The sequence below is a fragment of the Rhodopirellula baltica SH 1 genome, from assembly GCF_000196115.1.
GTDB classification, from domain to species: domain Bacteria; phylum Planctomycetota; class Planctomycetia; order Pirellulales; family Pirellulaceae; genus Rhodopirellula; species Rhodopirellula baltica.
The window spans coordinates 749,729-807,399 of the sequence record NC_005027.1 but is presented as its reverse complement, the minus strand read 5'-3'; the positions used below and the strand labels follow the sequence as shown (position 1 = coordinate 807,399).

General features: G+C 55.6%; 42 protein-coding genes and 1 tRNA gene (2 of these 43 running past the window's edge). 19 read left to right on the top strand and 24 right to left on the bottom strand.

The genetic code is table 11. The features are described 5' to 3' along the window. Positions 1-1,024 carry the start of a ligase-associated DNA damage response DEXH box helicase gene (locus tag RB_RS03155; RefSeq protein WP_164921429.1) on the bottom strand. 1,472 nt of this gene lie to the left of the window's left edge, so only the first 1,024 of its 2,496 coding nucleotides appear in the window; its start codon is at positions 1,022-1,024; the stop codon falls past the left edge of the window. A 211-nt stretch (positions 1,025-1,235) separates the two neighbouring features. Between RB_RS03155 and RB_RS03150 the strand changes: the two genes are divergently transcribed. After that, complete coding sequence (locus tag RB_RS03150) at positions 1,236-2,288, top strand: sugar phosphate isomerase/epimerase family protein (protein WP_007332337.1); 1,053 nt, start codon at positions 1,236-1,238, stop codon at positions 2,286-2,288. A gap of 258 nt (positions 2,289-2,546) precedes the next feature. Here RB_RS03150 and RB_RS03145 read toward each other — a convergent pair whose 3' ends face one another. Next, complete coding sequence (locus RB_RS03145) at positions 2,547-4,241, bottom strand: ATP-dependent DNA ligase (protein ID WP_011118433.1); 1,695 nt, start codon at positions 4,239-4,241, stop codon at positions 2,547-2,549. Between the two features lie 362 nt (positions 4,242-4,603). Between RB_RS03145 and RB_RS03140 the strand changes: the two genes are divergently transcribed. The 4 genes from RB_RS03140 (at position 4,604) to RB_RS03125 (ending at position 11,552) form a co-directional block, all read left to right on the top strand. Then, positions 4,604-7,792: a type II secretion system protein GspD gene (locus RB_RS03140; protein ID WP_164921428.1), complete on the top strand. Its 3,189-nt coding sequence runs from the start codon at positions 4,604-4,606 to the stop codon at positions 7,790-7,792. Between the two features lie 648 nt (positions 7,793-8,440). Next, entirely contained in the window at positions 8,441-9,148 is a 708-nt protein-coding gene (rpe, locus tag RB_RS03135; protein WP_011118429.1) for a ribulose-phosphate 3-epimerase, read from the top strand. Further along, positions 9,145-9,726: a histidine phosphatase family protein gene (locus RB_RS03130; RefSeq protein ID WP_007332332.1), complete on the top strand. Its 582-nt coding sequence runs from the start codon at positions 9,145-9,147 to the stop codon at positions 9,724-9,726. The genes rpe and RB_RS03130 overlap by 4 nt, the downstream gene beginning before the upstream one ends. Positions 9,727-10,127: 401 nt before the next feature. Further along, positions 10,128-11,552, top strand: coding sequence for a Gfo/Idh/MocA family protein (locus RB_RS03125; RefSeq protein WP_007328455.1), 1,425 nt, complete (start codon positions 10,128-10,130; stop codon positions 11,550-11,552). Between the two features lie 295 nt (positions 11,553-11,847). On the opposite strand, the gene RB_RS03120 is transcribed toward RB_RS03125, so the two are convergent. From RB_RS03120 to RB_RS03105, 3 genes are all read right to left on the bottom strand, one after another. Continuing rightward, on the bottom strand, positions 11,848-12,735 hold the full coding sequence (locus tag RB_RS03120) for a hypothetical protein (RefSeq protein ID WP_011118424.1): 888 nt from the start codon (positions 12,733-12,735) through the stop codon (positions 11,848-11,850). A 269-nt stretch (positions 12,736-13,004) separates the two neighbouring features. Further along, positions 13,005-16,802 (bottom strand): secretin N-terminal domain-containing protein, encoded by a 3,798-nt coding sequence (locus tag RB_RS03110; protein ID WP_011118422.1) that lies wholly within the window; start codon positions 16,800-16,802, stop codon positions 13,005-13,007. A gap of 243 nt (positions 16,803-17,045) precedes the next feature. Continuing rightward, a tRNA-Leu gene (locus RB_RS03105) sits at positions 17,046-17,130 on the bottom strand. A 312-nt stretch (positions 17,131-17,442) separates the two neighbouring features. Here RB_RS03105 and RB_RS03100 point away from each other — a divergent pair. Continuing rightward, complete coding sequence (locus tag RB_RS03100; protein ID WP_164921426.1) at positions 17,443-18,786, top strand: Y4yA family PLP-dependent enzyme; 1,344 nt, start codon at positions 17,443-17,445, stop codon at positions 18,784-18,786. 95 nt (positions 18,787-18,881) lie between these two features. Here the strand turns inward: RB_RS03100 and RB_RS03095 are convergent, their stop codons facing one another. Beyond that, entirely contained in the window at positions 18,882-20,132 is a 1,251-nt protein-coding gene (locus RB_RS03095) for a cupin domain-containing protein (protein WP_007328450.1), read from the bottom strand. Positions 20,133-20,326: 194 nt separating this feature from the next. On the opposite strand from RB_RS03095, the gene RB_RS03090 reads away from it, so the two are divergent. Both RB_RS03090 and RB_RS03085 read left to right on the top strand, forming a co-directional pair. Further along, complete coding sequence (locus RB_RS03090) at positions 20,327-21,511, top strand: aldose 1-epimerase family protein (protein ID WP_164921425.1); 1,185 nt, start codon at positions 20,327-20,329, stop codon at positions 21,509-21,511. Further along, the gene (locus tag RB_RS03085; protein WP_164921424.1) at positions 21,504-23,420 is read left to right on the top strand and encodes a serine/threonine-protein kinase; all 1,917 of its coding nucleotides are present in this window, start codon (positions 21,504-21,506) and stop codon (positions 23,418-23,420) included. The genes RB_RS03090 and RB_RS03085 overlap by 8 nt, the downstream gene beginning before the upstream one ends. A 90-nt stretch (positions 23,421-23,510) precedes the next feature. Here the strand turns inward: RB_RS03085 and RB_RS03080 are convergent, their stop codons facing one another. Together RB_RS03080 and RB_RS03075 are read right to left on the bottom strand one after the other, a co-directional pair. Further along, positions 23,511-24,866: a hypothetical protein gene (locus RB_RS03080; RefSeq protein ID WP_011118416.1), complete on the bottom strand. Its 1,356-nt coding sequence runs from the start codon at positions 24,864-24,866 to the stop codon at positions 23,511-23,513. Further along, positions 24,863-26,203, bottom strand: a complete 1,341-nt coding sequence (locus RB_RS03075) for a B12-binding domain-containing radical SAM protein (RefSeq protein WP_231846162.1) — start codon at positions 26,201-26,203, stop codon at positions 24,863-24,865. Before RB_RS03075 ends, RB_RS03080 begins: the two co-directional genes overlap by 4 nt. Positions 26,204-26,303: 100 nt before the next feature. Between RB_RS03075 and RB_RS03070 the strand changes: the two genes are divergently transcribed. Then, the gene (locus RB_RS03070) at positions 26,304-27,083 is read left to right on the top strand and encodes an SGNH/GDSL hydrolase family protein (RefSeq protein ID WP_011118414.1); all 780 of its coding nucleotides are present in this window, start codon (positions 26,304-26,306) and stop codon (positions 27,081-27,083) included. Positions 27,084-27,112: 29 nt separating this feature from the next. Here the strand turns inward: RB_RS03070 and RB_RS03065 are convergent, their stop codons facing one another. The 3 genes from RB_RS03065 to RB_RS03055 all read right to left on the bottom strand — a co-directional run bounded on the left by RB_RS03065 (position 27,113) and on the right by RB_RS03055 (position 29,846). Beyond that, a complete protein-coding gene (locus RB_RS03065; protein ID WP_011118413.1) occupies positions 27,113-28,099 on the bottom strand; it encodes a YdcF family protein in 987 nt (328 codons plus the stop codon). A gap of 170 nt (positions 28,100-28,269) precedes the next feature. After that, positions 28,270-28,746 carry a carboxypeptidase-like regulatory domain-containing protein gene (locus RB_RS03060; RefSeq protein WP_011118412.1) on the bottom strand — a complete coding sequence of 159 codons (477 nt, stop codon included), beginning with the start codon at positions 28,744-28,746 and terminating at the stop codon, positions 28,270-28,272. Next, the gene (locus tag RB_RS03055) at positions 28,743-29,846 is read right to left on the bottom strand and encodes a DUF1559 domain-containing protein (RefSeq protein WP_231846160.1); all 1,104 of its coding nucleotides are present in this window, start codon (positions 29,844-29,846) and stop codon (positions 28,743-28,745) included. Before RB_RS03055 ends, RB_RS03060 begins: the two co-directional genes overlap by 4 nt. Before the next feature lie 475 nt (positions 29,847-30,321). Here RB_RS03055 and RB_RS03050 point away from each other — a divergent pair, with 475 nt between their 5' ends. From RB_RS03050 to RB_RS03030, 5 genes are all read left to right on the top strand, one after another. Continuing rightward, positions 30,322-30,504 carry a hypothetical protein gene (locus RB_RS03050; RefSeq protein ID WP_011118408.1) on the top strand — a complete coding sequence of 61 codons (183 nt, stop codon included), beginning with the start codon at positions 30,322-30,324 and terminating at the stop codon, positions 30,502-30,504. A 16-nt stretch (positions 30,505-30,520) separates the two neighbouring features. After that, positions 30,521-31,210 (top strand): ABC transporter ATP-binding protein, encoded by a 690-nt coding sequence (locus RB_RS03045; RefSeq protein WP_011118407.1) that lies wholly within the window; start codon positions 30,521-30,523, stop codon positions 31,208-31,210. Further along, the gene (locus tag RB_RS03040) at positions 31,207-32,094 is read left to right on the top strand and encodes a DUF58 domain-containing protein (RefSeq protein WP_007324200.1); all 888 of its coding nucleotides are present in this window, start codon (positions 31,207-31,209) and stop codon (positions 32,092-32,094) included. Before RB_RS03045 ends, RB_RS03040 begins: the two co-directional genes overlap by 4 nt. Positions 32,095-32,404: 310 nt before the next feature. Then, positions 32,405-34,024: a hypothetical protein gene (locus RB_RS03035; protein WP_011118404.1), complete on the top strand. Its 1,620-nt coding sequence runs from the start codon at positions 32,405-32,407 to the stop codon at positions 34,022-34,024. Beyond that, positions 34,021-34,491: a hypothetical protein gene (locus RB_RS03030; RefSeq protein WP_011118403.1), complete on the top strand. Its 471-nt coding sequence runs from the start codon at positions 34,021-34,023 to the stop codon at positions 34,489-34,491. The genes RB_RS03035 and RB_RS03030 overlap by 4 nt, the downstream gene beginning before the upstream one ends. A gap of 67 nt (positions 34,492-34,558) precedes the next feature. Here the strand turns inward: RB_RS03030 and RB_RS03025 are convergent, their stop codons facing one another. Continuing rightward, positions 34,559-35,125, bottom strand: coding sequence for a GNAT family N-acetyltransferase (locus RB_RS03025; RefSeq protein WP_007325283.1), 567 nt, complete (start codon positions 35,123-35,125; stop codon positions 34,559-34,561). Between the two features lie 72 nt (positions 35,126-35,197). Here RB_RS03025 and miaA point away from each other — a divergent pair, with 72 nt between their 5' ends. Then, positions 35,198-36,202, top strand: coding sequence for a tRNA (adenosine(37)-N6)-dimethylallyltransferase MiaA (gene miaA / locus RB_RS03020; protein WP_011118401.1), 1,005 nt, complete (start codon positions 35,198-35,200; stop codon positions 36,200-36,202). Here the strand turns inward: miaA and RB_RS03015 are convergent. Both RB_RS03015 and RB_RS03010 read right to left on the bottom strand, forming a co-directional pair. Then, complete coding sequence (locus tag RB_RS03015) at positions 36,188-37,408, bottom strand: hypothetical protein (protein ID WP_231846158.1); 1,221 nt, start codon at positions 37,406-37,408, stop codon at positions 36,188-36,190. The genes miaA and RB_RS03015 overlap by 15 nt on opposite strands. Beyond that, the gene (locus RB_RS03010; protein ID WP_007332309.1) at positions 37,390-37,791 is read right to left on the bottom strand and encodes a response regulator; all 402 of its coding nucleotides are present in this window, start codon (positions 37,789-37,791) and stop codon (positions 37,390-37,392) included. The genes RB_RS03015 and RB_RS03010 overlap by 19 nt, the downstream gene beginning before the upstream one ends. Positions 37,792-38,082: 291 nt before the next feature. On the opposite strand from RB_RS03010, the gene RB_RS03005 reads away from it, so the two are divergent. The 3 genes from RB_RS03005 (at position 38,083) to RB_RS02995 (ending at position 41,199) form a co-directional block, all read left to right on the top strand. Further along, a complete protein-coding gene (locus tag RB_RS03005) occupies positions 38,083-39,123 on the top strand; it encodes an AAA family ATPase (protein WP_231846157.1) in 1,041 nt (346 codons plus the stop codon). Further along, on the top strand, positions 39,120-40,535 hold the full coding sequence (locus RB_RS03000; protein ID WP_011118398.1) for a DUF58 domain-containing protein: 1,416 nt from the start codon (positions 39,120-39,122) through the stop codon (positions 40,533-40,535). The genes RB_RS03005 and RB_RS03000 overlap by 4 nt, the downstream gene beginning before the upstream one ends. Before the next feature lie 424 nt (positions 40,536-40,959). Continuing rightward, positions 40,960-41,199, top strand: coding sequence for a c-type cytochrome domain-containing protein (locus tag RB_RS02995; protein WP_164921423.1), 240 nt, complete (start codon positions 40,960-40,962; stop codon positions 41,197-41,199). 16 nt (positions 41,200-41,215) lie between these two features. Here RB_RS02995 and RB_RS02990 read toward each other — a convergent pair whose 3' ends face one another. From RB_RS02990 to RB_RS02970, 5 genes are all read right to left on the bottom strand, one after another. Further along, positions 41,216-42,847, bottom strand: a complete 1,632-nt coding sequence (locus RB_RS02990; protein WP_164921422.1) for an FAD-dependent oxidoreductase — start codon at positions 42,845-42,847, stop codon at positions 41,216-41,218. Between the two features lie 128 nt (positions 42,848-42,975). Then, positions 42,976-43,266, bottom strand: coding sequence for a putative quinol monooxygenase (locus tag RB_RS02985; protein WP_164921421.1), 291 nt, complete (start codon positions 43,264-43,266; stop codon positions 42,976-42,978). Between the two features lie 61 nt (positions 43,267-43,327). Then, the gene (gene polX, locus RB_RS02980) at positions 43,328-45,061 is read right to left on the bottom strand and encodes a DNA polymerase/3'-5' exonuclease PolX (protein WP_231846156.1); all 1,734 of its coding nucleotides are present in this window, start codon (positions 45,059-45,061) and stop codon (positions 43,328-43,330) included. A gap of 45 nt (positions 45,062-45,106) precedes the next feature. Further along, complete coding sequence (locus RB_RS02975) at positions 45,107-45,901, bottom strand: ATP-binding protein (protein WP_164921420.1); 795 nt, start codon at positions 45,899-45,901, stop codon at positions 45,107-45,109. Continuing rightward, positions 45,891-46,574, bottom strand: coding sequence for an MOSC domain-containing protein (locus RB_RS02970; protein ID WP_007325294.1), 684 nt, complete (start codon positions 46,572-46,574; stop codon positions 45,891-45,893). The genes RB_RS02975 and RB_RS02970 overlap by 11 nt, the downstream gene beginning before the upstream one ends. A gap of 138 nt (positions 46,575-46,712) precedes the next feature. Between RB_RS02970 and RB_RS02965 the strand changes: the two genes are divergently transcribed. Next, positions 46,713-48,446 (top strand): IlvD/Edd family dehydratase, encoded by a 1,734-nt coding sequence (locus RB_RS02965; RefSeq protein WP_011118389.1) that lies wholly within the window; start codon positions 46,713-46,715, stop codon positions 48,444-48,446. Positions 48,447-48,456: 10 nt separating this feature from the next. On the opposite strand, the gene RB_RS02960 is transcribed toward RB_RS02965, so the two are convergent. From RB_RS02960 to RB_RS02935, 5 genes are all read right to left on the bottom strand, one after another. Further along, complete coding sequence (locus RB_RS02960; protein WP_011118388.1) at positions 48,457-50,457, bottom strand: vWA domain-containing protein; 2,001 nt, start codon at positions 50,455-50,457, stop codon at positions 48,457-48,459. After that, a complete protein-coding gene (locus tag RB_RS02955; protein ID WP_164921419.1) occupies positions 50,457-52,031 on the bottom strand; it encodes an arylsulfatase in 1,575 nt (524 codons plus the stop codon). The genes RB_RS02960 and RB_RS02955 overlap by 1 nt, the downstream gene beginning before the upstream one ends. A gap of 164 nt (positions 52,032-52,195) precedes the next feature. Then, positions 52,196-53,614: an arylsulfatase B gene (locus RB_RS02950; RefSeq protein ID WP_164921418.1), complete on the bottom strand. Its 1,419-nt coding sequence runs from the start codon at positions 53,612-53,614 to the stop codon at positions 52,196-52,198. 540 nt (positions 53,615-54,154) lie between these two features. After that, entirely contained in the window at positions 54,155-55,681 is a 1,527-nt protein-coding gene (locus RB_RS02940; protein WP_011118384.1) for a glycoside hydrolase family protein, read from the bottom strand. Continuing rightward, positions 55,678-57,671, bottom strand: the 3' portion of a protein-coding gene (locus tag RB_RS02935; RefSeq protein ID WP_011118383.1) for a DUF6250 domain-containing protein. Its footprint extends 364 nt past the window's final position; the window shows 1,994 of its 2,358 coding nt (coding positions 365-2,358); its start codon lies off the right edge, out of view; it ends in the stop codon at positions 55,678-55,680. Before RB_RS02935 ends, RB_RS02940 begins: the two co-directional genes overlap by 4 nt.

Below are 57,671 nucleotides of genomic sequence, written 5' to 3'. Positions count from 1 at the left end.
CGGTGAAGTCGACCCCCAAATCCAAACTGCTGGTGCAGACCACCGTTTTCAAACTGCCCTCTCGCAACCCGTTCTCCACCCATTGCCGCACGCTGGTGTCGAGCGATCCATGATGAAGCGCAATTTGGCCGGCCCAATCGGGTCGATGAGCCAGCAGTTTTTGATACCAAATTTCGGTTTGAGACCGAGTGTTGGCGAAGATGAGTGAGGAACTGGCCTGCTCGACCTCTTTGGCCACCTCTGGAATCATTCGTGTGCCGATGTGGCCGGACCAAGGAAATCGTTCGATGACCGGCGGCAGAATCGAGTAGAGCTTGGTTTTCTTCTTGCTTTTACCGTGAATGATGACCGCATCATCGGTGTTGGCTGGCCCCACCAAAGATTCCAAAGCTTCGTCCAAATTGCCGAGCGTCGCGGACACGCCCCAAGTTTGTAACGTCGGCGAAAGACGTCGAAGTCGAGCGAGAGCCAACTCGGTCTGCACGCCTCGTTTGGTCCCCAGCAACTCATGCCATTCATCGACGATGACCGCCTTCAGCTCTGACAACTGCGGTTGCAATCGCTCGTGGGTCAGCATCAACGTCAGACTTTCGGGCGTCGTCACCATCGCGGTCGGCAGCCGCTTCATTTGTCGGGCCTTCAAACTGGCCTTTGTGTCGCCGGTTCGCCCCTGCAAATCCCAAGGCAAATTCATTTCATCAATCGCCGCCTGCATCGCCGCGGTCGTGTCACCCGCGAGGGCTTTTAGCGGAGTCACCCACAAAACTTGCAAACCGGGCGGACGCTTCGGGTTCCACTTGCCAGGATCCTTGTTGGCTTTCATCCACTGCAACAAAGGCCCCATCCAAACGGCGAGCGTCTTGCCCGTTCCCGTCGCCGAATGGACCAGCCCGCTTTTGCCGTCGAGATAAGTCTTCCAAGTGGAACGTTGAAACAAGAACGGCTTGGAGTCGCGAACTTCAAAGAACCGATCCACCAAAGCCCTGGGCTGGATTCGTTCGGTCTTGGAAGCGGATGCGGGCATGGAGCGTGCGAGGTGAAAAGAAGCTGAAACGCTGTCGCGGCAAAGTTCAGTGTTGAGCGGGGTCAACCGTGAAGCCAGCTCAGTCATGACGTGTGGACAGAACGATTTCCGCCCTCATCCACAACGGTTGGACGCGGTTCGGTTAGGCTGGTTCCACCTTCCAAGTTCTCCCAATGTTGTCGTCCTCCATGTTGACCAAGGAGCCCACCTCGTGAAATCCCACCCGAAGTCTCACCCACAGACCTCCCCTCAAACATCCGCCGCCAAATCGCCCGTCGATCGCCGTCAGTGGTTGAGCTACGCCGCGTTTGGCGGAGCCGCGATTGCTGCGGGGTCCTCACAAGCCGCCAAGGTTGCCACCGCAGCTTCGGCCAATCAAACGCAACCGAAATACAAATTTAAAAAGTCGATCAATCTTTGGGCGTTCCCCTACCCCGACAAAATGTCGCTGAAAGAATGCTTGCAACTGGCCAAGGACGCAGGATTCGACGGGATCGAGTTGAACTATGACCTCGACAGTGATTTGTCCCCCAAATCGGGCACCAAAGAGTTCACCGAGATTCGCAAGATGGCCGACGAAATCGGCATCGCAATCAGTGGCGTGTGTTCGTTTCTGTTTTGGCCTTACCCGCTGACCAGCAACGATCCCGCCGAGCGTGCTCGCGGAATGGAATTGGCGGGCAAGATGACACAAGCCGCTCATGACCTGGGAACGGAGAACTTGCTGGTCGTGCCAGGTGCCGTTCACATGCCATGGCGTGAAGACCACGATCCGACTCCCAACGATGTTTGCGACCGAAGAGCCCGCGAAGCGATCGGAAAGTTGCTGCCTCAAGCCGAGAAGTTGAACGTCAAACTGAACATGGAGAACATCTTCTTCAATGGCTTCCTGATGTCGCCGATGGAGATGGCCGACTTCGTGGACAGCTTTCAGAGCGAACACGTGCGAGTGCATTTCGACACGGGCAACATCATGGAATACCAATTCCCTGAGCACTGGATTCCGATCTTGGGTGACCGCATTCAAAATGTGCATTTGAAGGAATACACCAAGAAGGGATCGGATCATTCGCTCGAGGCGTTCCGCCCACTTCTCGACGGGACCACGAATTGGCCCGCCGTCTTGGAAGCTTTCAATGCCATCGGCTACGACGGTTACCTCACGTTTGAGTATTTCCACCCGTACGCGCACTTCCCCGAAGCGTTGATCTATCAAACGTCGGATTCACTTGATCGCATGCTGGGTAAAGTCGTGCAGCCGTAACTGCGTCCCTTCGGTCCTTGGTACGGCCTACTTCGTTTCCAAAACCGCTCAACCAAAGTAGGCCGGACCGAAACAAAGTGGAGTTCCGGCAGATTGGGTGCTCAGCGACGCACTCGCTTCAGCGTTGACGACGTTGCGCAGCTGCCGTAACTGCGTCCCTTCGGTCCTTGGTACGGCCTACTTCGTTTCCAAAACCGCTCGACCAACGTAGGCCGGACCGAAACGAAGTGGAGTTCCGGCAACAATCAACAATGACGCTCAAGGCACTTCCTCTGAACCACTTGCGATCACTTTGGACTCCTCCTCCGGCAACATCGCGATCAAATCAGCCAATCGATCGGCGTCGGCGGGTTGCTTGTCCGTTCGCCAGCGAACAATGCGTGGGAATCTGGTCGCGATGCCAGACTTGTGTCGTGTGCTTCGTTGCAATCCTTCAAACGCCAGCTCCATCACCAGCTCGGGTTTGACACTTCGAACCGGTCCGAAACGTTCGGAGGTGTTGTCACGCACAAATCGGTCGACCTTGCGAATCTCGGCGTCGGTCAAACCGCTGTAGGCTTTCGCGAACGGAACCAATTTGTCTTCGTCCCAAACCGCAAACGTGTAGTCCGTGTACAGACTGGCTCGCTTGCCATGCCCTCGTTGCGCATAGATCAAAACAGCATCCACGGTGTGCGGAGCGAGCTTCCATTTCCACCAAACACCGCGAACACGTCCGACGCTGTAAGGTGCATCCAAACGTTTGATCATCACCCCTTCGGCCAAAGCATGACGACTCGTCGATCGAATCGCCGCGAGGTCATCCCAAGAATCAAAAGACAACGGCTCATTCCAAACGACACTGGGCGGTTGATGGATGCTCAGCATCTTGAGCAACGCGTCACGCCGGTCGCCCAAGGGTTTCGCTCTCAAGTCGTTGCCATCCAGTTCCAAACAATCAAAAGCGTGGAACATCACGGGCACCTCCGTCAGCAACTTTTTGCCAACCGTTTTGCGTCCGATCCGGCGTTGCAACTGGGCAAACGGAAGCACCTCGATTGCCTGTTTGGAATCGTCCAAAGCCGGCGAGACATGACGACTGGCCAAGATCTCACCATCGATCACTGTGCCGTCCGGCAAGAACTCCGCCGCACGTTCAATTTCGGGCCAGCGATTGACCATCAGATCTTCTCCGCGAGACCAGATGTAAGTTCGCCCGGCACGCCGGATCACCTGGCCTCGGATGCCGTCCCATTTCCATTCAGCTTGATACTCCGAAGGGTCGCCAAGCGTTTGCCAATCGGGCCCGTCGCCTTCCGCGTTGGCATCGTCCGCCAATGCGTGAGCCAGACAAAACGGATACGGCCGGCTGTGAGTCGCGTCGTTCAAGTCCGTCGAATGCAGCCGCTCGATGAAGTCAGGCGTTGGATCCCAATCGCCCATCAATCGGTGAGCGATCACGTCGGCGGGCAATCCGTTGGACTCGGCGATTCCGCGGGCCACCAATCGCGAACTGACACCGACGCGAAACGATCCGGTGATCAATTTCATCAAAATCAATCGCGAGGTGCCCTCCGTTTGGGCCCACATCCTCCGCACCGCATCAGATTGCTCGGATTCGTCCATGCGAGCCAGTGGCAGCACGTCATTTTGCATCCAATCTGACAAACTGCGGAAATCCGCATCCGGCGAGTTTCCTGCTGGGACCAGCAACGAGATCGTTTCGGCCAGATCCCCCACCGAATCGTAGGACTCCTCGAACAACCAGTCGGGAATCTCGGCCGACTCAGCCGCCAATCGCCGCAATAAACCTGTGGAAACCAAGCGTTTTACGCGTCGACCGCTCAGCGAAGCGATGGCCCAAGCGGCATCTTCGGGGGATGCGGCGGACATGTACTGGGCGATCGCGGCGACCTTTTCATTGGTCTTCGTCGTCTGATCCAGGCGTTGGAAGAGTTCGGCAAAGAGTTTCATGCGAGGATCGCGTTTTCAGGTTGACAAAAATTCGATTTGTTCACTCAAAGCCGTGTTGACACTGGTTGTCCGCAATTCGTATTGCCAACCTCGCTAGGAAGGTTTTCGTGCTGACTCATTGGGTTTATTCCGTCACGACGATGGGATTCTACCGAGGAGACCAGTTCGAAACGCGGAACACTCCGGTGTTCACGGCCGACAACCAGTCCACCCATGGTGAGTCTGGGCGAGAGCTTTCCTGCACTTTATGGATTTCATGTCTCACGCGAAGAAGGAGAGTCGCGTTGAACCGCTCGTATCATCCGCCAAGGCGGAACCGGTCATGTCCTGAGGGACAGACCAAGGATGAATTGGGTCATTCGATGACCGCGATGACCAATGCTCCTGGAAAAGGGGCCTCTGCTAAGGAGACGTTGATGTCGACGCTGGAAACTCAATGGCGACACAAGGTCACCCGACCACTGGTGTCGCTGTCCATTGCTTCGTTGCTATCGACCGTGGTCGCAGTCCCGAATGCATCGGCCCAATTCACATTGCCACCGACCGACTCGTCCGCGAAAGCAACAGCGACTTCGAAAGAAACGCCTGCTTCGTTGCCGTTGGCTATCCGTCGCACGGAAACGTTGCGATTGGTTGCCGCAGGACGTGCCGCGCTCGACAAAGGCGATGTCAAAAACGCTCACTTGTTCGCCAAACAGGCGCAATCCTTTGGATTGAAAGAGCATGAATTCCAACCCGGCGACGCTCGTCCTTGGCAATTGCTTCTCGATACCCAAGCCGCCGCACGTCGGACTGGCGTGGATTTGGAGGCATTGGTCAAACAAGCTGCCAACCCGATCATGCAAACCAGTGGCAACGCCGCTGCGGGTGCTCCGTTCATGGTGCAACAGGCCGGCGGCGCAAGCCCAACGCCTGGTGGCATTGCCCAGGTCCAAGCAGCGATGCCGCTTGGCAATTCCGAAGGCGACCGTTTGTTCCGTGAAGGAATGGACTTTTTGTCAGAAGGAAAGAAGACCGAGGCACGCCAAGCATTCGTGAAAGCTTGGACGTTCGAATCCGAGCTCGACACGCAAACTCGCCGTGCGTTGCAAGACAAGTTGACCTTGTTGCAACCGTCTCGTTTGCCTTCGCCAACCGCAGGCCAACCCCTGTCGGCGATGGACAAAGCAGACCTCGAAGCCCAACAGCAAACCCGTCGCTTGTATCGCGAGATCACGACGGAATTGTCGAAGGCCAACGAGAAACGCACCGAAGCTCCGATGGACGCCGTCGACGATCTCGAACGACTTCGTCGTCGTGTCGAAGGTGCCGGCATCGATGAAGCATCCAAAGCATCGCTGGCGGCCATGGTCGACCGAGCTTTGTCGGATCAAAAGACATACGTCGAACAGCATCGTGCTGAAATCCAATTAGATTTGGCCAACGAAGCCGTTCGTTCCGAAATGGCAACCGAAGCCGCCAAAGAAGCTCGCATCGACGATGAAATCTCATCGCTGGTCGAGACCTTCAACGACTTGATGGACGATCGTCGCTTCCACGAAGCCGAAGTGATCGCGAAACAAGTTGGCGAGCTGAAGCCTGGTTCGCCGATCGCCCAAAGCATGTTTAGTAGCAGCCGCATGGGCGTTCGTCTTCAAATGAATGAAGAAATCAGTGCCGACAAGGAGGACAACTTCAATCGCGAAATGCTCTCCATCGATCGTGCCTCCGTGCCACAGAACCCCGATCGTCCGTTTGAGTTCCCAGAAATTCGTTCTTGGGAAGAACTCTCGCGTCGTCGTTTGGCTCAAGGTGCTGAATCGAACTTGTCGCCTCGCGAACAAGAGATCAAACGCAAACTCGAAACGGAAGTCGAAGTCAAATACCGCGATCGTCCGTTGGGAGAAGTCCTGGATGATTTGTCGAACATGACCGGCGTGCCGATCGTGATCGACAACCGTGCCTTGGCCGCGATTCGCTTGAACCGCGAGACCCCGGTCTCGCAGAACATCTCGAGTCGAATTTCGTTGCGAAGTGCTCTGAACATCATTCTGGGCGATCTCGACTTGACTCACGTCATCGGCAACGAAGTGCTGAACATCACCAGCAAAGATGCTCGCCGGACGATGGTCGAACGTCGCACCTATCGCGTCGCTGACTTGGTCACACCGATTCCAAACTTTGTCACCGGTTACGATGATGGTTTGCGTGGTGCGTTGCGTAACGCCTACCAAATGATCAACCCACAAACCGACGTTCAAGTCGTGCCTGTCTCGGCATCGGGATTGGGCGGGTTTGCCGGCAACAACAACGCAGCATCAATGAGCCCCAACATGCTGGGTCAGTACAACACTGGCAGCAACTATGGCTCGGCCGGCGGTTTGGGTTCGCCCAGCAGCTTCGGCGGGTTGGGTGGTCAGTCGATGGCTGACTTCAGCCAGCTGATGCAGTTGATCCAAACAACGATTGAACCTGAATCGTGGGAACAACTCGGTGGCGTCGGCACGATGGCTCCGTACCCACAAAACTTGTCGCTGGTTGTCAGCACGACGAGCGACGTTCACGATCAAATCGTCGACCTACTGGAATCACTTCGTCGTTTGCAGAACTTGCAAATCACGATCGAAGTTCGCTTCATCACGTTGTCCGACACGTTCTTTGAGCAAATCGGAATCGACTTTGACTTGCAGTTCGATGACAACGCTCCTGGTTTGCCAGGCGACGACAGCGGACCGGAAATCACGATCGGTTTGGACGGCGACGGAACTCCAACAGCCGACCTCGACATTCGATTGGACCAAAACAGTGGTGCAACGGTGCCGTTTGGTGCTCCTGACGCCGGTGCGATTTCGACGCTCGGATTCGCAATCCTCAGTGACATCGAAGCGTACTTCTTCCTGCAGGCCGCTCAGGGTGACAGTCGTACGAACGTAATGCAGGCTCCGAAGGTAACGTTGTTCGATGGTCAGATCGCTTCGATCCAAGACCAGACTTCGCGTCCTTTCGTGACCAGTATCGTTCCCGTCGTCGGTGACTTCGCCGTCGCACAACAGCCTGTCATCGTTGTTCTTGACGAAGGCACACGACTGAACGTGCAAGGTGTTGTCAGCGAAGACAAACGATTCGTTCGCCTGACGTTGATTCCAACCTTCAGCCAAATCGGTGAAGTGAACGAGTTCACGTTCCAAGGCAACTCGACGACTCGCAACACTTCGAATCGCAACGTTGACACCAACGGTGACGGCGTGATCGATGAAGAAGACGAGCAAGAAGAAGAAAGCGTCACGCAAGGTACGACGGTTCAACAACCGACGTTTGCCTTCACCACCGTCAACACGACCGTGAGTGTTCCCGATGGCGGCACGATTCTTCTTGGTGGGATCAAACGAATGAGCGAAGGCCGCAACGAACGTGGCGTGCCGTTCCTCAGCAAGATCCCATATGTCAGCCGATTGTTCCGCAACACCGCGGTCGGTCGTGAGTCGCGAAGTTTGATGATGATGGTCACACCACGGATCATCATCCAAGAAGAAGAAGAGATCGCCCAAACCGGATTCGATCCGGGACGCTGATCGCGAAGAAACCCTGCACCGGTCGCTCGGAGGCGTCCTTCCGCCTTCGAGGTCGGTGAACTGGGTTCTTTTCCTTCAACACATCAACGGTCGTCGCGAGTTCTTCGGAACATGCGACGGCCGTTTTTTCGTGCGTGGCCGATCCTCCCGCGTGGGTGGGACAGGCATCCCGGATTGCTTCCCGTACCGCGAATGGCCCGAAATCGGAAATTCGCGAGTGCCGAAAGCAAATTTTTACGGAGGATTCGACGCCATTGCGGTTGCTAGCAAATGCCGGTTGTTTTGAATTTCTGCATTACGTCCGCCATTGTGGCTTGGGGGAGTCCCCCTGGATCTGGCCTGCCAATTGACAGCTGCCCAGGGACTTGATCAACCTGTTGCCCCATCGATGCAATCGTGTGTCGTCCAATCGCAATCAGCTCTCCGATCGGATCGGTTTCAGCTGGCGAAAATTGGCACGGCGATCGCATCACACCAACACAACGTGGGCATTTCGCTGCCAAGGCGGCGGGGTGCGATCGAGAAACGAAGTGAGCCCGGTTTTTGCCGTGCTCGCAGAGTGATCTCGGTCGAACGTCCTTCGACGTTTCCATGGGCCACCTCGCGTGTTCCCTGTGTGGTGAATCCATTCCCCGATGAGACAACTGTATGAGCCGAGCGAAGCTCGATTCCATCCGTGCCGCTGGGCCGGCAATTTTGCCGAGCCTTTTGCAATGCGATTTTGGTGACTTGCGCACCGAGATCGAGAAGCTGACCGTTGCTGGAACGCGCGTGTTGCACTTGGATGTCATGGACGGCCACTTTGTGCCCAACCTGACCTACGGCATGCCAATTGTCGAAGGTCTGCGTCGTCACACGGACATGCCACTGGACGTTCACCTGATGATCAGCGATCCGATTGCCTACGCGCAACCGATGGTCGATGCTGGCGCCGACCTGTTGACCTTCCACGTGGAAGCGGTCGACGACTGTGTCGAAGTCGCCGGAAAAATTCGCGACATGGGCGTCGGTGTTGGCGTCGCGATCAACCCCGACACGGACTTTGCCAAACTGGATTGCTGCCTTGATTCAGTCGACATGGTCTTGGTCATGAGCGTCAACGCAGGATTTGGCGGCCAACAATTCAATCCAGTGGCGCTGGACCGTTTGCGTAGCCTGAAAGAACGCAAACCGGACTTGCTGCTGGAAATCGACGGCGGCATCAAAGCCGAAACAATCGGTGACGCTCGCGCGGCCGGTTGCGATCTGTTTGTCGTCGGGTCCGCAATTTTCGGCCAACATGACTACGAAACCGCGATCAATGAATTGACGCAGGCCATGCATGGTTCGCCTCCTGCTACGGGAGACCAGTCATGATTTCACTTTGGCCCAAAGCCGCTTCCAAGCTGGTTTTGATTCGCCCCGGTGCGACCACCTTCGATGAACAAGGTCGCATGAAGGGCAACCTGGACATGCCGTTGTGCGAACGCGGCCGCATGCAAGCCGAATCGCTCGCCAGCGAATTAGCCGGTATTCGCCTGCATGCGATTTACTGTGCACCATGCCAATCCGCGGTTGAAACGGCGACTTGTCTGTCCGAGGGACGCGATCTGCGACCCAAGGTGATTGACGAGTTCCGCAACGTGGACCACGGATTGTGGCACGGCAAACTGATCGAAGAGATTCGTCGCAACCAACCACGACTGTACCGGGAATTATGCGACACGCCAGAATCGACCTGTCCTCCCGGTGGTGAACCGTTGCACGAAGCGGCGCATCGCGTCGGCAAAGCAGTGCGTCGGATCTTGAAACGCAATCGTAACCAGGTTGTTGCCTTCGTGATTCCCGATCCGTTGGCATCGTTGGTCGCTAGCCAACTGAAGGACGAAGCGTTGCCACAGATCTGGAAAGTTGAAACCGACGCCGGCAACTGGCAATTGATCGAAACTTCCTGATTGAGAACTTGCCGCACCGGCAACGATTCTCGAGCGAGCACCGCCAGTCTGAGCAGAAGACTCGCGGGGAGAAACCGAACGACTCGAACACCCACAAAGCCGCTTCCTAACGGAAGCGGCTTTTTTCGTTCAGCAAGCAGCATCCCCCCCAGAGGTCTTTCTAAGGTGAACAGATCGCCAATTGCATATCCCTTTTGCGAAACGACATCAGCAATCGTTCTTGCGGAAAGATTGTCCTGGCTCTATTGAGTTGTTAATCTAGGCGCTCAGGTGAAGTACAATTCGATTCACGGATCTCCGTCACCCATCGCGTCTGTCTACGATATCTTGTTGCAACGAGACGCGACGACGGTTCGCCTGTTCGCCCACCTACCTTTCCCTTCCTTTGGAACTGTTTGTCCATGACCTCGAAAACAAACCGCCGTCGTTTCATTGGCCAATCGGCCGCATTGACCGCAGGAGTCGGCTACTTCGCCGGCACCAGCTTGGCTCAAGATGAATCGCCATCCGCATTGAACTCATTGTCAGCGGCCTGCATCGGCGTCGGCGGCAAAGGTGGCAGTGACACCAGCCACATCGCCAACCAAGGCGTCAACATCGCCGCGCTGTGCGATGTCGACCGCGACACATTGGCGAAGAAGGGCCGCGAATTCAAAGATGCGCAGCAGTTCGACGACTTCCGCGAAATGTTGGACAAGATGGGCGACAAGGTCGACATCGTGACCTGCAGCACGCCGGACCACACGCACGCGGCGGCATGTGTCAAAGCCATGAACATGGGCAAACACATCTACTGCCAAAAACCCATGACCTGGTCGATTCGCGAAGCTCGCTTGATGCGAGAAACCGCTGAGAAGACCGGCGTCATCACTCAAATGGGTAACCAAGGCACCAGCGAAGATGGACTTCGCGAAGCTGTGGAAGTCATCCAAAGCGGCGCGATCGGCGACGTCAGCGAAATCCACATCTTCAGCAACCGTCCCGTTTGGCCACAAGGCGGCGGACGCCCTGAAGGCGAAGACCCCGTGCCGTCCTCGTTGAACTGGGATGCTTGGATCGGCCCGGCCCCGATGCGTCCGTTCGTCAAAGGTGCTTACCACTCGTTCAACTGGCGCGGTTGGGTCGACTTCGGAACCGGTGCTCTCGGCGACATGGCCTGCCACACCACCAACATGCCTGTCAAAGCTCTTCAGTTGTGGGACCCCATCGCGGTCACCGCTGTGAAGAACCCCGGCATCGTTGAAGGCGAACAGTATCCCGGCAGCAGCTCGCTGATGTTCGAGTTCCCAGAACGTGAAGGTGCCGACGGCAAGACGTTGCCACCTTGTAAGTTCTACTGGTACGACGGCGGCAACCTGCCACCGGAAAGCATCATCTCGCAGTTGCCCGCTGGATTCCAGAAAAAAATCCAAGCACAACGTGACGGTGGACAGAAACGATCCGGTGCGGTCATCGTCGGCAGCAAAGGCCTCGTGTTCTCACCCGATGATTACGGAGCCAAGTACTACTTGCTTCCCGAAGACAAGTTCGTCGACTTTAAAAAGCCAGAACCTTGGTTGCCTCGTATCCCATTCAAAGCCAGTGGCGACGAGCGTCACAAATGGGAATTCGTCAGCACCATCAAAGGCGAATACGAGCCCGGCACGATGTCGAACTTCGGCTACGCTGGCCGCCTGACCGAAACGATCTTGGTCGGCAACTTGGCCATGCGTGCTGGCGAAGGCCAACGCATCGAATGGAATGCCAAGGAATTGATGAGCCCCAACGTTGAAGCCGTCAACCAATTCGTCCAACGCGAATATCGCGACGGTTGGAACTTGGGTTGATCGGCGTCGCGGTCGATGGAGCCGTCACCTGAATGACAAATGACAAGAGCCCGGTTTCGACCGGGCTCTTTTTTTGTTGATCTGCAATGTCATCGCCTAATTCAACATCCGGCCGTCCGCCGTAGCCGGAGTCGCCAGAATTCGGACGCAAGTGCCGTAGGCCAGGTCTCACCTGGCAACCGACCGATGCTTTGGTACAAAGCGAGGCGTCTAACCACTCCACAACACTCAACGCAGCCCATCAACCACCCAGCCAGGTGCAACCTGGCCTACACACAACACACCCGGGTTCAACTCACTTCAAGCGAGTGGATGCCGGCAAAACTTGTGGCGTTCCAGTTTTCCCCGGAGACGCAATCGCGTTCGCCGACTCGACCTGAGCACTCTCAGGTGCATCGTTTTGGTCAACCATTGCAATGTCGATCGACTTGGACGAGCTTGACCTTGCAACGTTCCATGTCCCGACCGATGGTGGCAATTCGCTCGATCGATCTCGTACGGTCGGACGAGAGATCGTGGTCGTGGTCAGGCCACTACTTGGCGAAGTCTTTCCCGACGAGGCCTGCTGCCAAGCCCGAAAATCAGGTGAATAGCGGTTGGCGAGTGCCATTGCGCTGTCTGTTTTCGTTCCGGGCAACATGACGTTGGTCGGTTGCCCCTGCAGTGTTTTGCCTTCTTTGGTTTTGAACGATGCAACCAAAGAGATGTGACGTTGCTCGCCACCAATCGCATCCCAAGGAATCCAAACGCTGTATGAAGCCCCCACATCCGACTGGCTGAAGTGGCTGGTCAATTGCTCTGGTGTGAACTCGAACCGTTTGACCGCGGTCTTTGGGTCTTCGGCCTTGTCATCAAAGCCATGAATCACCAGTGTGCCGTCGACAGGGACCGAGCGAGTTTTCTCGTCGTAGAAGAAAATTCGTCCGCCGAATCCTCGCGTTGGAACCCGGCCGACTTGCGTCAACGATTCCGTCGACCAAACCGCCGCCAGCTTCGCTGGGTTGGGATAAGGCTCGGGGGCCTTGTCCTTCTTTGCCCAGGGCATCCGCTCCAGAAGGCTCTTCTTAGGAGCCGCACTCTCGGACTGCGTCATCGACGCACAACCGGTGCTAAGAGTCAAACTGACCAAGCAAGCCCCAAGTGTCACTCGGGATGCATTTCGGGCGCGAGATTTCAATGACATGTCTGGGTCTCTGCTTTGAGGGTTGACCGCGAACCTTTGTCCCAACACGCAAAGCGTTCGGATTCAAATTCGCGACGACACAAATATTTACAAACGTGGTTGGCTTCAACGAGAACAGTTGCGGGAAAGTTCTCGTCGACATGACAACGACGCCGTCATCTATCACCCGTGTCGGGACGGCCCCAATCGGATGCTCTTCTACTTCGCCACTGCACACCGGCGTGATTGCAGGACGCGAATCACGCGAGTGTGCGATGGCAATGGACTCTTTACTTCGAGCGGTTGAAGTTGAACCAACGTTTCTTAGCCGTGGCTTCTTCACTAGCAGGTTTTTCCGCCACTGGTTTGGAAGGCGTCCGAGCGGATACCTGTTTGGCAGGAACCTGCGAGTTCGATCCATTGGTCGTCGCTTGTTTGGTCGGTACCGATCCGGAGAAGCCCGCTCCCGTCGCTGGCACGCCGCCTGACACGGGTGCCGGTAACATTTCATTCGGAGCCGACAGCACTGGTGGCGGCAATTGATCCACGGGCAAACCTTGTTGCGTCGGCATCGATCCCTGAGGAGCCTCGATCCAATCGTTGTGGATGATCGACTCACCAGGATTCAACGTCACGTCCGATGGCAACTGGTTCGTTGTTCCGGGAACCACATGTCCTTCGACTGAATTGATGACGGTACCAGGAGGAACCATGCCTCCCTTCACGGCGCGGCCACCACCGGGCATATCAGCCGCGGGGAAGACATCGACCGTGGGATGAATGTCGGGATAGATCGTTGGCCCAACCGCGGGTCCCCACAATCCATATCCGCCAGACAATCCAACATCGCCGTGCATTTCGACGACGTCGGCCAAGCACCAACTCATGCGGCTGGATTCAACCTGTTTGACGTACTCGAGATCTTCGTGACCGGTCACCAAAATCGGTGTCATGACCACCAGCAATTCGCTGCGTTGTTCAATTTCCGAGTCAAACTTGAAGAATGTTCCGACAACGGGAATGTTCGACAGGTAAGGCACTCGTCGTGTTCGGTTTTGACGAACCTTTTGAATCAATCCACCGAAGACAACCGTTTGGCCGTCGAAGGCCGTGATGGTTGCCTGAGCCTGGGTTCGATCGATCGCCGGAACGAAAATTGGCACATCATCTTGGAAGGCACCAATGATTTGGCCTTCGTTGTTGTTGATGTCGCTGCGGCTGGCATCGATGGCCATGAAGATCATCCCATCGGCACCCACACGCGGTGTCACTCGCAAAATGATTCCGATCTCCTCGTCTTCGATCCCAATGATGGGTTGCGAAGCTGTGCCGCCCGTTCCGCCGGTAAAGGACAGCTCGGTTGGACGCGGGAAGCTCTGACCGACTTGGACAAAACCTTCCGTGTTGTCAGCGGTCATGATCTCAGGTCGACTGAGAATCTGCAGCCGGTTGGCAACTCGCAAAGTCCGCAAGAACAGGTTGACTGACTCGCTGGCCGCCGAGAAAACAAAGCCACCGGAGTTGAGGCCGCTGAGCTGAGTGAGCTGACTGGCACCTGCCCCAAAACTGGTGATTCCCTTGGACGCCAAGTTTTCTTGGCCAAATGAATTGGCGTTGGGCAGGTTCACGCTCGTGCCGCCGAAGTTGAAACCAGGGTCCGACGCTGGATTTCCAGTTGCAATCGCACCCGTTGCCTTGCCGCGATCGAACAGCAATGAATCTTGCAATCCAAACTCACCGCCGATTTCGAAGCCGTCGTCCAGCTGGACTTCCGCGATCAATGTCTTGATCAAGACCATCGGTGGACGTCGATCCAAACGATCGATCAACTGACGGACTTCTTCGTAGATTCGTGGCGAAACGCTGAGCAACACGCTGTTGGTTTGAGCTTCCGCAACCGCGACGATGTCACGATCGGGAAGGTCCAACGGGCCAAGGCCCTGTTGGAATTGCGTGATGTTGTTTCGAGATTGAGCCCGCTGCGAAACATAGTTGGTGATTGCCAGCGCGACGTTCTCAGCGATTTGGTGCTTCAGCCAAATCACTTCGGTGATGCGTTCAGCAAACCCTTCGCTGTCGAGTCGCAACAAGATGCTTTCGACCACTTCCAAATCTTCGGCCGATCCGCTGGCAATGATGCTGTTGGTGCGGATGTCGGTTGAGAAAACCAGTGGCGTCAGTGCACTCTCAGAAGCCGACAACGATGGCAACTCACCAAGGTTCCCCGCTCCGACGCTGGTACCGTTGGTCGCCGCGTCATCGCCGAACAAGTTCTGCAGGGCGGTGGTCAACTGCGTTGCGTCACCATTTTCAATCGTGAACACTTTGACCAGCGAATCGATGCCGGGTGTTTGATCGAGCTGACGAATCAGTTCGCCGATCAGAGGCATGCCTCCGGCCGGAGCACGGACAACCACCGCGTTGACGTTGCTGTCGGCAGTGATCACGGCACCGTTCAAAATTCCCGAATCGAGAATGGGGTTGCCGGGCGAATTGAGTGAGACGATTGACAACGAAGTTGCCGCGGCCGTTGTGTCACCAGCGATGTTTTCGGGCTCACCCGAAATCGCTTCCTGCAAAACCTCGACCATGTCTTCCGCTCGAGCATTGGTCAAAGGGAAAACTTTGATCTCAGCGGTCGAAGGAATCTTCTGAACGTCGATTTCCTCAACCAAACGCGTGACTTCGGCGAGGTCGCGCGGCGACGCACTGACGATCAGCGAATTGGTGCGATAGTCGGCCGAGATCCGGACGCGAACGCCCAGACCGGGCCGATTTTCTTCATCACCGCCGGGTTGGTTGGTGAAGAACGTCTGAATCGTGGCTTCGGCGTCCGTTGCCGACGCGTGTTGCAAACGGAAGACTCGCAAACGATCCGTTTCTGGAATCGGTTGGTCGATCTTTTCGATCAAATCATTGACCGCTTCGATGGCTTCTTTGCGACCGATCAACAACAACGCATTGGGTGAGTCGAGAGCGGTGATGCTGACATCGCCTTGGCGTGCCGACAACACGTCTTCATAGAGCTGCGTCAACAATGCTGCGACGGCGTTGGAATCAGCGTGCTGAAGCTGACGCACTTCGATCTCAGGTTGAGTCAGCTTGCTCTTCTCTTCGATGTCTTTGACGATATCCATGACGCGTTGGATATCGCGTTTGTTGCCTTTGACGATGATCAAGCCCGATTCAGGAACAAACTGAATCTCTGGATCACCAATCGGGCCGGCGGGGTCTTCACCTTCCGCGTTGGGGTCAGCCGCGGCCACGTCGGCTGCACCTTCCGGTGCCGCGTTCCCGCCTTCGTTTTGGAACGCAGCGGTGCGGAAGTTTGGCTGAGTTCGGTTGGATGCGGGACGTGCCGATGTTCCTGAACCGGTTTTCGGGTCAAGGTCTCGCAACAAACGAATCGCACGTTGCACCGAAGAAATCTTCGCATGCTGCAACATGTAGACGCGAGTTTCTTCGCCGGCAAAACGAGGTGCTTGGTCGATCGCTTGGATCGTCTTGCGCCAAGTGTTGTGCATCAGCGGGCTGGTCGTCAGCGTGACCGCGTTGGCACGTCGGTCAACTTCGACTCGAGTCGCACTGCCGCCGCGTTTTTCCATCGTCAAGGTGAACGAAGCTCGCTCGCCGTTTCGGCTGGTCGTCACCGGCACGTCTTCGCCAGCGATGATCCGCAGGGCGTCTTCGACTTCCCGCCACGTGATATTGACCAAGTGCACGGTGATCGGCGTCGCCGCCTGTGAACCGGCGGCTTGGGCCAAGTTGTTGGACAAAGTTGCTGCGTCTGCGGCAATGCGGCTTTGCAGATTCGGTGGTGCCAGAACCAACAGGCCTCCACCGGGACGATCGTCTGGAGTGATCGTCACTCCCGGCTGATCGAGATACTGAAGGCTCAGACGGGTCGCCACTGAATCGGCCACCGAGGCTGGCACCTTGAGATGCTTCAGCTGTGGCTCATTGGGACGTTGAGCAGAGACGCCCATGGCCGTCGACGTCGCGATTGCCAAAGCTAGAGCGACTCGTTTTGCGGTCGCCAACTTTGCCGAACGCTTCCGTTGATTGAATCGAATGAGCTTGCCGGTCACGTTGCCACCTTGTGTTCGAATGAATCGGCGAACGAGTTTTCTCGCTCACCGGTGCAGAAAGCTCCTCTGCACAACCCGTTACTTCGTCACAACCGGACCAATCACTGCAATCAAATTGAGAGGCAGCGTCGGTTGTTACAAAACGCAGGGACACAAAAACGGCACGAAAAAAGCCCCCTCGTTAGGCACCGCTTTCAAAACGGCGACCACATAGGGGGCTAATTCATTGAAATTTCAATCAAGTACGGATGAGAGGATTCGAACCTCCACGCCCTTATCGGGCACTAGATCCTGAGTCTAGCGCGTCTGCCAATTCCGCCACATCCGCGGGCAAAGCGGCAGGATATCCTCTCAACTCAATGTCGACAAGTCGCATCCCAACGGTCGCGGACACCTCTCGCCGAGGAACCGTTGAAAATTAACTGTTGAGCATTTTGTATCGGAATCACCGGTTGAATGTCCCGTCCAAAAGGCCCCTGACGCTCGCGTCCCGCTCGCTGGTAATCTCGGGCAAATGAATCACAGCCCCCTTCCGTGTCGCCCCGAAACATCCCATCCAGTTTCTGCCACCGACCACGCGGTCCAGCTCCGCAGCCGGTGCCGAGGGTGCATTCCGCTGGATGCAGTTTGGTCACCGTGGATGACGGAGTTGGCTGCCGACTCCGACCGCGTCAAACAGCTGATTGAGTTTCACGGCTCGCCGGTCAACGTGTTGTCGACCGATCCCATGCGGTCCAACATCAAAGACCTTCAGAACGTCGCCAGCCAAGCAAGTGTGCCGCTGCAAATTCACTTCGCTCGCAAAGCCAACAAGTGTGCCGAATTCGTCCGCACCGGACTGATGGAATCCATCGGCTTCGATGTCGCCAGCGAATTCGAAAAGCAGCAAACGCTGGATGAACTGTATCGATTGCCGCAACATCCGTTCGATTCCCCTATCGTCTGCACCGCTGCAGTCAAACCGGTCAGCTTGATTCGTTCGTGCGTGTTGAGCAACATCGTTCTCGTCATCGACAACGAAGATGAACTCACAACCTTGCGTGAAACCCTCGCTCACCTGGGATCGACCGCACCGAAAGCAAGAATCGCGTTCCGTCTGCAGCATTGTTCCGCCAAGTTCCCTGACTTGCCATCGCGGTTCGGAATGCCAGCCAACGAATTGACTCTGCTTGCGAGATCACTTTGCGACGAACCTCGCATTCAGGTAGTCGGCATTCACTTTCACGTCCACCGGTCTGACGAGCAATTCTCGCCATCATTCACGAAAGCGTTGATCGACGATGCACTTGATGTCGTCGATCGAGTTCGAGAGATCGGACATGCGGTCGCATGGTTGGACATCGGCGGCGGCTTTCCAGTCAATTATCTCTGCCATCAAAAGCACTGGCAACGTTTTCTCAAAGAAGCCCACACGTTCACGGAATCAAGCGGTCGTTTCGAAGCGAATCGAAAACTGACGTGGAATCAACGTCCTCTGAAAGACATCGATCCGACGTGGCAACCGATGAATGCGGCGGATTGGCTTCGCGCCGTATTGACTTCATCGCTCGCCTACGAAATCAATCGTCGAGAACTGATTCTAAAATGCGAACCTGGCCGAGCACTGCTGGATGGCTGCGGCTTGACGATCGCGGAGGTTTTGTTCGTCAAACGTGACCAAAATCAAAACCATCTGATCGGGCTGATGATGAACAGCTCGCAGTGCCGAACAACTCGCGATGATTTCCTGGTCGATCCCATCGTCATCTCCGCTTCGAATGAATCCGCCAAGCCAACAAACCAGACTGATCATGCGGAGATCGAAGGCTACTTTGTCGGTGGTTACTGCACCGAGTCAGAGTATCTGATGCAGCGACGATTTCGGTTTCCACGCGGTATTTCACGAGGTGATTTTGTGCTGATCCCCAACACCGCCGCCTACCAGATGCATTTCGCTGAAAGCAGGGCACATCAAATGCCGTTGGCCGAAAACGTCTTTCTCTGATGGAATTGCCGCCACCAAAGCAAAACGCGAACGCCTCGGAATGAGACGGTCGCGTTGCGCGATAGATTCAGTTCAATCCGATCGAACGATTCGGATCAGCTTCCGGCCTTGGGCAGATCGGTGTGAGCGTTGGGGCCGAAGTAACGCAGTCCAACCAAAGGTTCGCTGCCCAAGTTTTCGATCTCGACACCGTTGGTCGCGGCAACGTGGCTGATGAACACTTCGTCGGTCGTGTTTTCGCCGAAGCGAATCATGGCAGGTGTTTGCAGGTCGAGGTTTCCGATTCGGCCGCGACCTTGAACCGTGATCCAGCTGCTCGCCGCACCGTCTTTCAAAACGCATTTCGCACCGGGAGCAATCGTCAGCTCTTTTGCGCTGAACAATTGCTCGCCATCGACCGTGCCGTAAACGATCCACAAATCTTCGTAGCCATCGCCGCTCCGTTTTTCGTCGCGAACTGGCTCGAGGTAGTTGCTGTTTTTGAAGTGCGTGTCGACGTTCTTGTCCCAATCCAATTGCCCGACGATGAAATCGAGGTCCTGGTGCTTTTCTTCGGGCATGTCTTTGACCAGCAACGACCAAGGCACATAACGGCCTTCGACGATCGATTGGTACATGCCGAACACGTCGCTGCCCCATTGTGGCTCGTACGTACACAGAGACCCAGGAGCATGGAGAACTCCCGGTGGAATCAACCAACCGGTACCACGTTTGAGTCGGTAGGCACGGCTAAGATCCAAGATCCCGTTGTCGCCCTCGTTCCAATTTTCCAAGCAACGACGCACATCCTCGGGTTGGGTACCAGGTTCCAAACCCATGAACGTGTACGAGAAATTGTTGTCGACGTTGTTCAACTGTGGCGGGAAGTAATAACTTTCCGGCTTGCCTTCCTGACCGACCAGTTCCGCGTCTTCGAACGACTGGTGCATGTGATGGGGGATGGGGCCCATGTTGTCAAAGAATTTCGAGTACACCGGCCAACGGTTGTACTTCGAGTAAATTGCTTCGCCGACGATGTCGTTGCCGCGTTCGGCAACCGCATCCTTCAGCATGAATTTTTTGCCTTCGAACAAGCAAAAACTTTGACCTTCGTGCCAAACACGACCTTCGTTGGCCGCGTCGGTGGTGCTGCCGAACCAACGTTCGTCAATTCCACCGCGATCTGCACCAAAGCGATAGTAATCCGAAGGATGCAATTTGATCCGGCGTCCGGGGTGCAGGAACGAACGCGGAACCCAGGTCGGAGTCAACCGCAGTACACCACCATGGGCGTCCATGGCAGAATCGAGGATACTGGAAACGCTGTCGCCCTGGATTAATCCTTCGTCTAACTTCACGGTGCTCATCGGGTGCTCGGTTGGGAGGCGGTGGAGATGGGATGATGAATGATAATTAGCATGGAACACAATCAACACGAATTGCGCCCAGACCGTTTCCAGGACATGTTTTAGGCCGCAGCGAAGGTCTATACAAGTTCAGAGCCCGGGTCCAGAATGCCCCGGCTTCGCACGCCACCCTCGAATTGAATTGGAAGCCCTTCATGGCCACCGAATCCATCGTTGTCCGAGAAGTCGATGACCGTGACCAACGCATCCAGTGGGACACAAACAGCCCGCTTCACCTGGATTTGTCGACCCGAGTCGGCGATTGGACGATCCGGCACGGAATCTTCCGCGGTGGCGTGAGCGAAGGCGTCGAAATCGTTCGGCTCAAAAACAGCCGAATGCATGTCGACGTGTTGCCCACCCGTGGCATGTCGATTTGGCGAATCGAATGCGATGGAATTCGTTTTGGCTGGCATTCCCCGGTCAACGGACCGGTTCACCCGAATCACGTTCCCGTTTCCGAACCCAGCGGATTGGGTTGGTTGTCGGGTTTCGATGAACTCGTCGTGCGTTGCGGATTGGAAAGCAACGGTGCACCTCAGCACGATGCCAACGGAAAACTGGAATATCCGCTGCACGGGCACATCGCCAACACACCAGCGGATTCATTGTCGCTTGAGTTTGATGAAGCCAGCGGCCGCGTCGAACTGATTGCCGAAACCATCGAAACTCGCCTGTTTTTCAAGCGTTTTCGAATGCGTTCGCGAATTCGCGTCCATGCCGATCGCACCGAAGTGGAAATACTCGACGACGTAACCAACGAATTGGCCATGCCCCGAACGATGCAGATGCTTTACCACATCAACCTTGGATCACCGGTTCTTGGTGAGAACAGTCGCCTCGTCTCGACACTCGATGAACTGGCTCCCAAAGACGCTCACGCAGCCGAACAAATCGACCGCTGGGATGAGTTCGATGGTCCAACCACCGGTGAAGCCGAACGCGTTTACTTTGGTCGGCCTCGCGCCGATGAAACCGGTTACACGCACGCGTTGTTGATGTCTCCCAAACAAAAACGCGGCTTCGCGGTCAGCTTTAAAACGTCCACCCTGCCCGCCTTTGTCCTCTGGAAAAACACCGCCGCCGAAACGGATGGCTATGTGACCGGATTGGAACCTGCAACCGGTTTCCCCAACCGCCGTGGATTCGAAGAGCAACAGGGCCGGTTGGTTGACATTGGTGCCGGCGAAACCAAATCCTTCCGCATCAAACTGCGTCCGTTGATGGATGCGGATTTAGTCGAAGCCACCCGGCAAAAGATCCAATCGCTCACCGATGAGGGCGAGCCGACGGAGATTTCGAAAGAACCGCGAAGCGATTGGACGGACCTCAATGGCTGAACCAGAACAGCTGGGGCCTTACCAGATCGAAAGTGTCATCGGTCGCGGCGGCATGGGGTCGGTCTACCGAGCCAAGCATGCGAAGTCCGGTGAAGAAGTCGCCGTGAAGTTGATCGCTCAACACGTCGCCGATGACATGCGTTTCCGCCGACGGTTTGACGCGGAAGTCGAAACCCTTCGACGATTGCGGCACCCGGGAATCGTTCGCTTGATCGGTTACGGCGAAGAAGCCGGACAACTTTTCTATTCGATGGAACTGGTTCGTGGCGAAACGCTCCAAAAACGAATCCGGGATGTGAAGCGTCTGGGTTGGCTCCCAACGTTGGACATCGCATCGCAAGTTTGTTCCGCTCTGAAACATGCTCACGACATTGGCGTGATCCATCGTGACCTTAAACCTGCCAACTTGATTCTGACCGACGCCGGCGAAGTCAAATTGGTCGATTTCGGAATCGCCAAACTGTTTGGCTTTGGTGAGCAAACCCTGCACGGATCCGTGCTCGGGACCGCCGACTACATGGCCCCCGAACAAGCCGGCAGCCATTCAATCACACCTCGCACCGATTTGTATGCACTGGGCAGCGTGATGTACGCGATGCTGGCTGGTCGTGCTCCTTTCGCGGGCAAAAAGGTCACACAAGTCGTCGAGGCCCTGCAACGTGATCGCCCCGTTCCATTGGATCTGATCAATCCGGACATTCCGGCCGAAGTCGTCGAGATCGTTCACCAGTTGCTTGAAAAAGATCCCGCCGACCGTCCACCGACCGCCCTCGCGGTCATGAATCGGTTGAAAGCCACACGCGCAGGATTGCAACGTGGCCGCACTTTGAACGAACAAGCTTCCCGCACGCAGCTCGGCGATGAAGACTTCACGCCCGAATTGCCACCGAACTTGGCCGGCGATTTGGATACTCGCGGGCACCATCACACCGACGCCTCTCGCGAGGTATCGCCTGATTTGCCGACCAATGAAACCGGTGGCGACCACCCGACCGGCCGACGCGTTTTGGCGGGCGACCACCCGAGCAACCTCGCCGATCCGCTGACCGATCCGGCGATGACCAGCACCAACGATTCGGCGACTCAATCCAAAGGCAACAACGAACCGGTCAAGACTCATTTTCAAACGATCGATTCCAATTCGCCTCCCGGCGGCTATCTGTCCGACCTGCATCGTGCCGAGGGCTCGGAATCCAATTGGGTCCAATGGGTTTCGATCGTCGGCATGGTTTTGATTTTGCTAGGTGGCCTGGGTTTGTTCGCTTACTCAATCCGAACGCCATCCGCATCAACTTTGTTTGAATCCTTTCAAGCTGCTGAAGTCAACGGAGACCTTGGATCCGAATCGTCACGCATGACTCAGTTTTTGAAGGCGTATCCGGACGACGAACGTGCCGACCAAGTTCGCCAGTGGCAACGTTCGGTCGAACTCGAATCCACCTATCGACAGCTGAAAAACCGCGCGCGAACCGCGGGCGGTTCTTCCAAGATGCCTCCTGCCGAACAATCGCTGCTGCAAGCCTTGTCACTGCGAGAAACTTCGACCGCCGATGCGGCAAGGCAATTGCAAGCGTGGCTGGATGTCTACTCCATCGAAGTGGATCCTGAATCCGTGGGGTACGTCATGTCACCCGGCGACAAACTCAAGCACCGACTTCGACAACGAGAGCTCGAGCAATTGGAATTATTGGTGCGTGATGAACTCAATCGTTTGAAAGAAGATCCCTCGGACCACGTCGCAAACAGCCAGCGAGAACTCGCCCTCCGATCACGGCTCGCAACAGCGTTGAAACTTCCTCGCGACCAGAAAACTCGCGTGCTGGATGGAATCATCACACTGTACGAAGACCAAGACTGGGCGGCAGAAATCGTTCGCGACACCAAACACGAACTAGAAACACTGGAGTGAACCAAGCGACGGCTTCCGCGATCGTCCACCGCGGCAACTTCACTCACTGCTTTGCTCATCTGAAACGACTGGACCAGTGGTTTCGGTGACTTAATTTTCCGCGACGTCCTCGTCTTCGGTGCTGCCCTCGCTCGCTTTCGCTTCCTTCGCCTGGATCACTGCCTCTCGGGCTTCTTCGATGATCTCAATCAGCTCTTCGCGATGCTGTCGAGTTTTTTGGTCTCCGACCTCAAGCTCACGCAGTTTCTGAAACGGAACCAGCATGCCGTCGAGCGTCTCTTCGTCCTCGAACTGGAGACGCTCCCGAAGATATTCCAGACTTCCAGTGCCTTGGTACCATCCTTCCTGTCGCATCGCGATTTCGTCTGCTTGCACCATCAACCGGTCAACGATCCAACGTTCCGCATTGGTTGCCTGAATCGCATCGGCAATGAGCGAGATCTCCGGAAACCCATCCCCACGATCGGGATGCTTCGGCGGAGGATCCCATACAACTGGGTACGCGTCTTCTCCTGCTGCTTGCATTGTCGCGATCGCTTCTTCGATGGCACCCTCGCGAAGCAGCGAATCCACTTCTGTCGAGCGAATCAAGTTAGGTTGAAACAACGTTGCTGCAAACAATAGCAATGCTCCAGAAACGGTGGGCCAAAGCCAAACACTCTTTGGCATTGAAACGTTGCCTCGGCCAATCTCCTCGAAGCGATGTTTCGGATTGCTCGACGTCCCGATGGCCACCAACGCGACGAGCAAAACAGGAATGATGCCGTAGAAGCATCCTCCCGCAACCGTCGATTGATAATTCACCAAGATTTGCTGAGTCTGCGTCAACCGAATCCCTCCCATCAACGACACCATCGACAACTGTGCCGAGACAAGTGCAAAGAATGCAATCACCATGCAGGGGACCAAGATCCAAAACAGTGGCACCCACCATCGAAGACCAAACTGGATGGCAACGACGCGGCTGAACAACAACACTCGCCAGATTGAAACGATTGACAGCAGCGTCAAATTGAAACGCAACGAGACAACTTCATCAGCCATGGTCTCGATGGGAATCGCATACAACCAAGCCAGCGGCGCGGTCATCCAATATCCGATTAGAAAAACCCGGTAATCTCGAATTCTGTCGCTTTGCGGGTCGCGTTTGACACCGGTCACCGCCAAACAGATTTGCACCGTGAAAAATAAAACCGTGCAGATCACCAATGACGCGGCAAATGGACCAAGCAAATCCTGTGGTGCGTGCATCCAACTGACCGCATCGTATTCGCGAGCCATGGCGGCGGTCGCCACCAAAGCAAACGCCAGCAAAAGCGACAGACGGCAACGCAACACGCGTCGGATCGACGATTCAACGCCGAACAGAAACAGCAACGGGTCCCGCAGTCGCATCGTCAAGGAATCACTGTTCGTCACTTGCTCACTGTCAGGTGAATCATTCATACCTGGTCTCTCGCAGCACGTCGGAAAGATCGAATTTTCTTTTGAATGGAATCGCGTCGTGCCTGAGCCTCCGGACGAAACACTCGCTCGATCAAAGCATTGAACTCGTTTTGCAATTGCTCGGCTGTCATCTGGTCAGGCTGGTAGACCACGTCGAACAACGTGTACCTCGAAAAATCACCGGGAAGCAAACGTTCCGATTGCAACAGTGTTTTGTAGAGGCTGGTACCTGGAAACGGTGTCTGCAACGTCAGCTGAATCTCGCCCATCGGAGCCTCCTCCAAGAAGTCTCCCAGTCGCGTGATGGACTCCTTCGATTCTCCATCAGCTCCGACGATCAAGCATCCATTGACGACGATCCCAGCCTCTTGAATCGCGACAACCGCCTCCAGCATACGCTCCCAATCAGCGTTCTTGGCTCCCATGCCTGGATAGCGAAACACGCTGGATTCCAACCCAATCAATATCTGTCGACATCCGCTGTCTGCAATTTGCTGAAGCAATCTCGGCTTTTTCGCGATTCGCCAGTCGGATTCGGTGAACCAGCGAGCCCCATGGTTTTGAAGCGATTCCAACATTGGTCCGTGATCGCGTCCACTGGCGAAAGTGTTGTCGTCAGCCAACTCGATCCACGGCCGCGATTGCTGATCTGATATTGCCTGTAGCTCCGCTTCGAATCGATCGTCGGGTTTGACTCTGGCCGGCCCCAGCATTCGGCTCGCCGCGCAGAACGAACACGCCCATGGGCAGCCTCGCATTGATTGGATCGTGTACCGCGGTGGTGAGTTTTTCCCCAACAATTCCCATCGTGGCAGCGGCGAATCGGCAAGAGAGAACGATCCATCAGCTCGATACGATGCCGCGGGCGTCCCTTCCATCACATCCGCCAACAAATTCGCAAACGTGCTTTCTCCATCACCCTGAACAACAACATCAAAGTGCGGACGGCAATGTTCGGGTGTCGCCGTCGCATGCAATCCGCCGATCACCGTGGTTACATTGTGACGCTGAACCAGTCGACTGATTCGTGCCGCTCGATCGGCCGAGGGAGTCAACGCCGAGAACGCCACGACTCGAGGCGGGTTCAACGAAGTTGTTCCTGACAAGATTTGATCGGCCACCTCGCACTCTGGAGTGACACCGTCATCCATGACCAATTCGATGTCCCATGATTCCGGCACCAACGCCGCAATGGTCAGCAAACCAAGCGGAGGCAACTGTGAAAGTGCGGAAGCACGGCGTGCCAGTCCGGGCAGCTTCAATCCTCGCTGAAGCAATTCCTCATGTCCCACTCGCAATCCACTCATCGAGACCAAGGTCAACTTTGGTTTCGGCACCGGCACCTCCATCGTGAATTGGATGACGACATCATCGCCCTGAACGTTCCATGATAAACTACTGCCGTCCCTTCCGAATTCGCTCCGTGAGTCTGTCTCCATGAATCAACGTCGATCATCCTGTCTGCGTCTTCTGTGTGTTTGCATTGGTTTCGAAGCCGGTTTGTTGTGTTTTGGGTCTACGGCACTGGCCCAAGATACCGTCACGGTCAAACAACAATTTTTGATTCCGGAAACCAACGACTCCATGGCTGGCGAGGGTCCCGTCCGCCGATATGACTGGATGAAGAATTTATGGCAAAAACGTCGAGCCACTTTTGCCTCGCGCGTGCAACAAGACCAAAACGCAATCGTGTTCCTTGGTGACTCCATCACACAAGATTGGGGAGACGATTTTCGTGGAGCGTTCGGCGATCGAAAAGTTGCCAACCGCGGCATCAGCGGTGATACGACTCGCGGCATGCTGTATCGATTGAAAGAAGACGTTCTGGACGTGAACCCCAAAGCGGTCGTCATGTTGATGGGAACAAACGACTTGGAGGAGCACGCCACGCCAAAAATCATCGCCGGCAACGTTCGCTTGATTTTCAAAGAGCTACAGGCTCATGATTCGGACATGCCAATCGTACTTTGCCTCGTGATGCCCAGCAGCGAAACCAAATCACGTCCCGCCGGCAAAATCAAACGCCTCAACAAACTGCTGGCCGAGATCGCCGAAGAAAATGAAGGCGTTCATCTGGTCGATACATGGACGCCATTTGCGAACGAAAAAGGCGACGCAAAGGTAGAAGAGTTCCCTGACTTATTGCATCCAAACGAAGTCGGCTACCAAAAGTGGAAGACGACACTCGAACCTACTTTGAAGGAACTGAACCTTTAAAGGCCAGCACGCATCGCGACGCCGGCGAATCACTGCCCGGCGATCTTCGCGATGGTCTCTTTGATCATCTTCGCGACGGTCTCGAGGTTTCCCGCCCCCGGCACCAACGATGAAGCGATCCATGGCCGTTCGTTTGAACTGGCACGAAAGGCACATGGCAACGGAATCAACTCCAGCGAAGAAGCCTTCGCCAATCGCATGGCTCGCGGCATATGAAAAGCGCTGGTGATCAATCCCACCTTGAGCTCGTCCGGCGAGTCAGTGTTGTCCGGCCGAAGCTCGTTCGATTCCGAGGGCGGAGATTCCATCAACTGCTTGAGCGAACGCATTTCTGCTTGAGTGTTGACGCCTTCGATTCGCACGATCACATCCTCCGGAACACCCAGCGACATCAACAATTGAGTCGACTGTTTCCACGGCGGTTCGTAGCCATCGGTGGACGATCCTGTCACGATGATTTTCCGAGTGGCCCCGGCATGGTACGCCTGGGCGGCTGAGATGACTCGTTCACCATCTCGCCCCAATTCGTAGAAACCGGGCGCCACAGCGGACGAACCTCCGCCAAGCACGACCACGGCATCAAGCGGTCGATCAAGATCACGCTGCTCGAGTGCTGGACTGGGTTCCATTTGCAACGGGCTCTCAACCCGGCCGCTCATCCAATTTGCAAAATCGCCGTTGCCGACCATCCACCAAACGAAGAAGCACGTGAACCAACCGAGGGCCTTGACCACAGAATGAGTCCCACGACGCCATTGTCGTAACGCAAACGCGGTCAGGGCTAGCATCCCAAGCCACACCAAACCAACGGGCTGAACCAGATCCGTTCCGCATCGCATTCCGGCGACAAAACCTTGTTGCATCCATGTCACAACAACCAGCAACAAACCAAGAGCCGCCGGTGCAAGCAATGCAACGAGAACGTCGGACCAGACGGTTCGAGGTCCGATTGACGAGCCGGTCGGTTCGTCGGCGACGGTCGAATGAGATGAAGATGGAATCATCCCAAACATCATACTGACACACCGACAAATTTCCTGCCCAGCGAGCAAGAATCGCGGGATGAAATGGCCATGACCGAACGAGCAGGATTTTTGCGTCAGGGACGGCCACGAAAAAACCCCGACCGCGATCAACCGAACAATCGCAGCCGACGTTATCGGACTTTCAACGCTAAACTTCCCAACTAAGGAATGGTCAGGTTGATTTCGTTCGAACCTGACTCAACCGTCACCATGTCTGGTAGCGTGACTTCCCTCGGTGGTTCCATCCCCTTCGAACGCGATCGCGATTTGCTGGGACTCTCCGCAGGACCGCTGGGCATGCTGGGTGCCCCCATGCCTCCGGTCATGATTTTGACGCGGTGTTGCCCTGTGACCGCTCCCGGCTGATCCTGAGCGTACTCCAATGTGTAACGTCCGTCCTGGTCCGTCTTGCCAAACGATTGCCGACCCGCAACAGGATAAAATGTGATCGATGCACCGGGGACGGGATTCCCTCCCATGCTCACCACACCTGAAACCTCTCCGGTCTCGGGGCCCGATGGGCCGCAGCCGGACAACGGGCACAACAAACCGATGAGCAAGATCAATGAGCTCAGCAACTGGTTTCGTTGACGTCGATTTTGATTTTCAAGCATTGCGTTTTGATTCCAGTTCATCATTCGAGTCCTTCCATCGCCGACCGGTCTGCACGATCCATCAAAGCCGTGTAGATTTCGAACTGAATGCTGTCAGTGATGAACTGCACCGAACCATCCGCCATCACGAACTGGGCACCACCGATGTGTTGTGATCGAAACGCGGTGTTATTGAATGCGGTATCCATTCCGTTCTTCTCCCAACCACCATTCCATCTCAATCCGCCCCACGATGGCCAATCATCGCCGGAGTAATTGATGGGGTAACGAGTCACGACATAGTTGTTCTTCGCGTTACCAGCAGTCGCGGTTCCACAGGACCACATTCCGCCAAGAGCAGCTCCGGCACGGTGATCGTTGAACGTTCCGTGAACGCCACCTTGCTCACCCACCGCGATCGTGTGCGACGTCCCGTCCAACAGCGAAGCGAATCGGGTCTCGGTACCAGGCCACGGTGTGTCGAATCGCATCTTCATACCGAAGAATCCGTTGTCGGCATGAACGCCACCCCAATCCCAAACTGCGGTCGGGTGATCGTCGATGGTTCCGCCGGTGAAGTTGCATCCGCTGTTGCCGGCATAGTCAGGAATTTGAACTTCCAGATTCTCTGGCGCTCCCAGTGCTTGAGTCGCATCGTTCGTTGGGTAGATATTCGTTTTGGCGAGCACACTCGACGGGCACCAAAATCCCGGCACGCGAGCTCGATTCATCTCTTCCCAATGAACAACCGGTGCGGCCCAACCCGCGTTCATGTTGTCGAACGATGAGGCTGAAAAATCGATGCCGTCGTAGATAGCTGATTGTTCCAATTGCGGCAAGATGGCGATGAACCATGACGACTTCCGAGCCCAACCATTCGCGGTGTAGTTCTCAGGTCGTCCCGATGCGGGAAACGATTTGAACGCGGAGTGATAGTTATGAAGAGCCAACCCGATCTGCTTCATGTTGTTGCTGCAACTCATCCGGCGAGCTGCTTCACGAGCAGACTGCACCGCAGGCAAGAGCAAACCAACCATCACTCCGATGATCGCAATGACGACGAGCAGTTCAACCAAGGTGAAACCACGTCGTGTGCGAATCGTGTGATCGGTGCCGTCCGGACAAACGTGGGAACGCGATGACATAGTCGGATACTTCAACATCGGACTCTCGATAGAAAATTTCGGTTGGAAGGCGTCGAGCAACTCAACGCACTGGGTGACGCGGTGCAACGCAATCATCATTCCGTCGCGCAGAGGGCCCTTTTCGCGATAACACCGTTTGCAAACCATTCGCTTTGAAATGCGCACAGGACAAAAAAGGCTCGGCGCAACGCTCTTCAAACCGACTTAAGCGGTGCTCTAAGTGACGCAAATCGCCCTCTATAGAACGCAAAATCTTGGTTTTTTGCCCGGTTCTTTCGTTTCCCATGCGGGACGACCGGCCCCCCACTTCTTTCCAAACATCAAACACGCGTTGCAAATTCGCGTGGATGTCTAAAAACAGAGCGGCAACGCCCAAATTTCAGGCGGACGATAGGCACATTTCCGTTGCCCATCTCAAACGATCGCGATCATTCGAACCGCCCCCAAGTCGCCGACTCGGGATTGAATTGGAAAGATGAAAGTGTTTCGACATACGGCCGCCTGGACACCTGGTCCCGCGTATCCGCCGCCAGTGTTCCCAAACATCGCCGCTTACGAAGACGCGTCATACCTGCAGCAAACTTCAGGCGGACTCAATCGCATCGCGACGGTCAGCCGGAAGACTGTTAGACTGCATCGGTTGCATCTCAGTCGTTAAAACGGAGTCCACGGACGTGTTGGTTGTTTCCGAGTTGTCAAAATCGTATCCCACCGCGGGTGAACCGTTGTCCGTCTTGCGAGGCGTCAACCTCGAGCTTTCCCCAGGACAATCTGCCGCGATTGTTGGACCGAGCGGAAGTGGCAAGACAACGTTGCTGCAAATTCTTGGAACACTCGACGAACCTGACTCCGGCTCAGTCCAAATCAATGGACAAGATCCGTTTGCGCTCGATGCACGCGAGCGAGCCGCCTATCGAAATCAAACGATTGGCTTCATCTTTCAAGATCATCATCTGCTGCCACAATTGTCCGTGACAGAAAACGTTCTCATTCCCGCATTGGCCAATGGAAAACCAACCAGCGACGACGTGTCACGCGCAGCAGAACTGATCGATGCCGTTGGATTGTCTCACCGAGCCACGCATCTGCCTCGCGAATTGTCGGGCGGTGAACGCGAACGTGTGGCCATCGCGAGAGCCTTGCTGATGCAACCGTCCGTTGTTTTGGCAGACGAACCGACTGGCAACCTGGATTCGAAAACTGCGAAGACGATCACAGAATTGCTTTTGCGTTTGCAAGCGGAGCAGAACACGGTGTTGGTGACCGTCACGCACTCGCTGTCGTTGGCCGATGAAATGAACGAGCGTTTCGAGCTGGTCGATGGTGCATTGGTACGCCGCGGACGATTCGGCATCACCGCATGACATCGACTCTTTCGCCAGAAACACTTCAACAGATCAAACGTCTCGATCTGCGCGCCCGCATGGTCGTGCGAGGGTTCTTGCAGGGATTGCACAACAGCCCCCTACAAGGTTTCTCGGTCCAGTTCAGCGATCACCGTCTGTACAATCGTGGCGATGATCCCAAGCTGATTGATTGGTTGGTGTATGCCAAAACAGACAAGCATTACATCAAACGGTTCGAAGCAGAAACCAACCTGAACGGTTTCCTGTTGATGGACCTTTCCAAATCGATGGGTTTCCGCCAAGGAACTTCGATGACGAAGTTCGAGTATTCGACGTGCTTGGCAGCGGCGCTGACCTATCTGATGTCGCTGCAAAAAGACCCGGTCGGATTGCTGACTTTCGACGACAAACTGCGAGCAATCCTGCCCGCCCGAAGTCGACGCGGGCATCTCGGTGATGTCTTGGCGGCCCTCTCCGGGATGACTCCCGAAGGCACAACCGAACTGCCACGATGCTTAGTTCAGGTCGCCGCGATGCTGAAGCAACACAGCCTTGTGATGCTGTTCTCCGATTTGCTGGGTGATCCAGAGGAAACGCTCGCGGCGCTCGCTCGATTGCGACACGGCGGCCACGACGTGATCGTCTTTCATGTTCTCGATGACGCCGAGGTTCGTTTCCCGTACGAGGGTCCCGTCGAGTTCGAGGACCCCGAGTCAGGTGAACTCGTGACGGTCGATGCGACGGGTTTCCGAGCTGAGTACCTCGACCAAATCGCCGCTTTTCGCGAAACGTATTCGCAAGGTTGTTCCGCTTTGCGAATCGACTACGTGCCGCTAGACACCAGCATGCCGTTTGACCGTGCACTGACTGAGTACCTGCAACAACGCCAGGCACGGTTCTAAGCGATCGCAACCGCGCCGGCATAAACCTCTTCATCGGCGCATTCCCAACTGTACGCATCACCAGAGCGATTCCACGCACCTGTTGCGAACAATGGATCGATTGTGCCGGGTGGCAAACTGCGACAGCCACTTTTTTCGGGAGCGTTTAACCGACCCTCACCATCCAAGGGGTACTTTTGTCTGGGCACTGTCTCGATCTGTGTGAGCGGCCCAGCGATCGCTGCTACCCGTCTCACATCAAGCAACCTTTCAATCCAATCACGAGACAACGCCCCGGTCTCACGCTATCTCCTATCCGGCCACGCGAGTCATGTCTTCCCTGGGCGTCACGTTCGATATCCTCACGACACACTCATCGCCCAGCGCCGGCGAAGTGCTGCAGCTCGGTGCGACGGGTGACGACCAATCAACGCGTCAACGTTGCTTGCGAGCAATGGCTCATCGTAAAGACGTCAAGTCGCTGAACTGGTTGATCAATCGCTTCGAGAAATATCACGACGACTTGCTTTCCGCTTTGACGACCAAGTCCGGCAAACTGGATGCAGGCTACTTGGGGACGGCGGTCACCAAACAACTGGCCAAAGACGGCTGGAACCAAGCGATCGGATTGCGACTGATTGACATGGTCGATTGCCTTAATCAGACGGCTGCGCTGGCAAGACTGATCGACATTGCACAAAACCATGAAGACTCGCTCATCCGAGCGGCCTCGGGCGAAGTCACCTTGTCTCTCGCCAGCCCACTGTCCAAAGCTGTCCGACACCGCGGCGACGGCGAACGGATCAATCCCGAATCGGAACGATTTCGACAATCCATCGCTGAATTGTTGGGAGCAGCGGTCGAGCGATACAACAATCACCGCAACACGGATCTTCTGGATGCGTTTCTGGTCGTCTCCGATTGGAACGATGCTCTCTTCCAACGTTTGATGAGTGACGAATCACCGACCCAAGAAACACTTCTTCGCCGGATGCGAACCAGCGAACATCAATCGGTGCTGCAACTACTGGCAGGTTTCATTCGGCGACGCAAAATTCCCGGACCGGTGATCGGTTTGCTGTTGCGTCGACACGATGCCAAGTTCTGCGAGACTCTGCTCGAAACCATCACGGACAATCCGACTCCAGTCACCGCGATCAACCTTCGCGAATACGGACTGCCGGATTGTCTGCGTGGCGGCGAGTCATTCATGCGTTCACTCGGCAGCGATCGCGACGGGGCAATGTGCAACGCATACTCCATCGCGATGCCTCACGAACCCGAATCGATTCATTTGGTGATCGCGATGCTGGAACGAGGCGGCCCCTCCGCTATCCGCACCGCTGAACTATGCCTGAAACGCATCGAAGCACCGCAGCTGGCAGACTGGATTGCCGTGCTGGAAGATTCGCTGGAACAACAGACTGCAGCGGACACTGAAAATGACGATTCCACAGCGTTTCAACAGAACACTGATTACAATCGGCCGCTTCAGCTTCTCGACGAATTGATAGCGTTATCCGACCACGAATCAAAACCACTGGCGGCCGCGGCTCAATCACTGCTCACGCATCTGAATACCGCCGAAGTACTTCCTATCTTCGGAGATTTGTCGCCAGAAGTCGGAAAGCAACTCGGTCGCATTCTGATGCAAACCGATTCCGGCACCCTCGACATGATCCGTCAGGGATTGCGTCACGCGGTCATGCAAAACCGACTCGATGCCATCGAATTTGCTGAATCATTGGGTTTAGTCGATCTGATGATCGATCCACTACGACAAATCGCTCAGACCGATCACCAGTTGGCAAAGCTAAGGACCGCACAAGCGTTGGCGCACGGTACCGGATCTCAATCCGAAGCGGTGCTACGAGAGCTTTGCAGCATTCAAGATGGATCGCTGCGAGACGCTGCGGTCGCATCCATGGCAGAACGAGGATTGACGGTATGATCTCGCTAACCAACATTGTTTTCGCGCACACTTCTGACAAGCCTGCCGATATCGACGCCGTCTTTTCGATGCCGTTGCTGAACGTCACCCGCATGACTGACTTGGCTCCGCAGTACCAAGCCGTCTCGGACGATTCATCGATCCCGATGGTTCTCATCGCCGGAATCGCACTCGTATTGGCCGCGATCGCGGGCGGCGTGTTCTGGTACTACCGAACGCGAGAACCGGAGGTCCCGACCAGCGACGCGGTCACGATGGACCTTTGCCGAGCTCACGGCTTGTCGATCTACCACCGTGGTTTGATCGATCGATTAGCCGCTGCAGCCGAACTGTCTCACACGGCCGAAATGTTCTTGTCTCCATCGCACTTTGATTCCGCGGTAGAAAAAGCCAAACAAGCCGTCCGGCTACGTCGGCATCACCACGGATGGTTGGGCGAAATTCGTCGAACGCTCTTCGACTCGTGAGAAACAACGGCGAGGCCAATTTGTTCGGCCCCAAAAAATGGCCCATCAAATAGCGATCTGACTCGGCTCACACACCGGCTACTTCGCAAGCCTTGTAGACCACCTTCGCCTGACGGAATCCGATTCGCTCATATAGCCGAACCGCGTGCGTATTCGCGGTGGTGACTTCCAGATGCATCCGCTTCAATCCCGCGGATTTGAATCCCGCTGCCGATCGCATCATCAGCATTCGACCGAGTCCGTTGCCGCGGTGTTCTGGGACGACGCCCAAATTCTGAACCGCGCCCCACTCATCGAGATCCAAACCTTGGATCGTGCCGACGGGAATGGGACGTCCGCCCGGTCGATCGCGATAGCGAATCAACCAAGTCGCCTCTGGCACAAACGCCGCACGACTGCTGATCTCTCGCATCAAACGCAGACAACCATCACGACGGCCTAAACACGGAAACACATCCGCGTCCATTTCGCTGCGAAACGATTGAAATTTCGCAGCTGCATGTTCACGCACCAATCCTTCGTCAAACGCCACCCATTCGTAACCGCGAGCGGCCATGTCGGGTGCGTCCCACGAACCGCTCCAATCGCGCAGGTCCATCTCCATGCGATAGCGGCGAAAGTAAGTCATGCCCACTCGGGTTGCCCCCTTTCCTGGATCACGGTCTCTTGTGAACAATCCAGTTTACCACATCAGCTGACTTTCGAGATGCATCCCGACACGCGATCCCAGCCCTTTGCCCCATTGTTCGACGACGTGATCGTTCTGACCGGCCCGACCGCTTCGGGCAAAACAGAATTGGCTCTGCGGGTCGCGGAAACTCTGGCAGCCAGAACCAATGGCCGGCAAGAAATTGAAATCCTCTCGCTCGATGCCATCGCGGTCTACCGCGGAATGGACATTGGCTCCGCCAAACCCACCTCCGACCAACTAGCCCGAGCCCCCCACCACTTGATCGATTTGGTTGATCCTTGGGACGAGTTCAGCGTCGCTGAGTACCTGCATTCCGCTCACGCGTGCGTTCAGGACATTCTCGAACGAAGCAAACGCCCCATGTTTGTCGGCGGCACCCCGATGTATTTGAAAGGTGTCTTACGCGGGTTCGATGCCGGGCCTCCCGCGGACGAAGCGTTCCGAAACGCTGTCGAGGAAGACTTGCGTCAACATGGCATCGGCGCACTGCGAGAACGTTTGCACCAAGTCGACCCGCTATCGGCCGCCAAGATTGATCGGGGTGATTCGCGTCGGATGATTCGTGCCCTCGAATTCGCTCGAGCGACCGGGACACCGATCAGCCACCGACAACTGCAATTCGACACCGCTCGATCCAGTCACGAAGGACTTGTCTTTGCATTGCGAGTTCCACGGCCGGTTCTCCATCAACGAATCGAAAAACGCGTCGAAGAGATGTTCGCGGAAGGCTTGGTCGCCGAAGTGCAAGGTTTATTGGCGCTCGAACAACCGCTTTCCAAGACATCACGCCAAGCGGTTGGCTACCGCGAAATCATCGAAGCAATTGCGGCGGGTGACGCACCTGAAACCGCCGCTGAACGAGTCGTCTTCCACACCCGACGACTGGCTCGACGACAAGAGACTTGGTTGCGGTCGTTTTCCGAAATTCGCGGCCTCGGATCTTTCGAATCCGATTCGGCTCCGGATATCGATCAATGTGTCGAATCAATGGTCGAAACGATTCTGTCATTCAGCGACTGAATCCAACTTACCTGCAACCGATGTCCCTGAACTCGACTCAACGATCTGGTTCCAATCCTCGTCGCTTTCAAAAAGCTCGCGAGCGAAATACATGGCTCGGTTGTTTGGTAGGTGCCACACCAACTTTTCTTCGATCCACTCGGTTCGCAGAGGTTCCTCACGCAACATACGAACGCCGTTGGTCGTGGTAACACTGACGACTTCATCCGAGCTGATCCACCCATGTTGCTGCCACGACATCTCTTGCGTCGGAATCGCCATCCAACGCCAACTGTTGTAGAAATACCGCGTTGTGCCGAGCAAAAGCAGCAACAATCCGACTGCGACAAACGTAAAACCAAACTCCCAAGCTAGCAACATCGCCACGCCGTACGCGAAAATCATTGCACCGTTGCGATACATGATTCCGCGAACCGCTGAGTGATCTACTGGCACGTGCAACGACACCTGTCCACCGAAACGAATCGCGGATTCAGGTCGCTCTCCCAGTTGTTTGCAATTGTTCTCCATCAACGTATCAGCATCCCACTGCGAAGCGTCATGTTGTTGCCAAATTGCCTGCAACTGCTTCCAAACATTCGCGTCGAATCCATCGAACAATCGATTGGCCAGGTAGAGCTGAACGTACGGCCCCTCCAGCAATGGGACACGAACGCCATGCCGGTTCGCTTGAGCCAAACGACAATACTCTGCGCTGAAGTAGTGAGTCCGCTGGCCATCGTTGAACAGAAGACCGCCGCCGCTAAACCGCCCCACCGCACGTCCCAGCAAATCTGGACGCTGCCCCAACGCACGACGTGTTCGCCTGGCCGGACTGACGTATTGCGTCGCCACAGCGAACCCGATGGCGACGCCCATGCAGCAGATGATTTTGAAGATGGTTTCCGAATCAAAGCCATTCGAAACGGCGTTGATCGTTGCAATCAAAACTCCGATCGTGAACGCCGGAATGATGCAGCCCCACATCAGCACCGCCAAACCGATCCACAAGTTCCGTTCGGGGATCAAACGCCGAATGTCGTCCTCGGTGATCTCGCCATCAAGTGTGAGACAAAGATCCGCTTGTTCCGATCCAACGACCGGATCGGTTTCGGGGTTCGCTGCTTGTGTGGGCGTCGCGTAAGGATTGACCGATGCTCGTCCGGAACCAGAGATCGAAGCATGCTCGACATCGCCACCATCATCCGTCATTCCGGCGGACGCCAACCGTAGGCTTCCGCCAATCCGCCACACACAATTTCACGAAGCTTGCCCAAACGCACCGGCTTACGAAGAATTTTGTAGGCTCGCATCCGAGCCGCTTCTCGCTCGATCGCTTCGTCCATCAAGGCGCTCATCAGGACGTACGGCATCGCGTTGGGACGTTGTGACAAAATTCGCATCACATCAAGTCCCGTCACTCGCGGCATGTGCACGTCCAGCAACACCATGTGAATGGCGGTCTTCTCAATGACGCGAAGAGCCTCGTCGCCGTCAGCGGCCTGCTGCGTTTGCACACCACCGCGCACGAGAGCCTCGCAAACCACGCCGCGAAAATCGGCGTCGTCGTCGGTTACCAAGACTGTTGGGATCATGCCAGCGTCGACCATGGCTCATCCACACCCCCGCAAACAGAAAAAAAGTCGTTCACTTTCGATCGTGAATCCATCCATTATACGTCACCAGCTCGATGTTGGGTTGGTCTCCTGCCAAGAGAGTTTCCGCAGGATTCACCCACCCGGTCCAATCAATTTTTCCGGACAGGCAACTGCGGCCATCGCGGGACCGCCAAACCACCACGCCAAACGCGTTTCCCGGCTATCATGGACACATCGCGTGTCGGTCATGTCCCGTCTCGCGACCTCGTCCATCGGAGTCATCCGTCACCGGAGCGTTTGCCCTTGAATTCCAAAGCGACCCCACCCGCTGCTTCTCGCGGCAACGCAAACCCACCGCCTGCCCCCGCGTCCAAGCCAGCAAACGGTGCCCCCGTCGACGTCTCCGCGGTCGCGGAACTATCCAAACGCGTCATCGGCAACGTCGAAAATGCGATCGTAGGAAAGCGAAAGCAACTGGTCCTTTCGATGGTCGCCTGGCTCAGCGGCGGACACATTCTTCTCGAAGACGTCCCCGGTGTGGCGAAAACGATGCTCGCCCGAGCCCTCGCGAAAAGCCTCGGATGCCACTTCAAACGAGTCCAGTGCACCCCCGACTTGTTGCCCACCGATGTCACCGGCACATCGATCTTCAACCAAAAGAATTCTGAATTTGAATTCCGCCCCGGTCCGGTCTTCACCCAGATTCTGCTCGCCGACGAAATCAACCGGGCAACGCCACGAACACAGGCATCGTTGCTCGAAGCGATGGCGGAAGCTCGCGTCACCGTCGACGGAAAATCCTACACGCTCAATCCGCCGTTCTTGGTCATTGCAACACAAAACCCTGTCGATCACGAAGGCACGTTCCCTCTTCCGGAAGCACAACTCGATCGTTTCTTGATGCGGTTCTCTCTGGGTTACCCATCGATCGAAGAAGAATTGCGAATGCTTGATCTGCTGCAATTCAAACATCCAGTTGATTCGATGACCGCCGTTGCTACCGCCGAACAATTGGTCGCGGCGCAGCAAGCGATTCGATCCGTTCACGTCGACCCACGTGTCCGGCACTACTTGCTTCAAATCGTTCACCAAACTCGGAACAACGAAAACCTCGCTCTCGGAGGCAGTCCCCGAGCAACGATCGCGTTGTTCCGATGCAGCCAAGCGATGGCGGCCATCCGCGGTCGAACCTTTGTAACTCCCGACGATGTCAAGAAGATCATCGCACCCGTCATGAATCACCGATTGATCCTTCGACCCGAAAGCCGCCTGCGAAAGCTGACCACGGAAAAAGTCCTGGAAGAAATCCTCAGCGAAATCGCGGTGCCAACCATCTCATCATGACGGACAATGGCAACGCTGCGGATTCCACTTCCGGTCCGCCCGCTCCTTCGCGTTGGCTGACGATCGTTGTCGTGTGCGCGATCGTTGTCTTCTTGGGAATGGTCGCTGGTGCAGGATTGTGGATGACCGCCGCGATCACCGTGGCCTCCGTCGTTGCAATCGGCAACTGGGTTGCGACGCAGTGGTCCGCCGGAGTTGTTGCCGTTCGTTTGGACTCGCCCGAAGAAGGCCGTGATCTCGAAGTCGTGATTGGATCGTTGATCCCCGTCACCGTCGAAGTCACTAACCAAGGCAAATTGCCCGTCGCGTGGGTCTTGGCCGAAGATTTGATTCCTCGCGGAGCGACACAACAAGCCCGCCAAGCGGACGGCATGGTACTCGACCCACGCACCACGCCGCTGCCCATCGAAGGCGCTCGGTTGGCCGTCATGGCGTTATTGCCCGGCCAATCAAAACGCATTGAATACTCGGTGCGTTGTCACCGGCGAGGATACTTTCAGATCGGTCCGACGGTGTTGGAAACCGGCGACCCGGTTGGAATGTTTCGCCGTTATCGGTTGGGGGCACGCCCCATGTTTGTGACTGTCCTTCCCAAAGTCCAACTGCTTTCAACCTATGAAATTGGCTCGCGTCGACCCATTGGCGAGATCAAAATCCGTGCCTCTTCGATGACCGATCCAACACGTCTGCGAGGCATCCGGCAATGGCAGATCGGTGATCCATTGCGCAGTGTTCACTGGGCGGCCACCGCCCGAACCGGAACGTTGCATAGCAAAGTCTACGAGCCATCTTCCGTTGCCGGCGCGACAATCATTCTGGATCTGCACGTCGACACCAATCCGGACCAACACGAACCGCTTCGCACTGACCTGACGATCACGACCGCGGCTTCCATCGCGGCGGCGCTGCATGATGCGGGCGAGCCCTTTGGATTGGCGACAAACGGCCGAGATGCCGCCGATCGAATTCGAACCGAAGGTTTCCGAGGGGACCACCGGGTGCGAGATGCTTCTGTCAAAGCCGCTTCCCTGAAACAACTCAACGAACGATTGCGACCAGTCATTGTCAACGTCGATCGTGGGCCGGTGCATCTAAAAGAAATGTTTCGAACGCTGGCACGTCTCGAACGCACCGATGGCCTGACACTGGCCGAGTTCCTCGTGGAAACTGAATCGCAGCTTTCCAGCGAAACGACCATGTTGGTGATGCTGCAGCAAGCCACCGAAGCCGACATCGCCGCGTTGGTTGGTCTATCACGTCGCGGATGGGCGATCGCCGTTGTGATCAACACACTCGACATCGATCGCTATTCCCGCATGGCCGGTCCGCTGCTGGCCGAACGCATTCACGTCAGCCATTTACAAAGCGAAGACAGCATCATGGACGTCTGCCGAGCCCAGATGGCTCGCTGAAGGAAACTGCCGTTCCAAGCGATGGTCAAAACTCGCTTCAAGCCGGCAGTCTCCATAGACCATTTGCGTCGTCTAAACAGAGCAAGAAGGTTTTTCACTTCTCTATAGCCTTGTCACCAAACATGGTTTCCGAGCAAAACCGACCGACAAACGTGATTCGTTGCCGTAGTCGACGAAGCGAGCCGCTCGCAAAACGTTTACGTTTGAGTTGAAATTCGGCCTTGGTAAGAATACGTTTCAATCAGATTCGGTTGCGAATTTTGATTGATGTTCGCATCCCGATTCCGCCCGCCCCTCTTCCCACCACTTACGACGTTCCGCGAAGCCTTCACCGAGCGACCACGACGGCGCCGCTCGCCTGCTGCTTCCTCCCACGTCGCAAGGCCCGCCAACCTGGGCCACAGCGTTTCCATAGATGAATTTGATGTCTCCCACATTCGGCCATTGGCGTTTCCGAATCACACTCGCATTGTTCGCGGCAATGCTCGGACAATCCGTGAATCGGACGGCAGTCTTTGCCCAGCAACCTCCCGAGCAACTCACCGAGTTCCTGGAACTGAACTGCACCTACTGTCACGATGCAGACACTCGGGAAGGTGACTTGGACCTGGATTCGTTGACATTGGAACTGGTTGGGCAATCATCAAAGACAATTCGCCAGTAAGACTCACCAACGCGGCTCACTGCAAATACTGATGCACGCAAGTGATCGCCAACGCCCCGTCACCCACCGCGAACGCACACCGCTTGGTCGTTCCGCTGCGAACATCACCGCAAGCGAACACACCCGGGCTGGTCGTTTCCAATTCGCATGGCGTGCGTCCTTCCGGCAGTTTGTCGTGGTGATGGATCATCGGACCCGTCATCACAAAGCCGCGGTCGTCCAAAGCCACCGAATCAGGTAACCATTCGGTGTGAGGCTTCGCACCGACAAAGATGAACGCCGATGGACATTCCAACGTCGCGCGTTCTTCGGTTTGGTTGTTTCGAATTTCAACGCGTTCCAAATGCTTGTCACCCGCCATCTCGCAGATCTCGGTGTGACACATCACTTCAATGTTCGATTGTTTTTCGATCCGATCCGCCAAGTAACTCGACATGCCTTTGCGAAGATCGTTCCCGCGAAGAAGCAAACGGACGTCATTGGCATGTTGCGACAAAAACATTGCTGCTTGCCCGGCCGAGTTTCCGCCTCCGACCACGACCGCGGTCGATTCTCGGCACAGTCTCGCCTCGACGGATGTGGCGGAGTAATACACCCCCATGCCTTCATACCGTTCGCAAGCGTCCAGAGGCAATCGTTGATAGGACGCACCAGTCGCGATCAAAACGGTGCGTGTTCGAACCTTTTGGCCGGTGCAAAAGCTGACGACGTGAACACCCTTGTCGTCTCGCACGATCGACGCGACAGAAACCGGTGCGGTGAACTGTGCCCCAAACTTCAACGCTTGCAGATACCCGCGATTGGCCAGATCTGCACCGGTCAAACCCGAGGGAAACCCCATGTAGTTTTCAATTCGCGAACTTTGTCCTGCTTGGCCGCCCGGTCCCATTCGATCAACAACCAATGTCCGCAAACCTTCGGATGCTCCATAAACCGCCGCGGCCAAACCAGCTGGTCCCGCGCCGACGATCAACACATCGTAAAGCTCATCAGGAATGTCGCGACAAATCCCCAAACACTCGGCAACATCGGCGAGCGATGGTTTGCGGACCACACGCTTGCCGCATCCCAACACCGGAGTTTCGTTCTCGGCAACATCCCACTCGCGCAGCAACTCCTTGCCCGCGTCGGTGTCCGTGTCAAACAGAGTGTGAGGAACTTTGTTCTTGTAGAAGAACTCTTGCAGGTGCATCGTCTCTTTCGAATGACTCGATCCCGCCAAACGAATCCCCAAAAATCCAGACGCTTCCAACCGTGCGCGACGCAGCTGAAACGCATCGAGCAATTTGTCGCTCAAACTTGGGATTTCACCCAGCATGCGGCGGATACGACAGGCCGTCACTTCGATCGTTTCACAATCACCCCTGGCAACCGCGCTGATCACCGCGGGACGTCCGGTGAGCAAATCGACATCACCGGCGAACGAATTGGCCTCGTGCAGAGCGACCTCGCGAGGTTCGCCGTGAGAATGATCCAAGATACTGACCGCACCCGATCTGATCGCGAAAAAAGAATAATCCATTTCGCCGAGATCAAACAGTTGCTCGCCATCGGAGAACTGGCGAACAGTTCCAATGTCTTCCAGACACGCCAACTCTTCCTCGGTCAAACGAGGAAACGCTGCGTTGTCAGACGATTCGTGAAGCATGGATGTGATCCGAACGGATGAAGAGCTTTTGATTCGCCCCAGTAGACCAAATCTCGACCGATTAGAATCCCCGCCGCAGAACCGGGCAATCATCTCAATTTTGACTGCGTGACTCTGCAAACCGAGGGTCAAACAATCTGCGTCATCTCATGGATTTGAATGCCTTCAACTGCTCCTTCGGTTGCCGCACCGAAATCCTTGAGCGGCTGGCCGGCGGAGTGTTGCTGCCACAGTTCACGCGATTCCCAGTTTTCATAAAACATAAAATGAGCCGGGTTTTCGTTGTCTTGGTGCAAGTCGTAATTCAAGCAGCCTTCTTCCTTCAGCGTCGGAGGAATCAGCTTTAGCAATTCGCTTTTGACGAGTTCGACTTGGTCTTCTTTCGCGTTTATATGCGCAACGATGGTCAGATTTGCCATGAGAATCCAATCAGGGTTTGAAATTTTCACCGACGGACAATCCGCGGTGCAGGAGAGATTTTCAGCCGCCGACTTCGGCCAACCTTTTCGCGAAGGCTTCGTAAGGCAGCGTGTTGGCGACATCCGCCGCGGTCAGTCCGCCACGGCGTGCTTGTCGGATGCCATACCGCATCACCCACAAACCATCGGTGACGTGTGCGTCGGTGTTGATCACAATCGGAATGCCGCGTTTCTTGGCCGCCGACAAGTGCACATCGTTCAAATCCAACCGAGCCGGATTCGCATTCAGTTCTAGAAACTTGTTGTTCTCTTTCGCGGCTTGCATCACCGCATCCATGTCCACGTCGTAGGCCTCACGGCGATTCAAGATTCGACCGGTTGGGTGAGCGATGCAGTCGACGTGCGGGTTTTCAATCGCTCCCAAAATCCGATCGGTGATTTGGTCTCGTGGCTGTTTCTGACCATAGTGAACACTGCCGAGAATCCAGTCGCCCTGTTCCAACACCTCATCGGGTAAATCCATGCCACCGGCCTCGAGGATGTCGCACTCGATGCCCTTCAAAATCACCAAGCGACCTTCGTACTTCGGACGGATCTCGTCGATGATCTCCCATTGCTTCAGCAAACGTTCGGCGTCCAGTCCGCCGGCCATCGTGACACGTTTGCTGTGATCCGTGATCGCGATGTATTTCAATCCTCGCTCGATCGCCGCATCGGCCATCTCGGCAATCGTGTTTTGACCATCCGTTGCCGATGTGTGCATGTGCAAGTCACCCAGCACATCATCGGTGTCGATCAGATTTGGCAATGAGTCGGATTTGGCCCAATCGAATTCGTTTCGATCCTCACGCAACTCCGGTGCAATCCATGGCAAACCGATCGACTGATAAACGTCCTCTTCCGTCGCACCGGCCACACGAGATTCATCATCGAGTTTGAAGACACCGTACTCGTTGATCTTTAACCCGTGATCCTTCGCGATTCGCCGCACGTGAATGTTGTGAGCTTGACTGCCGGTGAAGTACTGCAGAGCGGCGCCAAACTCCTCTGCATCGACCAACCGCATGTCGACTTGGAAGGCTTTGCCAACTCGAATCGACATCTTCGTATCGCCACTTCCGATGACAGAAACCAATCCAGGAAAATTCGCGAGGTGATCCATTGCCGCTTCTCGGTCGGATGCGACGGCTAGCAAATCCAAATCGCCGACCGTGTCGCGACCTCGTCGATAGCTGCCTGCCCACTCCATCTGCTCGATCGCATCGCACACTTGCATGTGCTTGCCAATCTCTCGAGTCAGGTCATCCGCCTTGGACCAGTAAATGCGTTCCGAAGCGGCTTTCGCAATCGCCATCCCGTCCAGAATCGCGGCCTCGGTTTTTTTGGCAAAACCTTTCAGACTTGCCACACGGCCTTCGCGGCACGCGGCTGCCAAATCTTCCAGTGATTCAATCCCCAATTCTTCGCGAAGCTTGCTGGCCTTTTTCGCCCCCAGTCCCGGAATTCGAGACATTTGGATGACGACCTCAGGAACGGCTTCGCGGAGTTCTTCCAGCTGAGGTAGCGAGCCGGTTTCGAGCAGAACCTTCGTTTTTTCCGCGATCGTTTTGCCGATTCCCGGCAACTTGGACAGATCCCGCTCGGGGTCCGAGGCCAAATTCGCGATCGGTTCGTCAAGGTCGCGGATCGCGCGAGCACCGTTTTGATAGGCGCGAATACGGAATGGATTTTCACCCCGAAACTCGAGCAGCTCAGCGAGCTCTTCGAAGACGGCGGCAACGGCGGAATTGTCCATGGGAACGATTCGAACAAAGGCTTCTCGGGCGGTCAACAGAAGCCATCATTCGACGCCGGAGACGCTTTTCTTGCAATGGTGTGGCCAGCTCATGGTCACCTTGGTTCCTGATTGCCCATCGGATTCCATTTGCAACGATCCCGACAACGCATCAATCACCAACGTCGCCACCGTCAATCCCAATCCGGCCCCATCGCGTCGATCTTTTCCCGTTCCGAGACACTCAAACGGTTCGCAGATTTTTTCCGCGTACTGGGTGTCAAACCCAACACCGTTGTCTTGAATGGCAACCGATGTGACGTCACTCGTTTTGCTAATTGCGACGATCACCTGCAGCGGTCTTCGTTCCGCCTTGAAAATCAATGCATTGCGAAGCAGTTGCGTCATCGGAATTTCCATCAATTCACGCAGCACGCACGTCTTTGTGTCGCCTTGAATTGTCAAAGCGGCAACATCGCCGCCGATGCGTTGCCAAATATCAGCGATCAATTCCGCAACGCTGTATTCGTCCCCACCATAACGTTGGCTGGGATCCTTCGACGTCGAGTGCAACAACTCGAGACACTTCATGTGCAACGACACCATTTGGGTCAATTGCTGCATGCGTTCGGCAGCTGTGCGAACGGTTTGCAGTGAACGACGCGCGTCATCCAGATCCAAAGGCTCCGTCAACGCTTCATCGACAAACCCTGAAAAGAACGCCACGTGCCGTGTCGGTGCACTCAAGTCGTGCATCAAACGTCGCAAATACTTCGTGTTGATGACCGGGCCGGACGATTCCTCTGACGACTCCGTCAAAGAGTGAACGGTTGATCCATCGGACAGGGGTTCAAGAGACATGTTTAGCACTCCGGCGAATCAGGGTTTCTTTCCAAGCTTCTGACAAACTTTGGCATCCAGCCAACCGAAGATCCGCCATCGCGTCGCGAGGTTTTGCAAACAAAATATTGTTGGCCACATCGACGGTGAACTCAGGGTGAGGCCGCTGAATCAACTTCAACGTTTGGCCGGCCTGCACTTTCCCACTATGCAATACCCGCATGTACCATCCGGTCCGCCGCGTTGCTTGTACTCGCACCGCCAACTTAGGGAGGCCCCAACGCTGAGACAACTTCCAACACGGCTCTCGAGGCTGTGAAACTTGCAGGCGCAGACCATCAGCATTCGCAGATTGGCACTCAAAAACGTCGCCAATGCAGACTTCTGACTCGAGCAATCCGGCAAGAGTCAGGTTTTCACCAAACGCACCGGATCCCCAATTGATCTCAGAAAATTCATCTTTCCAAAATGAATAATGTGATTCGCAGTAGCCCAAAACTGCCTTGTCGACTCCGCCGTGATGGACCTTGTCCGCCTGTTCGTCTCCTTCGAGTCCCAATTCAGCAACGGGAACAGGTCCGGATACAACACTTTTTTCGATCGCGGAATTCCAGGGTCGATCTGGATCGCCATCTTTGAGAAAAGTCCGGCATGCCCCAATCTGAACAGAAACAATTCGCAACGAATCGCTCATCGCGAGCCCCCTCTTGCACACGGCAACAATCATTGTCGGTAATCTGTCCGGCAACCCACCTTGGACGTGATGCCCTTCGCCCAATAGCTTGGCCCTATCCTACCGTTTGATCCCTTCCTCTTCGATCCGTCTACTGCCATGAATCCCAATCCCGACCGTGACCCAACCCAATTGAGATCTCATCGTTGGTTCGGCCGTGACGACTTACGTTCCTTTGGCCACCGTTCTCGCCTGAAAGGAATGGGTTTCGACGACATTGACTATCGTGACCGCCCCGTTGTCGCGATTCTGAATACTTGGAGCGAACTGAACACTTGCCACTCACATTTTCGCGATCGAGCCGATGAAGTTCGCCGCGGCATCTTGCAATCCGGCGGTTTTCCCGTCGAAGTGCCGGTGATGTCGCTTGGTGAAATGATGATGAAACCCACGACGATGCTTTATCGCAACTTGCTCGCGATGGAAGTCGAAGAAGTCTTGCGGTGCCATCCGATCGACGCGGCGGTATTGATGGGTGGATGCGACAAAACAGTTCCCGCCATGTTGATGGGCGCGATCAGTGCGGACATCCCCAGCCTCTTTCTGCCCGCCGGTGCGATGCTGCGTGCTCGTTGGAAAGATCAAACGCTCGGCAGCGGCAGCGACGCGTGGAAGTATTGGGACCAACGTCTCGCAGGCAACCTTTGTGATCGAGATTGGAACCAAGTCGAAAACTGCATCGCCGCATCAGCCGGCACTTGCATGACGATGGGAACGGCCAGCACGATGGCCTGTGTCGCCGAAGCGATGGGATGGACACTTCCATCCGCAGCCACCATCCCCGCCGTGATGGCCGACCACTCACGACTCGCCGTCGCAACAGGTCGCCGTGCCGTTGAAATGGCGTGGGAACAACTCAAACCCAGCGAGTTCTTCAACTCACGCAGCATCGACAATGGACTGACCACGTCGCTGGCCATCGGCGGCAGCACCAATGCAATTGTCCACTTGATCGCCATCGCGGGCCGGCTCGGCGAAACACTCACGCTCGATCGCTTCGACGAACTCTCTCGGCAAACGCCCGTTCTCGGTGACCTGCGTCCCGGCGGCCGTTTCCTGATGCAAGACTTCTTCGAAGCCGGCGGACTGCCCGCGCTCCTGCAGCGTCTTCGCGACCTGCTGAATCTGGATTGTAAAACCGTCGCGGGATCAACACTCGGTGAACAAATTGCCGAAGCCGAAGTCCACGACAACGAAGTCATCCGGACTCGTGAAAACCCGGTCTCTCCAGCGGGAGGTGTCTGTTTGCTGCGTGGCAACCTGGCCCCGTCGGGCTGCGTGATCAAATCCATCGCGGCCAGCAAAAAGTTGCTGCACCATCGTGGCAAAGCCGTCGTGTTCAACAACTATCCGGAGATGAAAGAACGGATCAACGATCCTGATTTGGAGGTGGATGAAAACAGCGTGTTGATCCTGCGTTCGGCTGGTCCGCTGGGTGCCCCCGGTTTTCCGGAATGGGGCATGTTGCCGATTCCAAAGAAGCTATTGCAATCCGGTGTCACCGACATGGTCCGCATGAGCGACGCCCGCATGAGCGGAACCAGCTACGGAACCTGCGTGCTTCACATCGCCCCAGAAAGCGCCGCGGGAGGACCGTTGTCATTGGTCGAAACCGGCGATGAGATTGAAATCAATGTTCCCGAACGGTCCATCCACTGGCACATCGACGATGACGAATTGGCTCGTCGCAAAGCGAACCAGCCTGGCGCCGCACCCGAACCCACTCGCGGATACATGAAGCTCTATGCGAAACATGTGACCCAAGCCGACCAGGGGTGCGACTTCGACTTCCTCGCCGGACGCTCCCCCGGCGAAGAACCCGCCATCCATTGATCCAATGCGATCACAGCGAAGGAATTGACATCCCCGAACCGCCACCCGATCGAGTCATCGGCATGCGTGGGACACCAACCCGAGGTGTCGGTTTGGGGATCGAACGAGCCTGGACTTCAATTCCAAACGGTTTCTCCAGTTCCCAATTCGCAAGCTTCGCCCACGGCGTGTCGGAATGCCTGCTGGCACACTCGTTCAACATTTGAGTGGCTTGCTCAGCCAGCGCCGCACCGCGAGAGGTGCTCATTCGATATGAAGGCATGAAATTCACCATGTTCGTATCAGGTTGAATGAATTCACTCGCTGATTCACACGCCGCGATGTATTCGTGATACCGAGCCATTGCCGCCAAAGTTCTTCCGCGTGCCAAAATGAATGCGGCCCGCCAACGTTCAGTCTCTTCCCCGCGAAGCAGTTCTTGCCAATTGTGCGTCTTCGATTCCGACAACAACGCATCGAGTGACTTCAACGCGTCTTCACTCTTTGACCGCTCCCGTTTGATCCGATTACCAAATTGCGTTCGGAAAGCAGATGGCGTCAAATACATCGCGGTGAATTGCATTGGATTGATCGCAGACCGCTCGCCCATGAACAACATCCGGGGTGCAGCAAATCGCTCTTTCTCTCGCATCGTCAAATCTGCGGCCTGCACCACAAATGACCGCAGCAAACTATCGCGAGCCGACTTCCGGATGTCCGTCTCGGAACGATAACTTGGCATGTACTGACGCAATTTTTCAACGTCGTATTGATCCGAGACGCCATCATCGTAAAGCGTGAACGTTCCGCCGGTTTGCAACGCCAATCGAGTCAGTCCGTAGGGACCAAACCCCGACAACACGCGTTCACGATAGGCGGTTCCATACACTGGCAATGCAGCCACCGGTTGAACCTTCACCAATTGCAGTTCAACGTCTGCCTCATGCCAGTACGGCAAAAAGATTCGCTGAGGCACCGCCGACTCGGGACCTCGATCAACCGTCAAATAGAATTCCGCACCACCTCGTTGGCCGGACGCCCATCGCTGCAATCCTTTTTGCATTCCCATCACCGCGGTCGGCCCGAGAACATGCACCACCGCTTTGGCTTCGCGACAATTCGCAATCGTGTACTCCAGCTTTTGAACATCGTCGCCGGACTCATCCGTCAACAAAACCACCATCAATCGTTCTTTGCGTTTCGCTTTGTAACGGTAGTGGTTCAGAACGTTGTCGACCGCCGTCATCGTGTTCTCGATGCCGCTTGAATCGACGGGAACCCGCGTCATCGCGTCAATCGCATTGACACCAACCAGCGATGGAGGCGAAACCTCATTGATCCCTTTGCCAAACGCAACGACACTGCTGAACAACCGATGCCGCTCAATTCCATCCGACGTGTCAGGTCGCGACAACGCGCCGATCTCGTCATAGAACTCGCGAATTCGCCGGGCCATCCGGTCGCGGTTGAGTTGCAAGCTGATAGAAGCATCCAGCAACCAAACAACCAACGTGTCGCCTTGTTTCAGCTCACCGCGAATCGCATTTTCGATCGACTGGGTCGCCGATTCGATCCCATCGGCTGAGCCAATTTGCTGAGTTGTCGAGACGATTCGTTCGGCTGGCGCACCGACTGTTTCGGCCATCATTTTTCGAATCGATGCCAGCCGAGTCTCGGGTGTCGACTTTAGCATTTCCAACGATGAGGCCTGCAAGCCCGCTAAGGCCGGCATCAATTCGGGCAACTCAACTTCCGTCAACTCTGATGTTGACGAAGTCTCGACCGGCTCCTCTTCAAATTCGGAATCACCCAAGTCCGGCATTTCGAGCGACGCGATCGGCATCAGAGAGAATGCCGCGTCCTGTTCACCCAAATCCGCGAAACTTGCGGTGATCAATTGACCTTCGCGATCCATCCAGTCGGGAAAGACCCACAGCCCCATCACCAGCAACGCCGCGGTGTGAAAGATCATCGATATCAACCAAGGATGATCTTTCAGGTGCAATCGGATCTCTGCCAACGTGTCACGCATCAGTCGAGCACTCGAAGAGGGAATTGTTCGCTAGGAACATGCTGTTGTTTGGCGATGGCTTCGATCTTGGCCATCACATCGGGATGCGATGCGCTCACGTCGTTTGACTCTGCCAAATCCTTCGACAAGTCATACAGAGCAAACGCCGGAGGTTCGGTTTGCCCCTTCTTGAGTCGTTTGGAAAGGTCTTTGCGGATCGCTTTCCAGTTCCCCATCCGAATCGCTTGTTGACCGCTGTAACCTGGGAATTCCCAGTACAAAAATTCGTGGCTCTGTTGAGCGGCATCATCACCGTGAAGCAATGGCAAGAAGGAAATCCCATCCGTCGTGCTCGCATCCACTTCGACACCAGCCGCGTCGGTGATCGTCGGCAAGAAATCCCACCACGCACCGATCCAATCAGAAGTTCGGCCAGCCGGAACAACACCGGTTTGGCGAGCGATCATCGGCACTCGAATCCCGCCTTCATCGAGCTGCCCCTTCAATCCTTTCATGCCGGACGCCGAGTTAAAGTAGTCGCTGTCCGATCCACCCAACCGATCGTAAGTGGGACCGTTGTCCGATGTGAACATGATCAACGTGTTCTCACCCAAGCCCAATGAATCCACCAGGTCGACGACCTGGCCCACACCTTCATCCATTCGTGTCACCATCGCGGCATAACCCGCGCGTGGTCGAGGGTGTTTCAGATAACCGTGATGCTCATAGTCGGCTTCTTCGATCACGCCGTCATACGCATCGACCTCTTCCTCTGGAACTTGAATTGAAAGGTGAGGCACCGCGAATGGGAGGTAAGCGAAGAAAGGTTGCGTCTTGTCTTCGGCGACACTTTGACGGATGAATTCACAGGCTTCGTTGACAAACTGATCTTGCGAATACGTCTCGCCGTGCAACGTGCGATCATTCCCGGGCTGAACTTCTTTGACTCGGTTCCGCCACAGAAAATTCGGGTAGTGATTGTGTGCGTGACGCTGGCAATTGAAACCGTAAAACAGATCGAAGCCTTGTTCGTTTGGATCGCCCGTGGTTCCAAAATGTCCCAGGCCCCATTTTCCAAACGCACCCGTGCGATAGCCAACTGATTTCAGATATTCCGCAATCGTGACTTCATCGACGGGGAGCGGGTACTGACCGGGGAATTCAAGCTTCAGTGCTTCTCGAACCGCAGGATCAATCTTGGGATCACCGTTGTTTCGAACGTGTGCGTGACCAGGGTGCTTCCCCGTCATCAAACAACAACGACTCGGCGCGCACACCGCATTGCCGGAATAGAAATTCGTCAGCTTGATTCCCTCGGCAGCCAACTGATCCAGTCGAGGCGTCCGAATCTTGGTTTGGCCATAGCACCCCAGTTCGCCATAGCCCAAATCATCCGCAACGATCAGCACAATGTTGGGGCGCGACACGGTCGCGTCCTTTGCGTTCGGCTCTTCGGCGGAAACCGTGGTCGAATCCAAGTTGGGAACGCCCGCAACGCAGACGAGCAACAAGGCCCAACGGACCCATTTTCGAGAGGGCATCAAGACGGCTTGGTTCATGTTGTGCTTCAAGGTGTAAAAAGACTCGTGGTTCATAATCACGTCGCGAAATCTCTGGCGACGCCTTCCCGCCTGCACCCCAGTGTCACTGTTTGAAATTCGCCAGTCAAATCACGAGGCGATCTCACGCGAGATTTCATCGGAGCATCACCGCAATTCATCCCGAACGGGACTTCCGTCACCGTTGCGAACTTGCGATTTCAACGAGGGGCCGGCGCTTCTTCCGGCAGCTTCCATTCCGAAGGCGGCCAGATTTCTGGATCGGGCAATTGAGATTCCACTGCGGGGCCGACCAACGAGGGGTATCGCTGCAGTGCCTGATCAAGCCGACTTCGCACGTTCTGATTTGCCACTTCCAGTGGAGTCGTTTCATTCGGATCGTTCGTCAAATCGAACAACTCACCGGCTTTCAGCTTCCAACGATCCGAGACAACCGTTTCCGCATCCAGCAAAATCGTTCGCTCCGGTGGCGAAGCCTTCCCAGACAGGAACGGCAACAGATTGATTCCGTCCGTTTCCTCGGGCGGTGGGCTTCCCGCAGCGCCAACCATGCTTGGCAACAGATCAACGTAGCTGGTCACCGAGTCGTAGGTGATTCCCGCCGGAAGCTCGTTCGGCCAACGCATCATCGCCACAACACGCACGCCGCCCTCCCAAGTCGTGAACTTGTTCCCACGCAGGGGTTCGTTGTTGCCGCCATGCTTCGGATCGGCCCCGTTGTCACTGTGGAAAACGACCAACGTGTTTTCTCGCATCCCGTTCCGATCGATCGCATCCAAGATTCGACCGATCTGTCTATCCATCGCCGTTGTCATCGCCGCAAACGTTTGGCGAATCGAATTGCCCTTGCCTCGTTTGCCATAGTCCAACGCCTTTTCGCGTTTGGCAATTTTGCGATCCGTGTTCGGTGCGAGCTTGTTGTTGGGATCAAATCCATATTCATCGAGATCAGACCGCAAGGCTTGCAGTGGCGAGTGCGGAGCATTGAACGCCACGTAGGCATAAACCGGCCCTGCGTTCGCGTTGCGATCGATGAAATCAACAACAGCGTTGCCGACCAATTCAGTCGAGTAGCCCTCTTCGTGCACGCTGTCAAAATCGCGATGCCAATCCAACTGGCCAAAACGTTCTCGACTGAAGTAATCGATCGCTCCGTTGTAGTGGCCATAGAACTCCGTCATCCCATGGTGAAGCGGATGAAACAAAGTCGACGCCAGCCCCAGGTGCCACTTGCCAAACATTGCCCGATGATCGTAGCCCAGCTTCGACAAATGTTCCGGAGCGGTTTCGAGCTGTGGTGGCAGGCCGTGCTTCTTGGATGGCGAGACCACACCGCCCCAAATGCCGAAACGAAATGGGTACAAACCGGTCAGCACACCCGCCCGAGTCGGCGAGCAAATGGGAGTCACATAAAACCGATCGAGAGTCACTGATTCGCTGGCAAGCCGATCGATGTTGGGTGTGCGGATTTCGCTGCCATGAAAGCCAACATCATTCCATCCCAAATCATCCGCAATGATGTGCACGATGTGCGGCGGTTGGCTACCGCCATTGGTCTCTGCCGATACGTTCGCCCCAACCAAAGCAAAGCAGGTCATGATCGCGAATGGAAACGCCATTTTCAGATCGCAAGCACAATGGCTGAAGACACTTCGAATTCGATCCACCATGCCGATACCGTCTCCCACCACACCAAAACAAATCCCATTGGCCCGCCGCCAGTTCCTTTGCCCAGCAATATAGCAGCGAGACGTCGCGAGTTTCTTGATTGCCCCCAACCGATTCACCCTCCTGGCAGGAGGGTCGGGCAGTTTATCGAGGCCGCGTTTTAGTAAGATTCTGAATGAGAACCTCTCCCGAAACGAAGTTTCGGGGGAGGTCGAGCGACGCCGTCCAGGCGTACGCGAGGGAGGGGGCCGAGCATGGGAAGCGGCGCACATTACCCTCCCCCGGAAATCTCGCTGAACGCTCTCTTTCCGACCCCTCCCGCTGCGCGGGCGGGGTTCTCAAGGCTTTACCTGCACAGCATTTCAAAACTGCATCCCCAATTCACCCTCCTGGCAGGAGGGTCGAGCGAAGCGAGGGGAGGTTGAACGGTGACAGGCCAACTCGGCCTCCACCCCAGAGCACACCGGGCCCGATCCCCTTTCTCAAACAGCTCAATTCAACGTCAACTCCACCGATTCCAGGACCGGTTTGGATTCGTTGTCGGTGGTGTCTTCCAGTTTGATTTCAAACTGGAAACCAAACCCGTCCGGCAACCCAGACAAGTCCAACTCCGCCGGCGTTCGCGAAACTTGTTTAGCGAAGCCTGGGACGTGGTCGTAGCTTTCTTTGATCGTAGTCCACTCCGTCCATTGATCGATCGACTGATCTTGGTCGATGTCGACACCGACTCGAATTTGCACGCCGTCCACCCATGGCCCATCGCTGACAAAGTCCATCGCTTGCTGTGTCGCGAGATAGAACTTGCCTTCGGCAAACATGATGTCTGGATCAGGATGGCCCTTGCCAATGTTGCAGCACCAAGTGAACGGTTCATCGATGCTCTTGGAAGTGAACCAACCGACGCTCATCGATTTACTGTCCTCGGGATCGTAGTCGCAGAACAAGTAGTATTGGCCGCCGATCGAGATCGCCGCCCAATCGCCGTACGCGTCTTGTTCCGGTTCGTGAATTTGATACTTCGCGATGTTGGTTTTGAATCGCTCAGGGTTTTCCTTCAACCAGTGCGGGTGCTTGTACGTTCCGATCTTACCGGTTGGCTTGGTGCGTTCATCAATCGGTGGCGACAACGCTTTGAAATCTTGCACTCCGTCGGGACTGACCGCGTGCACTGCCAAAGGCGAATCCCATGCGTGCTTCTGAGCGTTGATGGGACTCCAGTCCTCCAAGATCAGATGAAAGCGACCGTCCAGATCACGGATGATCGCACAGTCCGATCCGTGCGTTGGGTCGTCGTACGCCATCCCTTTGTTTTCACCCGGCACACCGTCGAACAGATCGCTGTCCACGTACACATGCGGGTCCTGGTCGTTGGGGAAATCGTAGTAGAAGTATGCCTTGCCGTCCGCGAATTCTGCGGTGGTCATCCACTTGGCGAATCCTTCCGTGATCGGGCCATGGTGCACCCAGTTGACCATGTCACGACTCTGCCAAGCGTGATACCCGCCGAGGCGTTTTTTCAGTCCACCGGGTGCGTCATATTGATTGGCAAACGGAGTCGTCGTCAGCGGCATCTCGAAGCCGTCCAATGTTGCAGGTTCCGGTTGAAACGGAGTTTCCTTGGATCGGTCTTTCCGGTTTCGGCCGTTTCCATATCGACCGAACATCCAGTAGTCATTCGGCCCGAGACTCAGCATCACCGGCGCGTCACCCAAATTGACTGGGCCAAGGTTTCCCGCTGGTTCCCAGTTCAACCAATCGGCTGACTGAGTGACGACGATCGATTTGGCGGACTGTTTTGTCGGAAACGACTTCAACTCGCTCTTCAATGTCGCGTGCTTGGCCGTCGGAACCGCCTGTCCGTTCTCGACCTTGATATCAGTGCTCGATTTCAAACCAGCGGTCCACTCTTCCTGCGTTTCAATCCGCCAGGCCTCGTCGGACATTGCCGGATTCGGACAACAGACCATCACGATCAGCGAGGCGGTCAAAAACGTGCTCAACGATCGTCTCGATTTCATGGTGTGTCCTTCGCGGCGTCATCCGTACGGGTGATTGGCTTCACTTGATTGTCTTTGCCAAGATCCGTCACGGGACCAAGGCTGCTGACGTGATTGCCACTGGACAATTCCGCCAGCACAATCGGGTGTTGTGTTTCATTGGTGAGCGTGATGTCAGAGGCTCGGTAGGTCTTCGGTGCATGTTTCTCAAAGAGTGCCTCATGACCTTCGGGCACATTGGGAAAGTCAACGCTCAAGAAGTCAAATCGCAAGGCGTAGCCGACGATGATCGGACGCGGCGTTTCTTGCTCCGACGAGCTTTGCCACAGCCGGATGTCATGCCCCTTGCCTTTGATCGCCGCCAAGGGGTGATCGCCAAGCGAATGGGGAGCGGGCAGCACCTCCAAATCAATTTGCTGGCCGGAGTGCGAATCAGAATGCACGTACAACAGAGGCCCGTACGCGGCGCTCCCGCTGCAGTTTTGGATCACACCTCGCCGAGGCAACGAATACCCCTGCACGACACAGTCCAGCACTTGGCAATTGGTGACCGTGGCCTTCTTGGCCATGTACAGCTTGATCCCGCCACGAGCTTTCTTGACCACGCAATTGTCCACGGTCATCTCGCCAGCACCCTTGTACGCACGGATGCCATCTTCGATGCAATTGATCATGTGGTCTCGTGGAATCGGCAAGCCGCGCACATCTTCGGGCCATTGCAATTTGTAATCAAACCGCTTGGCCAAATCACCGTCGTCGGTTTCTGCGTAACAATCATTGCTGAGCCGCACCGTGCCCTCGACGAGCGTATTTCGAACCGTCGTGCGATTGCCGCCTTGCACAAAAATCGCGTGGCCAAAGGCTTCCATTTTGACCTGGCAACTGTCGATCACAGCATCGTTTCCCGTGATTTGAATGCCGCAGTGTTTCCTCAACCGAAGCACACTGCCGCCACCGATGCCGAACATGTTGCCGTATCCATACGGGTACGATCCACGAATGATCATCTTCATGCCAATCACTCGATTGTTGTCACCTCGGATCACCATCTCATTCATTCGGCCGTACTTGCGGCCTTGGTTGTAACTCCCGAAATCAGTCACTTCCGTTGAACCATCGGGATAGGTGTCTTCAATCGAACCGCCACGGATGGTGAGATCGTTTCCGGTCAACTGAAACAAGTTCCGCCCCGATGCCACCTCAATCGGGACATTCAGTTTGACGCCGGTCAACTCCACGTCATTGTCGGAACCGGAAAACACCAATCCCTTTCGGTCGGCGATCAAATAGTCGCCAGGCTCCATCACGATGTGTTGTCCACTTTGTTTGGCAGCCTTTCGCAATTGGTCGATCGAATCAACTCGCACGATTGGGCGTGTGGCATCCGAGTCTTCTGTTTCGACGGGCAACAACTCGTGCACGCGAAAATTGGAATAGACATGGTGGGTGCCGACCATGCGGAATCCAAAGAAGCCTTCGCGATAGACGGGGCCGCTTCCAGAATCAAGCCGCGTCAATCGCTGAACGAGCTTGCCGTCGGCATCTCGGCCTTCCAATTCGACCGAATCACCTTGCCGGAATTGATAGACGAGTTTTCCATCCAGCATGTACTGAACCACGTCGTCAAAAGCGACCAACTGAACCGTCATCTTGCGATTGGGCTGGATCAGATACCCAGGGTGGTTGTCTTGTTCGTTCAACGCGACGTGTGGGACAGGCTTTCCATTCGCTGACCGAGGGTAGCGACGCATACGAGTCGTGGTGTTCTTGCGACCACCGCTGCTGGCGTAATAGCCATGCATTTTGTCGTAGTCCGTGAACTTGCCTGAATAGCGAGAGGCATCAAACAACCCGTTTTCAGGATCCGCCGGATCAGTCGCCATCCAAAACTGATTCAAGTCCCGCGGTTCCACCCCACGAATCGCAGGATCATGGGTGGGACAAATGACGTCATAAGTGATCGCGATTCGCGTCGGCAATTTGTGTCGATACCAAACCGTGCAACCACGCC

Coding starts and splice junctions, on each gene's coding strand:
- RB_RS03145 (WP_011118433.1), bottom strand. CDS start 4,241: ATGAAACTCTTTGCCGAACTCTTCCAACGCCTGGATCAGACGACGAAG.
- RB_RS03140 (WP_164921428.1), top strand. CDS start 4,604: ATGACCGCGATGACCAATGCTCCTGGAAAAGGGGCCTCTGCTAAGGAG.
- rpe (WP_011118429.1), top strand. CDS start 8,441: ATGAGCCGAGCGAAGCTCGATTCCATCCGTGCCGCTGGGCCGGCAATT.
- RB_RS03130 (WP_007332332.1), top strand. CDS start 9,145: ATGATTTCACTTTGGCCCAAAGCCGCTTCCAAGCTGGTTTTGATTCGC.
- RB_RS03125 (WP_007328455.1), top strand. CDS start 10,128: ATGACCTCGAAAACAAACCGCCGTCGTTTCATTGGCCAATCGGCCGCA.
- RB_RS03120 (WP_011118424.1), bottom strand. CDS start 12,735: ATGTCATTGAAATCTCGCGCCCGAAATGCATCCCGAGTGACACTTGGG.
- RB_RS03100 (WP_164921426.1), top strand. CDS start 17,443: ATGACGGAGTTGGCTGCCGACTCCGACCGCGTCAAACAGCTGATTGAG.
- RB_RS03095 (WP_007328450.1), bottom strand. CDS start 20,132: ATGAGCACCGTGAAGTTAGACGAAGGATTAATCCAGGGCGACAGCGTT.
- RB_RS03090 (WP_164921425.1), top strand. CDS start 20,327: ATGGCCACCGAATCCATCGTTGTCCGAGAAGTCGATGACCGTGACCAA.
- RB_RS03085 (WP_164921424.1), top strand. CDS start 21,504: ATGGCTGAACCAGAACAGCTGGGGCCTTACCAGATCGAAAGTGTCATC.
- RB_RS03080 (WP_011118416.1), bottom strand. CDS start 24,866: ATGAATGATTCACCTGACAGTGAGCAAGTGACGAACAGTGATTCCTTG.
- RB_RS03070 (WP_011118414.1), top strand. CDS start 26,304: ATGAATCAACGTCGATCATCCTGTCTGCGTCTTCTGTGTGTTTGCATT.
- RB_RS03065 (WP_011118413.1), bottom strand. CDS start 28,099: ATGATGTTTGGGATGATTCCATCTTCATCTCATTCGACCGTCGCCGAC.
- RB_RS03060 (WP_011118412.1), bottom strand. CDS start 28,746: ATGATGAACTGGAATCAAAACGCAATGCTTGAAAATCAAAATCGACGT.
- RB_RS03055 (WP_231846160.1), bottom strand. CDS start 29,846: ATGTCATCGCGTTCCCACGTTTGTCCGGACGGCACCGATCACACGATT.
- RB_RS03050 (WP_011118408.1), top strand. CDS start 30,322: ATGAAAGTGTTTCGACATACGGCCGCCTGGACACCTGGTCCCGCGTAT.
- RB_RS03040 (WP_007324200.1), top strand. CDS start 31,207: ATGACATCGACTCTTTCGCCAGAAACACTTCAACAGATCAAACGTCTC.
- RB_RS03035 (WP_011118404.1), top strand. CDS start 32,405: ATGTCTTCCCTGGGCGTCACGTTCGATATCCTCACGACACACTCATCG.
- RB_RS03030 (WP_011118403.1), top strand. CDS start 34,021: ATGATCTCGCTAACCAACATTGTTTTCGCGCACACTTCTGACAAGCCT.
- miaA (WP_011118401.1), top strand. CDS start 35,198: ATGCATCCCGACACGCGATCCCAGCCCTTTGCCCCATTGTTCGACGAC.
- RB_RS03010 (WP_007332309.1), bottom strand. CDS start 37,791: ATGGTCGACGCTGGCATGATCCCAACAGTCTTGGTAACCGACGACGAC.
- RB_RS03000 (WP_011118398.1), top strand. CDS start 39,120: ATGACGGACAATGGCAACGCTGCGGATTCCACTTCCGGTCCGCCCGCT.
- RB_RS02995 (WP_164921423.1), top strand. CDS start 40,960: ATGTCTCCCACATTCGGCCATTGGCGTTTCCGAATCACACTCGCATTG.
- RB_RS02990 (WP_164921422.1), bottom strand. CDS start 42,847: ATGCTTCACGAATCGTCTGACAACGCAGCGTTTCCTCGTTTGACCGAG.
- RB_RS02985 (WP_164921421.1), bottom strand. CDS start 43,266: ATGGCAAATCTGACCATCGTTGCGCATATAAACGCGAAAGAAGACCAA.
- polX (WP_231846156.1), bottom strand. CDS start 45,061: ATGGACAATTCCGCCGTTGCCGCCGTCTTCGAAGAGCTCGCTGAGCTG.
- RB_RS02975 (WP_164921420.1), bottom strand. CDS start 45,901: ATGTCTCTTGAACCCCTGTCCGATGGATCAACCGTTCACTCTTTGACG.
- RB_RS02970 (WP_007325294.1), bottom strand. CDS start 46,574: ATGAGCGATTCGTTGCGAATTGTTTCTGTTCAGATTGGGGCATGCCGG.
- RB_RS02965 (WP_011118389.1), top strand. CDS start 46,713: ATGAATCCCAATCCCGACCGTGACCCAACCCAATTGAGATCTCATCGT.
- RB_RS02960 (WP_011118388.1), bottom strand. CDS start 50,457: ATGCGTGACACGTTGGCAGAGATCCGATTGCACCTGAAAGATCATCCT.
- RB_RS02955 (WP_164921419.1), bottom strand. CDS start 52,031: ATGAACCACGAGTCTTTTTACACCTTGAAGCACAACATGAACCAAGCC.
- RB_RS02950 (WP_164921418.1), bottom strand. CDS start 53,614: ATGGCGTTTCCATTCGCGATCATGACCTGCTTTGCTTTGGTTGGGGCG.
- RB_RS02940 (WP_011118384.1), bottom strand. CDS start 55,681: ATGAAATCGAGACGATCGTTGAGCACGTTTTTGACCGCCTCGCTGATC.